Here is a 56,507-nt window from a genome sequence, read left to right as displayed (position 1 = left end):
CCTGTTCGATACCCCGTAGCGCATGATGGGATCGGTGCGATCGGTCGGCACCCTACTCGCCGCCATCTTCATGCTGATGGCGGGAAGCGGCTTCCTGTCGACGCTGATCGCGCTGCGGCTGGATGCGGCAGGCGCGCCGGCGCTGTTCGCGGGCATCCTCGCAACGGCCTACTTCGTGGGCCTGGGCGCGGGCTCGATCCTGGCTTTCAGCGTCGTCGCGCGCGTCGGCCACATCAGGGCCTTCGCGGCTTTCGTCTCGCTGTTTTCAGCGACATCGCTCGCCTACGCCTTGTATCTCGATCCCGCATTCTGGCCGCTGCTTCGGCTCTTGGACGGCTTCTGCATGGCGGGCGTGTTCGTCTGCCTCGAGAGCTGGCTCAACGAGCGGGCCGAGCCAGAGACCCGCGGCAGCATCCTCGCATTCTACATGATCGCGCTTTATTCGGGCCAGGCGCTCGGCCAGTTCCTGCTCAATCTCGGCCACGAGCAGCCCGCGCTGCCTTTCATCGCCGCCTCGATCCTGTTGTCGCTCGCCGTCCTCCCGGTCGCGCTCACCCGACTGGCGCAGCCGCCGGCTCCCGAGGGCAGGCTCATGCGGCTCAACCGCCTCTATGCGGCCTCGCCGCTCGGGGTGGTCGGCGCCGGCGCGACCGGACTGATGCTCGGCGCCTTCTACGGTCTCGGCGCGATCTTTGCGCGGGGTGCGGGGCTGGGGGATGCCGGCACGGCCTTTCTCATGAGCGCCACGATCCTCGGGGGCATCGCCTTCCAGTGGCCGCTGGGGCGCCCCTCCGACATAATCGACCGCCGCAAGGTGATTGTCGCCTGTCTGATCGCCACGCTCGGGACGACCTTCGCTATTTTTGCGGTAGCCGAGGGGAGAGCCCAGCTGATGCTGGCGGGCGCGCTGTTCGGCGGTGCGTGCTTCGCGCTCTATCCGCTCTGCGTGGCGCATACCAACGATCATCTGTCCTCCGCGCAGCGGGTGAGCGCGACCGGCGGCCTGGTCCTCGTCTATTCGCTCGGTGCGGTCATGGGGCCGCTACCGGCAGCGGCCGTCATGGACGCCGTCGGCCCCCACGGTCTCTTCCTCTTCATTGGCTTGTGTGCGCTGGCCGTGACGCTCTTCGCCATCCGCAGGCTCTTCGTTTCGCCTCCCGTTCCGGGAGAGCGCCAGCATCGCTACCTGATCCTGCCGCGCACCACGCCGCTGGCCGCGCAGCTCGATCCGCTTTCCCCCGAGAGATAGGGCGGATGGCCCAAGTTCAGCCGATGAGGGGCCGGCCCGATCGACACTCGAACCGCGCGACGTTCCGCGATGAGGCGAGCCGCCGCCGCTCGCATCGTGAAGTCACGCTGGCGGGCGAGGTCGCTGCAGGTGAAAGGACATGGGAATGACAGGCGCCGCGAACCCTCCTGCCGGGAGCGATACGGCGAGGCCGGTCCTGCGCCGCGCCATCGCCGCATCGGCGCTCGGCAATGCTACCGAATGGTTCGACTACGGCATCTACGCCTACGGCGTCACCTATATCTCCGCGGCCCTGTTTCCCGGCAGTGTCGACGAAGCGATCCTCTTCGCGCTGGCGACCTTCGCGATTTCGTTTCTGGTGCGGCCGCTGGGCGGCCTGTTCTGGGGGCCGCTTGGCGACCGGCTCGGCCGCAAGCGGATATTGGCGTCGACCATCCTGCTGATGTCGGCTGCGACCCTGTGCGTCGGCCTGATTCCGACCTACGCTTCCATCGGCTTTTGGGCACCTGCACTGCTCATCCTGTGCCGGATGGTCCAGGGCTTCTCCACCGGCGGCGAATATGGCGGTGCCGCAACGTTCATGGCTGAATATGCCCCTGACGACCGGCGGGGTTTCTTCGGCAGTTTCCTCGAGTTTGGCACACTCGCCGGCTTTTCGCTTGGCGCGGGCCTGATGCTCGCCTTCTCGCTCCTGCTTGGCGACGAGGCGATGCATCAGTGGGGCTGGCGCGTCCCCTTCCTCGCCGCCGCCCCCATGGGCCTCGTCGGCATGTACCTGCGCTCCCGACTGGAGGATACGCCTGTCTTCCGCGCGGCGGGGCTCGCAACCGAGAAACCGGAAGCCGCATCGGTGTCGACGATCGTCCGAACCCATTGGCGACCATTGCTGGTGGTCGGCGGTCTCGTCGTTGCCCTCAACGTCGTCAACTATACGCTTCTCACCTACATGCCGACCTACCTGCAGCGGCGCATCGGTCTCTCCGCCAACGAGGCGCTGATCGTGCCGATCATCGGCATGCTGTTCATGATGTTCTTCCTGCCGTTCGCCGGCCGCCTCTCCGACCGGATCGGTCGGCGCCCCATGTGGCGGATCTCATTGATCGGCCTGTTCCTGCTCGTGACGCCGCTCTACATGCTGATGGCGACGGGGCTGATCGGAGCGATCGTCGGCTTTGTCCTCATGGGTCTCCTCTACGTCCCGCAACTCGCCACCATTTCGGCGACTTTTCCGGCGCTGTTCCCCACCCACGTCCGCTTTGCGGGTTTCGCGCTCGCCTATAACGTATCCACCTCCATATTCGGCGGGACGGCACCTGCCGTCGGCAGCGGCCTCATCAGATTGACGGGGAACGAGCTCATGCCGGCCTATTACATGATGGCGTCCTGCCTGGTCGGTCTCATTGCGCTGCGCTTCATGCCCGAAACGGCAGGCCGTTCACTGAACGTCGATCCCTTCGCGAGCACGGGGCATGAGATCGGTTCGGCACGCTTGGCGGCATCAGGCGGTTCGCGCCGGTCCATCCGCGACCCGGCGCGATGATCGCGAACAGGTTCTTCCCGGCGATTGGCCGGCTTAGGACTCGCCCGCCTCTGTTCCTGGTCCTTCCGCTCGTCCTGGCCCAGTCGTGTACGAAGCCCGACGAAGCCATGCCGTTCAAGGTCCATCTGGATGCGTCGGGGGGAATGTGCCAGGTCATCGTGGAAGGGCGAGCGCTGAGCGATGCCCGGCTGCGCAATGTCGCTGCCGAGCGCCGGCACGACCATCGCTTCGCCAGAGTGATCGGTGCTCCCGGAGGGGCCGATCCCGACTGCGTCGGCCGGATCGAGAAGATCCTGAAAAACGCCGGTTTCGAAGCCGTCAACTTCGTGACCGAAAAGCCGATTTCGGACCCGAACCTGTAGCGGGGCTCTCCTGCAACCGATTGGCGCCTCAAGCCGTCTTGAGTTTGTGCAGACGCGGTCTCTCAGCGTCGTCCAGCATATTGACGACGGCAGCCGCGGCCTGCGGTTTGCCGAACAGCCATCCCTGAAGCCGGCCGCAGCCAGCCATCCTTGCCAACCGGGCCTGACCATCGGTCTCGATCCCTTCCGCGCAAATCTCCAGATTGCAGGCTCTGGCAAGTCCCGTGATCGAGACCAGCATTTCTCGCGCCTTGGCATCATGTTCGATCGGCGCGATGAAGGTCTTGTCTATCTTCAAGCGATCCAGTTGGAACTGCTGCAAATATCCGATGCTGGCAATGCCGGTCCCGAAATCGTCGAGGGCGATCCTGATACCCAGAGCGCGCAGGCTATTGACCACCTCTACGGCCCTTTGGGGGTGGCGTAGCATCAGGCTTTCCGTGATCTCCAGCTCCAGGCGTTCCGGCGGAAACCCTGTCTCTTCGAGCGCCGTGCGGACATCGTCGAGCAGGCCGCCGTCCCAGAACTGGGCAGGCGAGAGGTTGATGGCGAGGTCGAGGTTGGTGTGGCGCATAGCCTGACAGGCCGCCATCAGCACCTGCCGGCCGATGGCATTGATGAGGCCGCTCATTTCCGCAATCGGAATGAAGACGTCGGGCGGTACATGCCCGTGCAAGGGATCCGACCAGCGTGCGAGCGCCTCGACCGCAACCGTGACGCCAGTCCCGGCATCGATGATCGGCTGATAGTGGACGAATATCTCCTCCTTCTCGATGGCCTGGCGCAAATCGCTCTCCAGCCGGAGGCGAAGGTGAAGGTTTTCGTCGAGCGCCGGCGCATATACCCGGGCGCAGTTCTTGCCGTCGGCTTTGGCTGCGTACATCGCCACGTCGGCCGGGCGCATCATTTCATCCTGGGTGTCGGCCGGAGCGCCAGCCGCCTCCGCAAAACCGATGCTGATGCCGAGTTTGATATTGTAGGCGCCGAGTGAAAACGGCTGGACGAACTGGCCCAGGATCGCCTCGGCGATCTTGTTAACATCGTCGGCTTGGCCGGAGCGCACGAGCACGGCAAACTCGTCGCCGCCCGCCCGTGCGACGAAGGCTTCCCCGACCGCGGACCGGATACGCCGCGCAGTCTCCCGAAGCAGCAGGTCGCCGGCGCCGTGGCCATAGAGATCGTTCGCGTTCTTGAAGCCGTCGAGATCCATGAACAGCAAGGAGAGCCGTTCGCCCTGGGCGAGCCATTCGCTGGTCCGCGCGACGAGGGCGCGGCGGTTGGGCAGTCCGGTCAGCGCATCATGCTCCGACAAATGCCGGGCCCGCAATTCGCTTCGCTGCAGATCGTCGATGGCCCTGGCGCCGCGGCGAAGAACGAGGCCCGCGGCCACGAGCGCGACGAGCGCCATGACACCGATCGCGGGTGCGAGCCGCTGCCGCAGCAGGGTGCCGGGCCGATGCGGCAGCCAGGTGAGCCAGCCGATCGCCTGACCGCCGAAGCCCTTGATGGCGACCTTCGGGCGCAAGGCCGAAGGTGCCGCTGCAAGCCGCATGTCCTTCTGGATGAAGTCGCGGGTGAACTCGGCGAGGACATCCCTATCGACGACGCGCGCGATCACGATGAGCTTGGTGGGACCGTCCGGCAGCGTGACCTTGTGCGTCAGTGGCACCACCGCAGCCGTCGCGAAAAGATAGACGCGTCCGTCCGCGCGCGTAAAACCGCTGACGATAGGAGAGCCGTCAGTCGGCATGCGGCGGACCATCCGTATCGACGCCTCGAAATCCGGTCCCAGCCGCTGCCGCGCGGTGCTCGCCTGGGGAGCACGGTCACGGAAACTGAAGATGGTCCTGTCCTGTCCATCGAGGACGAAAATATCGTTGTAACCCTGCGTCCGCCCGAGAAAGGCGACGACATTGTCGTCCATCCAGTCGGCATCGAAGTTCCGGCCCAGGTGGCGAACGGCATCGTCCCACTTCGCATAGTCTTGAAGATCATGGCGAACCATGGCGGTCGCCGTCGCAAGGACGTTGACGAGGGCCTGTTCCTCCCGTTCCAGCTGCATTGTGTCCTGGGCGCGGGCACCGACGAACAGAAGCAGAATAGTACAGCCCAGGCAGGTGCCCGTGAGCAGCAGCAAGGGCCAGAAATAGCCGAATGGGATGTGGCCGCGAAGACGGCGAACTGCGGCGACCATAGGGTAACCATAGCTCGTCTTGGTTAAGGTTCTCCTGCCTTCCCTATGCGGCACAACCGGTCATCGCCGGATGGTTCGTTAACGCCATCGCTTGCGGTCTCCCGCACGCTTTACCGCCCCTCCCGGGGGCCTCAGAACGGGAAGAAAAACTGGATCGCGACAATCGCCGCGGTGCATGTGATCAAATTGAGCGGCAGGCCGACGCGGACGAAGTCCATATAGCGATAGCCGCCCATCTGATAGACGATGACGTTGGTCTGGTAGCCGAACGGGGTGGCAAAGGCGGCGCTCGCCGCCATCATCACGGCGACCAGGAAGGGCCGGGGGCTGACTGCGAGGCTTTCGGCGAGCGCCACCGCAACCGGCGTGACCAGAACGGCGACCGTCGCATTGGACAGGAGTTCGGTCAGCACCATCGTCACGAGATAGAGAACGATCAGCGCGACGAGCGGGCTCAGCCCGTGGACGCCCGCGATCAGCAGCCGCGATGCGGCGTCGGCGAGCCCGCTTTCCTCCATGGCGATGCCGATGACCACCATGCCTGCGATGAGAATGAGGATCTCTGGCTTCAGACCGCTATAGGCTTCGTCGGCGCTGATCACGCGCAGCAGGATGAGCAGCACCGCGCCGGCAAAGGCGGTGGCGGCAATGGGCGCCACGTTGAGCGCGGCGAGAGCGATCGCGCCGACGAACACCGCGAGCGCGGTGAGCGCCTTGCGGAGCTTGAGCGGCCGCTTTTCGGCAAAAAGGCTTGCGTCTCCGACCTGCGCGCTGGCGATATGAGTGATGTCCACCGGCGGGGCATCGCCTTCGCGATCCTCATGCTTGAGCAGCCTGCCGCTGATGAGGAACAGGTAAAGCCCGCCGACCAGGGCCATCGGCAGTCCCACGGGCGTGATCTCGAACATGCCGAAGCGTGGCTGTCCGGCGATGCGCGCCATGTCGTCGACGAGAAGATTGGTCGACGTGCCGATCAGGGTACAGCAGCCGGTGAGCACCGTGATATAGGACAGCGGCATCAGATAGCGTTTCGGCGAGAGCCGGAGGGCATTGGCGACATCGCGGATCACGGGGGCGCCGAGCACGACGATCGGCGTGCTGTTGAGAAAACAGGAGACGCCGCCGATCATCGAAAGCAGCAGCCATATGCCCTTGGCGCCCATCCGCTGGCACAGTGCGACACCCAGACTGATGGCCCGGTCGAGCAGGCCTGAAAGCTCGAGCGCGTAGGCGATGACGAATAGCGACGCCAGGGCGATGATCGCCGGACTGGCGAATGCTCCCTGGACCTCCGACGGCCGCACGACCCCGGTCATCAGGAGGATTGCGGCCCCGGTCAGCGCCACGACATCGGCGCGAAGCCGATCCCAGATCAGCATCGCGACGACCCCGCCGAGCACGAGCAGCGTCAGAACTTGGTCCAAAGTCATCGCGCACCTGCCTCGAACGATGCCGTGCGTGTGTCAATGACGAGCCCGCTTGGGTCGCCGCGATTATGGTCTGGAGCGAGATCGCCGTTTTGCCTATCAAGGTCCCGATGCAGGAGCCAAGCCCCAGGACCAGCCGCCTCGTGATCGCCGCCGCGCTTACCGCCGCGGCCGCGATTGGCACGGCGGGCTTCCTGCTCGGGCGATCGACGTCGCCCGGTCCAGGACCATCGGTCGAGGTCGCGCCGCAGCCGGCCGCGACCGCACAATCAACCCCCGCGCCGCAGCCGCGCACCTTGAGCCGCGCGGATATCATCGCGCTTGGCGATCGCGCGGCCGATGTCCTGTCGTCCGGGCGCACCGTGTCGCCGGAGGTCGCCGGCCTCGCCGGACGCCACTTCGACCTCGCCATCCCGTTCGGGTGCAGCGGTCCGTCGCCCGACGGCGTGGACCTGCCCCTGGGCTGGCGCTACGACACCGGGACTAAAGCCCTGCGCATCCATGTGTCGCTGACCGAATGGCAGGCTCAGGAATGGAATCTCGCCGACCCTTCGGTTGCTTCCCGAAAGATGGAAGGCTTGTGGATCAGCTGGCCATGGTCTTCCTCGGAAGTCTGCCCGGAGCATGGCGGACAGGCGGGCGCAACGGACGCCCAGCCGATAACCCTGCCCGGACAGACGCTGGCGGTCGGTCGGTTCGTGCCCGTCAGTTCCGATGGCAAGGAGCGGGCTCAACGCGCCTTCGATATCGTCAAGCAGGTGGCGCCGCAGCAATTGAACGCGGAGCGGGGCTTTGTCCTGAGGCTCACCGGCCGCATCGACAAATTGCCCGGCGGTCAGCCGGTTCGGTGTATCCAGCCCGCGGGGATCGAGCAAAAGCCCATCTGTCTGGTCGCTGTCTCCCTCGAAGAGGTGCGGGTGCAGAATCCTGTTTCTGGAGATACGGTCGCCATCTGGTCGATCGGGCAGGCCGCTCGGGAGGAGTGAGCAAAGCCGGGGCCCCTGGCTCCGGCACGTTTCATGGTGTCGCCGGCCCCTCGGCGAGATGCTGGACCGAGCGTTTGATCACGAGCACATCGCATGCCGAGTCCCGCATAATGGCGACCGCGTTCGAGCCCATCAGGCGTTCGATGACACCGAAATGCGCGCCGACAATGACCAGGTCCGCGTCCCGTGCGTTCGCCTCGGCGACCACTTCGGCCGCGATGCGTCCCTGACGAACGACCACGGAGACGGTGTCGTTCGGTCGATCGAGAATGGTCACCAATCTGGTCAACTCTTTTAATGCATCCGCGCGTGCGCCCGCTTCAAACTCGGCCCGCAGATAGCGCGAGTAGCGCGTGGGCAGGGTAGGCAGCACGTGCAGGAGGCGCACATCCGCTCCCGTTGTATCGGCAATCGATCGCGCACCCTCAATGACCCGCATGGCGCCATCGGCGTCCAGAACATCGATCGCTACGAGAATCGTCTTGATTGTCATCGGCCATGCCTCCTTGCCGTTTGAACTCGCGGCGAACAGCCTCCGGAAAATAGCGAACGCAATTGCAGCCGCCGATCCGGAACAATCCCAATTGCAGGGGCGGAGGTCGCATGGCGAACTCACGCCCTGGAGGGCTCTATGACGCGGATCACGATGATCGACGGTCACCCGGACCCAGACCCGGCCCGCTTCGTCCATGGGCTCGGTGATGCCTATGCGGCGGGCGCCGAGGCGGGGGTTCACGAGGTTCGCCGTATCGACATCGGCGCACTGGACTTCCCCATCCTGCGCTCGGAAAAGGAATGGCACGAGACCGAGCCGGTGGCCGCGATCCGGCATGCCCAGACCGACATCCGCTGGGCGGATCACCTCGTGATCCTCTATCCCTTGTGGCTCGGCGACATGCCTGCGCTCCTGAAGGCTTTCCTCGAGCAGGTCTTGCGGCCCGGCTTTGCGATCGACGAAGCCGCTGCGGGCGCGCAGGCCAAGCTGCTGACGGGACGGTCCGCGCGGATCATCGTGACGATGGGCATGCCGGCGCCGCTCTATCGTTTCTTCTATCGCGCGCCGAGCCTGAGGAGCCTCAGGCGCAATCTGCTAAATTTCGTCGGTGTCAGACCGGTCCGTGCTTCGATCATCGGCAGCGTCGAGAGGAGCGCGGAGCGTCGGCAGAAATGGTTGCAGGAGGTTCGCTTGCTCGGCGAGGCTGCGCGCTAGCCGATCGGCGCCCCGATCGCGCGGGAGCACCGCAACAGGCGCCATCATAGGCCGCCGCCGATCATCGATCTTATCGGTCCCGCTAGTGCCGGATCGCAAGGGACGCCAGAGCACACGGCTCCGGGTACTCGGGAACGCCGGAGAAAGGGAAGGGGGAGCGAAGGGCTGACGCTGCCGAAGGTGCAGCCAGCCTGGAGTCCTACCATGTCCGATCTCTTCGATACCGCGATGGCGGCCGAACGCCGCGCGGCCACGATTCTCGCCGATCGCCTTCGCTCGACCGGCCCGATCACCCGCGCAGACCTCAATGCGGCAATGGCCGAGGGCTATGGCGGAACGGACGCCGACGGGTTCTGGACCCAGCGCGACAGTTTCGAGATCCTCGAACATGCGCTCGCCCACCATCTTCAGTTCGGACCCTATCCGCTCCGCTCGCCGGGCGACGTCGCCGCCGCCTGCGACCTCATCGAGCGGCTGCCCACCCAGACCGTGCGCAGCGAGGACCAGATCGAATGGCAGCAGTTCTCGACCCCGGTCGACCTCGCAGCGGTCGCGGTCCTCCTGGCCAATGTCCAGGCCGACGACGTCATCCTCGAGCCGAGCGCGGGCAACGGTCTCCTCGTCGCGCACTGCCGGGACTTCGCGGCCCTCCAGCTCAACGAATATGCGCCCGTTCGCCGCGCGCGGCTCGCCCATGCCTTCCCCGACGCCATAGTCACGGGCCATGACGGCGCGGCGATCAACTCGACGCTGGCGGAGGCGCATCGCCCCAGCCTGATCCTCATGAACCCGCCATTCTCCCGCTCGGTCGGGCTCGGTGCCGACGCGCATGCCGCCGTCCGTCACCTGCAGGCGGCGCTGCGCCGGTTGCAGGCCGGCGGCCGGCTCGTCGCGATCATGCCCGACTGGTTCGGACCCAATGCGCGGATGCGCGATCTGTTCGAGACCACCCTGCGCGATGTCACCGTCCGGACCTCGGTGCGCCTCGAGAAATGCTATCTGAAGCATGGTACCTCGATCGCGGTCAGGCTCTTCGTCATCGACAAGGTGCCGGGGACGGCCATTCCCGCGACGATCCAACGCGCTTCCATCCGCGACCTCATCGGCGCGCTGACGATCCACGATCGCGGTGTACTCGGCGGCGCCCCGGCGGTTGCCCCGAAACGATCGGGCAGTCCCTCATTGTTCCGTGCGATGAAGAGCAATCGCGCGCAGCCGCGCCCCTATCACGCCCCGGTTCGCAATAATGTCCTTCCGGTCGACTACAGCCCGCTCGATGCGCCGGCACCGCTGCTCGAACAGGTCGGCGTCTATCTTCCCTATCGGCCGAGCCGGATCGTCTTCGATGCGGCTGGCGAGCATCCGACCGCACTGGTCGAATCCGTGGCGATGGGCTCGATCGCGGCACCGATCCCCGCCTATGTGCCCAGGCTCCCCGAGCGGACGGTCTCCGAACGTTTGCTCTCGGCCTCGCAGCTCGAGACCGTGGTCTATGCCGGGCACGCCTGGGACCAGTTTCTCCCCGGACGCTTCAGGCCCGCCAAGGAAGGCGTCGGGCTCGAAGAAGCTGAGGACGGCCGCGCCTATCGCAGCGGCTATTTCCTTGGCGACGGCACCGGGGCGGGGAAGGGGCGGCAGGTCGCGGCCTGCATCCTCGACAGCTGGCTTGCCGGACGCCGGCGCAACATCTGGGTGTCCAAGAATGAGGCGCTCCTCGAAGACGCTCGCCGCGACTGGACCGCGCTCGGCGGGCTAGCCGCAGACATCCAGCCGCTCGCCAACTGGAAGATCGACCAGGCGATCCCGCTCGAGCAGGGCGTGCTCTTCGTCACCTATCCGACGCTCCGTTCGGCGCGCGGCGACCATAGCCGCCTGCAGCAGATCATCGACTGGGCAGGCGAGGACTTCGGAGGCGTGATCGGCTTCGACGAGGCCCATGAGATGGGCGGCGTCGCCGGCGGGGAGGGCGCCCTCGGCAAGAAGGAAGGCTCGCAGCAGGGCATCTGCGGCGTGCTCCTGCAGAACCATCTTCCCGGTGCCCGCGTGCTCTATGCGTCGGCGACCGGCGCATCCGACGTCAATAATCTCGCCTATGCCGTGCGGCTTGGTCTGTGGGGACCGGAAACCGCCTTCAGTAACCGCGAGCAGTTCATCTCGGGCATCCGCAAGGGCGGCATCGCGGCTATGGAACTGGTCGCGCGCGATCTCAAGGCGCTCGGTCTCTACACGGCCCGGGCGCTGAGTTTCGCCGGCGTCGAATATGACATCCTGCGCCACGAGCTCAGCTCCCAGCAGATCGCGATCTACGACGCCTATGCCGATGCCTGGGGCATCATCCACCGCAACATGGAACATGCGCTCGAGCTGACCGCGGTGGTCGACGGGCTTGAAAATGCCACGCTCAACAGCGGCGCCAAGGCGTCGGCACGTTCGCGCTTCGAATCCACCAAGCAGCGCTTCTTCGGCCAACTCCTCCTCAGCATGAAGCTGCCGACCGTGATCGCCGCGGTGAAGGGGCATCTCGCCGCCGGCCAATCGGTGGTTCTCCAGCTCGTGACCACCGCGGAATCGATCCTCGATCGGCGGCTGGGCGAGCTCTCGCCGGACGAGCGCGCAAATTTGGAAATTGATCTGAGCCCTCGCGAGTACATCTAATGTGGAGCTCCACATTACACATATTCTTTGCAGTCGCAGTTTATGTCGAGCGTGGCGGCGAGAGACGCAGGTTTCCTTCGGTTTTCCATGATTTCACTCCAGATAATTACGGTTCCCTCGACCTGAACAAGTCGAAGGAACCAACATGCGATCAAGATCATTATTGTCGTTTCGAGCGGCCCGGCTCCGGGTCGAAGACCCGCCCAGTCACGACGCTCTACTCACCGCATTCCTCTCCTCTCTGTCGCTCGACGAGAGGTCAGGCAGTGCGATTCTGTTTGGCGCTGCGGCCCGTCATTTCCTGCATTGGATGGAACTGCATGGGATCGCGATCCGCACGATCGACGATCGGACCGTTCGGCGGTTCGAGAAGCATCGGTGCCGTTGCCACCGGTATTCGGCGCAGCAGCCAGTCTATAAGGCGGACATTGCAGCGCGAGTCAGGCGCTTCGTCCGCTTCCTGGAGGATCAAGGCTACGTCGGTGTCGACGACGGGATCGACGATCTGCCACGGCACCTCGCCGACTATTTCGATGGGATCGATCGCTTGCAACTCGCGCAAGGACCGGCCCAGTCCTATCGATCCGAGGCCGAGCATTTCGCGGCCTGGCTTCGCATTGCGCGACGACAATGGGCCGATATCGATGACACGATCATCGACCAGTACGGCGCGCATGATTGTCGATGTCCGGTCTGGCGCAAGCGAGGCAAGCTTGTTGCCTCGGGCGCGAAGCGGCGGCGGCGAGGCGCTCGGCACTTCGTCGAGTTCTTGCGCGACCGCGGTGTCATCCCTTCAGTCGAACTGGTGTCGGATGACGACCCGCACATGGCGGCATATCTGGCATGGCTCAAGCAACACCGCGGCGCGACCGATGAGACGATCCGGCGCTACCGGGCCGATATCAGGCGGCTCGCGCCTATGCTCGGCGAGCCTTCACAATGGGATGCAGCCGTCCTCAGACGGGCGTTTCAACAACGAAGCAAGGAGACGCCGGGTTCGGCATCACTGCTCGTCACGATAATACGGAGCTATATTCGGTTCCTGGTCGTGCAGGGTATTTGCCGTCCAGCTTTGTTGCACGCGATCCCATCAGTGCAACGCTACCGTCTTTCGACGCTGCCCCGGCACGTTAACCCGGCAACGATCGAGCAGATCATCGGCGCATGTCCGACTGATCGCCCGGTGGAAGTTCGGGACAAGGCCATCATTCTCCTGCTCGCCCGGCTTGGCCTGCGTGCCGGTGATATTCGGGATATGCACCTCGACGATATCGACTGGCGCTCGGGCCACCTGACGGTCAAGGGCAAGACGCGTCGGCCTGATCGCCTGCCATTGCCTCAGGACGTCGGTGACGCGATCCTGGACTACATTGCCACGGCGCGTCCCAAGACCGCCGATCCGCATCTGTTCGTGCGCGCGCAAGCCCCGTTCCGTTCGTTCCGCTCATCGGCGGAGATCGCCGGCATCGTTGCACGCACGCATGAGCGCGGCGGGATCGAAGGCGTGCCGACCGGATCGCACATTTTCCGGCATTCGCTTGCCACCAACTTGCTGCGCGCGGGCGCAGGGCTGGAGTCCGTTGGAACGATCCTGCGCCACAGCTCGCCCGAGACCACCGCCATCTACGCCAAGGTCGACCTGCCGATGCTCATGAAAATCGCGCAGCCATGGCCGGGAGAACCGTCATGCTGAGCACGCAGATTGCCAGATACGTCTCGCTGTATCGCAGCTTGGGGCGGAAGTTCTCGGAACAGGAACGACTGCTGCGCCAATACGCCGCTTTCGCTGAACGCTTCGGTGACCGGCACACCCGAGTGCAGCGCATCTACGACTGGTGCCACACGGCAAGCTCGCAAAACGTGGCTCGCCATAGGTACGACGCTGCTCGTAACTTCAGCCTTTTCGCTCATGCCGAGGACCCAGACAACGAAGTCCCGCCTGTCGGCGTTTTCGGCCGGGGGAAGCGGCCACGTCCCACTCCGACCATAATCGAAGCGGACCAGGTGCGGGCGATCATGGCGGCGGCATTGAACGTTCCGCCCCATGGCACGATTAGCCCATACACGTACCATTACCTGTTCGGCCTGCTCGCGGCGACAGGTCTCCGGATTTCCGAGGCTCTCGCGCTACAGTGCAACGATCTGGTCGAGGATGGGCTGGTCGTCCGCAACGGCAAGTTCGGCAAGCAGCGACTGATCGCCTTGCAGCCATCGACGCGCCAAGCACTCGAAGCCTACATTGCGATCCGCGCGAAGCACCCGGCCAAGTGTAATGACCTGTTCGTCACTATCCGGGGGCGGGCGCCGCACAAGGTGCGCGCCCACGTCGTGTTCGTCAGGTTGGCCCGGCTTCTCGGATATCGTGGAGCAACCGGTACGGCAGGCATGCGACTCCACGATCTGCGACATACGTTCGCTGTTCGCTCGCTTGAGTCCTGCCCGCGTGACAGGGAGGCCATTGCCCACCACATGGCCGGTCTCAGTGTCTACCTGGGGCACGCGTCGATCGCCAACACGTACTGGTATCTCGAAGCCACGCCAGTGCTGCTGCGCGACATTGCGGCTGCAAGCGAGCAACTTTTTCAAGGAGAAGCGGCATGACGGCGCTTGCTCCCCATCTCTCGGCATATCTGCGGGAACATCTGCCGCGCGAACGCGCCGTCAGCCCGCACACGGTGAAGACCTATGCCAACTGCTTCGTCCTCCTCGTCCAGTTCGCTGCCGATCGGCTGAAGCGCCGACCGACCGATCTCGAGGTTGAGGATCTCGGCACAGACATGATCATGGCCTTCCTCGATCATGTGGAGATCGGCCGCGGCAGCTGCGTGCGGACCCGCAATGGCAGGCTCGCCGCGATCCGATCCTTCTTCCGATACATCGAGTACCGGATTCCAGCCTGCCTCGATCAGGCACTCCGTGTCAGAGCAATCCCGACCAAGAAGACAGACAAGGCGCTGATCGATTACCTCGACCGGGCCGAGATCAAGGCTTTGCTCGATACACCCGATCCCCGGACACGCCTCGGCACCCGTGATCGCGCGATGCTGCATCTTACCTATGCTGGCGGACTGAGGGTGTCGGAACTCGTAACGCTGCAACTGGGCGATTTCCCGGACCGCTCCCTGTCCACCATGCACATCATGGGCAAAGGGCGACGTGAACGGGTCCTGCCGCTGTGGAAGGAGACCCAGATCGCATTGCGCGCATGGCTTGCGATCCGGCCTCAAGTTGAGGTCACCGAGATTTTCCTCAATGCCAACGGGCAGCCGATGACCCGCGACGGATTTGCGTTCCGATTGGCCGAGCACGTCAAGACGGCAGCGACGAAGCAGCCGTCGATCCTTGGGAAGCGCGTCACACCCCACGTGCTTCGTCATTCTTGCGCGATGCACACGCTCGCGGCGACGGGGGACATTCGCAAGGTCGCATTATGGCTCGGCCACGCCAGTATCCAGAGCACCGAGACCTACTTGCGCGCCGATCCCGAAGAGAAGCTGCAGATTCTCGCAGCCCACGGTGCCCCTGCGATCAAGCCGGGGCGCTTCAAGCCGCCTTCCGACGCCTTGATCACAATGCTCACCGACGTTCGAAGGCGGGCCTGACCCGTCTTCGAACACTCCCTCTAACCCGCATATTATCTGGAGTGAAATCATGGAAAACCGAAGGAAACCTGCGTCTCTCGCCGCCACGCTCGACATAAACTGCGACTGCAAAGAATACATTATCGACTACCTCGAGCGCGCGTTCCCGACGCGGCAGATGCGCATCTTCAAGGACGACACCGGCACGCCGCGCTCGCTGCCGATGGTGGGGGACGACGGCCATCCCGTCTACAATCCCGAAGCGCAGGCAGCGCGCGATGCGCTCATCGAAAAGCTTTGCGCCATGCCGCCCATCATGTCCGCGCTCGACGCCCTGCTCGAGCATTTCGGGCACGACACCGTCGCCGAGGTCACCGGACGCACCAAGCGGCTCATCACCGCGAGCGACGGCCGGCAGAAGCTCGAGAGCCGGTCGGCCCGCACCAGCCAGGCCGAAGCCGCCGCCTTCATGGCCGGCAAGAAGCGGATGCTCGTCTTCTCCGACGCCGGCGGCACCGGCCGGAGCTATCATGCCTCGCTCGACGTCCTGAACCAGGAGCAGCGCGTCCATCTGCTCCTCGAACCCGGCTGGCGCGCCGATCGCGCGATCCAGGGTCTCGGCCGGACGCACCGCACGCATCAGGCGACCACCCCGCTGTTCCGGCCGGTGACAACCGACTGCAAGGGCGAGCTGCGCTTCACCAGCACGATCGCGCGGCGCCTCGACAGCCTGGGCGCGCTCACGCGCGGCCAGCGGCAGACCGGCGGGCAGGGACTGTTTGACCCGGCCGACAATCTCGAAAGCGAATATGCCTGCGCCGCGCTCCTCTCCTGGTTCGACCTGCTCGCAGCGGGCAAGCTCACGAGCACGACGCTCGACGATTTCCAGCACCGTACCGGCCTGGAGCTTGTCGACAAGGACGGCGTCCTCAAGGACGAGATGCCTCCGATCCAGCGCTGGCTCAACCGCATCCTCGCGTTGCCGATCATGCTCCAGAACAGCATCTTCGACGAATTCCTGTCGCTGATCGAAACCCGCGTCTCGGCTGCGCGCGAAGCGGGACGGCTCGATGTGGGCGTCGAGACGATCCTCGTCGACCAGGCGACGCTCATCGACGACGTCGTGCTGCGCACCGATGCACGGACTGGCGCCACCTCGCATCTCCTCACCATCGAGATCGCGCGGCGCCGCAATCCGGTCTCGCTCGAACGCATCCTGCGCATTGCCGATGGTGACGCGAGCGCCGCCTTCATGATCAACCGCAAATCCGGCAAGGCGGCGCTGCGGACCCGGGCGCGCTCGCTCATGGAGGAGAAGGAGGGCACGCCGATCCCGCGCGTCGAGATGATGCGGCCGACCCGCAACGAATATATGCGCGAGGATGACCTCTACGAATCCTCCTGGGAGGAGGTCGATCGCGAGACCTTCAGCGCCGAATGGTCGGCGGAAGCCGAGGTCGCCCGCGAGACCGTCGACAGCGAGACGATCCGGCTGGCGACGGGCCTGCTATTGCCGATCTGGTCGGCGCTGCCGAGCGACCACATGGCGGTCAATCGCATCGTCGATGGGGAAGGGCGCTCGTGGCTCGGACGCCTCGTTTTTGACGATCATGTGCCCCAGCTCTTCACCAAGCTCGGGATCGATCGAACCGAGACGCTTCCCCCCGATGCCATCGCGAAGGCGGTGTCCGCGGGGCGCAGCATCGACGTCTCGCACCCGTTCCCGCTCACCATCAAGCGCTCCGTTGTCAACGGAGCGCCGCGCATGGAGCTCGTCGGCTGTCCTCACGACCGCCTGGCATGGCTGAAATCGATCGGCTGCTTCACCGAGATCATCCAGTATCGCACCAGGATCTTCGTGCCCATGCCGTCGGCCGGGACGATCCTCGGACAGCTCCTCGCCTAGCTTCCAGCCTGGTGCAGCCCATGCAAACGAGACGTTCGGGCACCGCCCTGAAATCGGCGAGTATGCCGAGGGGCCGTCTCAGCGCGTAGGGATGGCCGATGATGTCGGTGATCGGGCATCACGCTGATGATCTTCAGCCCATTTAGCCATGGCGATCAGCACCGGCTCAAGACTCTTGCCTCTCGGGGTGAGCGCGTAATCGACGCGCGGCGGAATTTCGCCATGATCCCTGCGCGTCAGCAACCCACTCGCCTCCATCTCCCTCAAGGTCTTGGCGAGCGTTCGGTGGGTGATGCCGCCAAGGTCACGCTGGAGCTGGTTGAACCGGCGGGACCCCTGTAACAGCCAGTAAATGATCATCGGCCGCCATTTGCCCGACAGAAACTCCAACGTTGTCTCGGCGGGGCAACCTTTGGGCTGATCAGGTGTCTTCTCTCTGATAGTCTCAGGCTCGTTCCTCACGGCAGCGACTCCAACTTACAGTATCCTTCAGGACCGTACTTGCCTTCAGTATATTGCGTTACTTAATGTACGGCATGACGCAATAAAAGCCCCGGCAGCCGGGCTTGCCCAAGGCTGCCCTTGAAAGCAGTGCCATGAAGACACTTGTCGACATTCTCCGCTCCAGCGGCAGCCATTGGGTTGGCGATGGGTTCCCCGTCCATTCGCTGTTCAGCTATCATGGCGACACGAAGGCGATCAGCCCCTTTCTGCTGCTCGATTACGCGGCGCCTTACATGTTCGAGCCCAACGCGGCCTCGCCGCGCGGCGTCGGCCAGCACCCCCATCGCGGATTTGAGACCGTGACCATCGTCTATGATGGCGAGGTCAGCCACCGGGACTCGAGCGGCGGCGGCGGCACCATCGGTGCAGGCGACGTCCAGTGGATGACGGCGGCCGGCGGTATCATCCACGAAGAATATCATTCGGAAGGCTTCTCCAAGACGGGCGGCCCGTTCCACATGGTCCAGCTTTGGGTGAACCTGCCCGCAAACGACAAGATGAAGCCCGCCTCCTATCAGGGCATCACGGCGGATCAGATCCCGACGATCGCCATCGATGGCGGCACCGCACGGATCATCGCGGGGGAACTGGACGGCATGAGCGGCCCCGCGCGGACCTTCTCGCCGATCAATCTGTGGGACATGCGGCTTGAGGCCGACAAGGATGTGCGCCTCGCCCTGCCGGAAGGACATAATGCGATGATCGCGGTCCTTTCGGGTCACATCACCGTGGATGGCGAGGGTGTCGGCGCGGCCGAGATCGCGCGCCTTTCGGTCGAAGGTGAAGACGTGACCCTTCACACCGATGGCAAGGCCATGATCCTGGTGATGACCGGCGAGCCGATCGACGAGCCCGTCGTCGGTTACGGTCCATTCGTGATGAACAGCGAGGCTGAAATCCGCACCGCGATCGATGACTTCAATTCCGGCCGTTTTGGGAAAGCGGCTGCCTGATACGCGAAATCCCCTCTGTCGCCTTGGGATAAGAGGAATAACCCGCAAAGGAGCAGGACTATGACAAGTGAAACCCGGCGCGATCCGCTCAAGGACCATTTGCTGACGCCTGAGAATTCTGCGTTCATCATCATCGACTATCAGCCAATTCAGATATCCTCGATCCGCTCGATGGATCCGCAGGAGATGGTCTTCAACCTCGTCAGTTCCGCCAAGGCCGCTCTCAACTACGATGTGCCGATCGTGCATTCGACCGTGAACGTGCAGACCGGGGCCAACAAGCCGCCCATTGCCGAACTGCAAGAGCTGCTCGGCCACCTGCCCACATACGACCGCACCGCCATCAACAGCTGGGAAGACGTCGAGTTCAAAAAGGCGGTCGAGGCGACCGGCCGCAAGAAACTGATCATGACTGCGCTGTGGACCGAGGCCTGTCTCGCCTTCCCGGCGCTCGACGCGCTGAAGGAAGGGTACGAGGTCTATGTAGTGGCCGATGCGGTTGGCGGCACATCGCTGACTGCACATGAAGCTGCGCTGCGCCGGATCGAACAGGCGGGCGGCACGCTCATCAGCAAGACCCAGCTCTGGTGCGAGTTGCAGCGCGACTGGGCACGGACGGATACCGTTCCGGGTTTCATGTATGTCTTCCAGAATGCCGATGGCTCGAATCCCGAGAAAGACGCGGAATAACGAGAAGCGCAACCTGCCTGGCCCGGCGGCGTTCTTTCCGTCGGGCCAGGACGGATGACCAAGATCGTAGTTACCATGAGAGAGGAGCCTGACATGTCCAGAGTATCTGGAAAAGTTGCCTTCATTACAGGCGCAGGTCAGGGCATCGGCGAGGCAATCGCGCTGCGTCTGGCGGAAGATGGCTTTGCCGTTGCCTGCGCCGATCTGAACCTGAGCACAGCCACTAACGTTGCCGACAGGATCAACGCTGCTGGCGGCAAGGCCTTCGCTATCGAGGTCGATGTGGCCGATCGGGACTCGGTCTTCGCCGCGGTCGAAAAGTCGGCGTCGCAATGTGGCGGTCTCGACGTGGTGATCAACAATGCCGGTATCGCGCCGACGACGCCAATCGAAACGATCACCCCAGAAATTTATCGCAAGACGTTCGACATCAATGTCGGCGGCGTTCTGTGGGGCATCCAGGCTGCGGTAAAGACCTTCAAGGCGCTGGGTCACGGCGGCAAGATCATCAGTGCCTGCTCGCAGGCCGGCCATGTCGGAAATCCCGAGCTGGCCATCTACTGTGGTTCCAAGTTTGCGGTGCGCGGTATCACCCAGACCGCTGCGCGTGATCTCGCGCCGCTCGGAATTACGGTGAACGCCTACTGCCCTGGCATCGTCAATACGCCGATGATGCAGCAGATCGCGCAGGACGTCGCCGATAACGCCGGAAAGCCGTTCGATTGGGGCATGGCGCAGTTCACCAAAGGGATAGCCCTCCAGCGCATGTCCGAAGCCGCCGACGTCGCGGCGCTGGTATCCTACCTCGCGGGTCCGGATTCCGACTACATGACGGGCCAGTCCGTCCTGATCGATGGCGGCATGGTGTTCAATTAAACGCTGGGCATATCGGAACTGTCACTTCCGGCAAAGGCCTCCGGCCCCCGATCGCGCCCAGCCTTTCCGGGATTTTGCCGGTGAATTGTGAATTGCAGCCGCAGGATACACCGTTCTTTCCGTCTGGAGGACCTATGATTGAACTTGTGATCGACCAGCGCCGCCGCGATCTGGGAGGCGGTTTCGAAGTCGGGCGCGTCCTGCCATTCGCCAAACGGCGGATGATCGGCCCTTTCATTTTCTTCGATCACATGGGACCCGTCGATCTGCCGGCGGGCATACCAAAGGAGATGGACGTCCGGCCACACCCCCATATCGGGTTGTCGACCGTCACCTACCTTTACGAAGGAGAGGTCATGCACCGCGACAGCGTCGGTTCGGAGCAAGCGATCTTCCCCGGCGAAGTGAACTGGATGACGGCGGGCCGGGGCATCACGCATAGCGAGCGGTTCGAACGCGCGCGCAGCGAAGGCGGACGCGTGCACGGCATTCAGGCATGGGTGGCCCTACCCGAAGCCGACGAAGAATGCGATCCAACCTTCACCAACCATGGCCTGGGCGACCTTCCGACGTTCGAGGATCAGGGCCTCCGGGGCCGCCTCGTGGCGGGCAAGGCGCTCGGCCTGGAGGCGAATGTGAAAACCCACTCGCCGCTTTTCTACCTGCATTGGGACCTTGACGCCGGAGCGCGAACGGAACTGCCCGCCGACTATCCCGAGCGCGCGATCTATGTCACCGGCGGCGCGGTCGAAGTGGCTGGCCAGCGCATCGAAGCCGGGCGGATGGCCGTCCTGTCACCCGGTCGGACGGCTACGATTCAGGCGCTCGAACCATCTGTCGTCATGGCCATTGGCGGCGAACCGATCGGTCCGCGCTTCATCGACTGGAATTTCGTTTCTTCGTCGAAAGAACGCATCGTGCAGGCCAAGGCCGACTGGCGCGCGCAGCGCATGAAGCTTCCCGACCTCGATCATGACAGCTTCATTCCGCTGCCGCCTGATCCCGGTCATCCCGCCCCGGCAATGTCATGAGCAGTGAAACATCCGTGCCGGCCGCTCAAGTGATCGCACGCGTTGCCGGTACCATCGGTAAGCAGGATTATCGGGTGGACATGAAGGCGCAGCGCTACGTCCTTGTCGCCGATGAACGCAAGGCACTGGGCGGCGAGGATGCTGGGCCGGCGCCTTATGAATATCTGCTTTCAGGACTCGGTGCCTGCACCATGATGACCCTGCGCATGTATGCGGCGCGAAAAGGCTGGGATTTGCGCCAGGCGCATGTCGAATTGCGATTTATCCGCGAAGGCGAGGCAAGCCGCATCGAACGGGTTATCACGCTCGAAGGCGATCTGAGCGAAGAGCAGCGCGGCCGCCTTGCCGACATCGCCGAACGCACGCCGGTTACGCTGACGCTCAAATCCGGGGTCGTCATCGACACACAATTGCGAGACGCATGACGCGTCCGTAGCCAAGGAGACGGACCATGTTGGACTGGGTTGAGTATCGCAACGAGATTCTGGGTCGGATCGGCGAACTGGGCAAACTCAGCCCCGATACGCTCAAAGGCTATCAGACGCTTTCCGGGGCGGGCGCGAAAACCGGCCATCTCGACGGCAAGACGCGCGAACTGATCGCGCTGGCGGTCGCCGTGACGACCCGCTGCGATGGTTGCATCACCGTGCATAGCAAGGCGGCGCTGAAGGAAGGCGCAAGCCGGGAGGAGATCGCCGAAGCCCTGGGTGTCGCGGTGGCGCTCAATGCGGGTGCGGCACTGGTCTATTCGGGACGCGTGCTCGATGCGGTGGACAGCCACGACGGATAGCCGCGCGAGTTGGACGATTGGAAAGCGCAGGCGCCGTATCGACGCAAACCCTCGGTTCCCCCTCCAATATATGCATCATCCGCTTGGGGATGGGCGTGCGCTGCGCAATTGCCGAAACGGCAATCGGGTCCGTCGGCGAGACAACGGCTGCCAGTGCAAAAGCCACCGCAAGTGGCATTGCAGGGATCATCCAATGAATGAAGAATCCCATGCCGACGTCCGTGAAGATGACCAGGCCGAGCGCCAGTTCGACGACGGTCTTGCCATCCTTGAACAGCTCCTCGCGGGGAATGCGCTAGCCATCGAGGAACAACAGCGGTGGCAGGAATAAAAGGAAGAATATCTCAGGGTCGAGGGTAACCCGCTAGTCGGCGACCAAGCCGATCGCCGCGCCCAACGTGATCTGGAGCAGTAGCCGGGGCAAAGACAGAGGAACCATTCGGGAGAGCACGCCGCTCACGATCACGGTAAGCAGAAATAGAAGAACGATCGTGATGGTTTCCAATGGTCTCCTTCCCTGTCTTTCTATCTATGTTCAGCGCTTCCGAACAAACTCGGCGCGAAGGACAAGCCCTTTGATGCCCTCATATTTGCAATCGATTTCCTGAGGATCTCCGGTGAGCCGGATAGACTTGATAAGTGTACCGCGCCTCAAGGTCTGGCCCGCGCCCTTCACCTCGAGATCCTTGATCAGCGTGACCTGGTCACCATCGGCGAGGATATTTCCCACAGCGTCGCGTACCTCGACCTGGCTGGACTGGACGCGCCGCGCTTCCAGCTCCGAAGCCGGCATCCATTCGCCGGTTTCCTCGTCAAAGACATAATCTTCGTCACTCATCTTCTTCTCCATCACGATCAGGCATACTTTTCTCATCGAGAAGACTCGATGCGAGCGATTGTGCGTCCGCATAGTCGGCTGCGTAGAAGACCTTGCCGAAACCATCGCCCAGGCGCACGCGCTCGAGCATCGACCTTGGCTGAGGCTGCACGCCGGATAGAATGACCTTGGCACCGGCAATCCGGGCCTGCCGAATGAACTCCTCGAGCGCCTGAACTCCGCTTGCGTCGAGCAATGGAACAAGCCGCATCCGCAGAATAATGGCCCTTGGAGCCGCTCCCAGGCGGCGCAGAGTATCGAGGAGTTCGCCCGCCACACCAAAAAAGAACGGACCATTGATCCGGAAGACCTCAACACCCTCGGGCAAGGCTAGACGCTGATCGAGATCTTCTGAATCGAGGTCGGGATCCTGCTTGCCACTCGCATCGACCTCCACCGTTTCAGCCATGCGCGCCATGAACAGCAGCGAGGCCAATGTCACGCCGACGCCGATGGCCACCGTGAGATCGACGAGAACCGTCAGGCCAAAGGTCAGAAGGAGCACCGAGCGATCACTGTTGGGCATGCGCAACAGCGCGAGGAACCGCTCATACTCGCTCATACCCCAGGCGACCATGAAGAGGATCGCCGCCAGGGTGGCCATCGGCACGAATGCCATGAGATCGGTGGCGAACAGGATGAACAGCAGCAGGAAGACGGCGTGCATGATGCCCGCCACCGGCGTCTTCGCTCCTGAACGAATGTTGGTCGCCGTCCGCGCGATCGCGCCCGTGGCCGGAAGGCCGCCGAACAGCGCCGAGCCCAGGTTGGCGACGCCCTGTCCGATCAACTCCTGATTGGAACGATGCCGGGTTCCAGCCATGCCATCCGCCACCACGGCCGACAGCAGGGCCTCGATGCCCGCAAGGAAGGCAATGGTGAAGGCCGATGGCAGGACGGCATTGATCTTTGCCAACGAGATTTCGGGCAATGACGGCATCGGAAGGCCCGCCGGTATGTCCGGGAACCGCGATCCGATGGTGTCCACCGGGAGTTTGAGTAAGGCCACGGCAGTCGAAGTGACGAGTACCGCGATCAGGAAGCCGGGTAGCTTGGGCGCGAGCTTGCGCAGAGCGATGATGATCGCGAGCGCGCCTATCCCGACCGCTACGGTGGCTGCGCTGATCGTCGGAATCGCGCCCAGATAGGCCTGCCACTTGGGGATGAAATCGGCGGGCACCTTGTCGACTGAGAGGCCAAGAAAATCCTTCACCTGGCTCGAGGCGATGATCACGGCAATGCCGGCCGTGAATCCGGTCACCACCGGATGCGGAATATATTTGATGATCTGGCCGAGGCGGAAGACGCCTGCGAGAATGAGGATAAGTCCCGCGAGTAGCGTGGCGATGAGTAGTCCATCATAACCATGCTTGGCGATGACGTTGAAAATGACGACGACGAAAGCGCCGGTGGGGCCACCCACCTGAACACGCGAACCGCCAAGAGCTGAGATCAGGAAGCCGGCGACGACAGCCGTGATCAGACCTTTGTCGGGGGAAGCACCACTGGCGATCCCCAGCGCCATTGCGAGTGGGAGCGCCACGATCGCAACCGTCAACCCGGCAATGGTGTCGGCTCGGAAGGTCTTTGCAGTATAACCCTCGCGGAGCACCGTCGCGAGCTTGGGCCCGAAGGCCGCCTGGGTCATCGATTCGTTTCCTGCTCGGCAGAAACCTTGTCATAGAGAAGCGACGAGCCGCGGCCTGAGCGGACGCCATTGGCAGTCTCGCGCAGCCGGACCCCTCGACCAACCCCTGTGCTTGGCGCGTTTTCCCCGAGTAGCTCGATGCCTGCGCCCTCCAGCGCGGTGATGACCTTCACCAGCGTATCGACCACGCCCCGCACCTGCCCTTCCGACGCTTCCATCCGCTGAATGGTGGGAAGCGACAGGCCGGCCAGTTCCGCGAGCTGACGCTGATCCAGGCCGAGAAGGGCCCGTGCGGCCCGCAATTGCTGTGAGGTAATCATTCGCACTCCTGATGTATTAAACATCAAATATCACGCTTAACAATTTAGAAGATGGTTGTATATATGCAATATGCCACTTAGTGATTCACCGTGTGCCGGTCACCCAACCGCCGCTCAACCGAGTGCGCCCAGCGCCCATGCAAGCGGTCTCAACGCCCATTTACGCCTGATGCCGCAGACGGGCGAATATCGGGCGGTCCTGACCTTCCATGATGTGGAGAGGCATCTCGGTGAGGCTGCTCTCACCCCTTTGGAAGCATCCATGCTTCTATCCGAAATAGCCCATGTCCTCGCGGACGGTGACCATCAGGTTTCGCGATCGGGTTTGGAACGGAACTGATGACGATCGAGGACAAAAGGCGAAGCCGCAGGCTCAAGACGCGCGCGACCGGCGCGGCGCCGATGTCTTCGGCCGCTCTTTCGGAATCCGCGGCTGCGACACTACTCGATCGCCGCCGGCGTCCCAAGCTCAAGCTCAAACTACCCTCGGACCTACCGCCAGGCGAGGTTTGATCCTTCGCCCTTCCATGACTGACCTGAGAGGCCTCGCATACAATGACTCTGACGCTCACCGTTCCGGACTTGGCGATCAAACCCGGCGCGAAACTTCATGAGAATCTCGATGTTCCCGCATTGACCGAAATCGCGTTGCGGCGCGGCGAGGCCCGCCTGTCCGAGCATGGTGCGCTGGTGGTCGAGACCGGGAGGAACACCGGGCGTGCCGCGCAGGATAAGTTCGTCGTTCGCGACATTCTCACCAAGGACGAGGTCTGGTGGGGCCCGTCGAACAAACCGATGGCGGGGGAAGCCTTCGCTAACCTGCGTGGGGATTTCCTGAAGCACCTCGAGACGCTCGACGACGTCTTCGTCCAGGATCTCTTTGGCGGATCGCAGGCGGAATATCGGATCGGCGTCCGCGTCGTTACCGAGCTCGCCTGGCATTCGCAGTTCGTGCGGACCATGTTGGTGCGGCCAACGGAATCCGAGCTCCTGCACTTCGCAGCCGACTACACGATCATCGACTTGCCGAGCTTTCGGGCCGATCCCGAGCGTCACGGCTGCCGTTCGGAAACAGTCGTCGCCGTTGATTTCATGCAGCGCCTGATCCTGATCGGCGGCACCGGTTATGCCGGCGAGATGAAGAAGGCCGTATTCTCGGTGCTGAACTATGTCCTGCCGCAGCGCGGTGTCATGCCGATGCACTGCTCGGCGAACATCGGTCCAGACGGTGACACCGCGATCTTCTTTGGCCTGTCGGGCACCGGCAAGACCACGCTGTCCGCCGATGCTTCGCGCACGCTGATCGGCGATGACGAGCATGGCTGGTCCGACACCGCCGTCTTCAACTTCGAAGGCGGCTGCTATGCCAAGATGATCCGCCTCTCGGCCGAGGCTGAACCCGAGATCTATGCGACGACCCGCCGCTTCGGCACCATTCTGGAAAACGTCGTGATGGATCCGGAGGCACGCAGCCTCGACCTCGACGATGCCTCGCTCGCCGAGAACAGCCGCGGGGCCTATCCGATCCACTTCATCCCAAATGCCTCCGCCGACAATATCGGGCCGGTTCCGAAGAACATCATCATGCTGACGGCCGATGCCTTCGGCGTGTTGCCGCCGATCGCCAGGCTGACGCCCGAGCAGGCGATGTACCATTTCCTGTCGGGCTACACGGCCAAGGTGGCGGGCACCGAACTCGGCGTGACCGAACCCGAGGCGACGTTCTCGACCTGCTTCGGCGCGCCGTTCATGCCCCGTCACCCCAGCGTCTACGGCAACCTGCTGCGCAAGCGCATCGCCAAGGGCGGTGTCGATTGCTGGCTGGTCAATACGGGCTGGACCGGCGGCCAGTACGGAACGGGCTCGCGCATGCCGATCAAGGTTACACGCGCACTGCTGGGCGCCGCGCTTTCGGGTAAGCTCATGGAAGCGAATTTCCGCACCGATCCCAATTTCGGGTTCGAGGTTCCTGTCGAAGTCGATGGCGTTGAAACCCAGATCCTCGATCCGCGCGCTACCTGGACCGATGAGCACGCCTACGATCTCGCCGCACGGAACCTCGCGGAACGGTTCCGCAGAAACTTCACGCAATTTGTCGCCCACGTTGATGAAAGCATCCGCGCCGCTGCGCCACCCGGGATCTTCGATGCCTGATTTCATGGCTTCGCCGTTCGACGGCCCCCCACCAAAGTCCAATGCCATGCCCATCCAGGAAGCCGACACACCCATGGGGCCGCCCGCACTTCCGTCCTCGGGATTGGAGGCCATGGTGCGCGGCGCTCGCGGCCGTTGTCCACGGTGTAAGGAGGCGAAGCTTTTTCTGCGCTTCCTCAAGCCGCGGGCGCATTGCCCGCGGTGCGGGCAGGATTGGACCCATCAGCAGGCGGACGATTTTCCGGCCTATGTCTCGATCCTGATAACCGGGCACCTGATGGCCCCGCTGATCATCGCCCTCGTGCGCGACGCGGGATTGTCGGTCGCCGCGATGGTCGCGATCATCGTTCCGCTCGCCATGGCCTTGATGATCGGGCTGCTCCAGCCTGCCAAAGGCGCCATTATCGCCCTGCAGTGGTGGTTCGGCATGCACGGCTTCGTGAGGGAGCGCCCCGCTGTAGTCGATGGGGAACCCGGGTCATGATCGAGGTCCGGCCGCTGGTCGGCACGGAAGTTCGCGAGGCGGTGGAGCTTTGACAAGCCTGCGGCTTGACGCGCCCCTGGAACGATCCCGTCGCCGATGCGCAGCAAGCCCTTGAGGGGAAGTCCTCGACGATCATCGCCGTATTTGCGAATGATCACCTGATCGGCACGGCGATGACAGGTTGGGACGGCCATCGCGGGTGGATCTACTATTTGGCTGTTGAGAGCGATTTCCGCCGCTGGGGCATCGCCCGCAAGCTCGTCCGGGCATGCGAGGATTGGCTCGCCCAACATGGCGCTCCCAAGGTTCAATTGATGGTCCGGGCCGAAAACAAAGAGGCTGCGCGGTTCTGGGAAGCGATCGGTTATGCGGAGGAGACCTTTCGCGTCTTCTGCCGAAGGCTTCGTTCACGCGCCGGATGAGGGCGTCCGTGCGGCCGCGACATGGAGAACCCAACGAGCCCCCCTTCCGGCTGCGAGGCATGCGAATACGCGGTCGAAAATGGGCGAGACGGCCCCCACGGACTGGAAGAAACCTATGGTGCTTGCGACATGACCTCACGTCCCAACCTCAAGCCGACGCTGCGCAACGGGGCATTCTATCTGACCCGCATGAATGCGTCCCTGGCACAAGCTACGATCAGTTGTGAAATGGTCTGCATCACAACGCTTCCCATGATGCGCCGAGATGGTCCAGCTTGAACGGGCGGCGGAAAGCGCTTATGTGTATCCATGAGGAAAGGATACACATCGTGCGGACGAATATCGTGATCGACGACGATCTCATGGCTATGGCACTTCGCGCCACCGGCATCAAAACCAAGCGCGAGGCAGTCGAGGCAGGTTTGAGGTTGCTTCTGAGGCTCCAGTCGCAGGCGCAGCTTCGCAGCGCGCGCGGCAAACTCGCTTGGGAAGGCGACCTTGATGCGATGCGCTCGGACGGATGATCCTCGTTGATTCGAGCGTCTGGATAGACTTCTTTCGCGGCACGGCGTCACCTCAGGCCGAGCGGCTTGACGTGCTACTAGGCAAGGAGCCGTTGCTGATTGGCGACCTTATTCTGGCCGAAGTGCTGCAAGGTTTCACCAGCGAGCGCGATTTCAATCACGCGCATCGATTACTTGGATCGCTCGACCTGATCGAGATCGGCGGGCGCGACATAGCCGTGCAGGCGGCACGCAATTTCCGCACGCTCAGGAGCCTGGGTGTGACGATCCGAAAGACGGTCGACACCTTTATCGCGACGCGCTGCATCGAAGATGGCTTATCCTTGTTGCATTGCGACCGCGATTTTGCCCCCTTCGCAGAGCATCTAGGGCTCGAGTCCGTATGCTGATTGGTGCTCGGTCATGTTGGACGGTACGTTCCATCTTGCTTGCATGACCCGCCGGAGCGCCTAGCGCATCCGCTCGAACCGGAAGCGCAGCGGTGTCACGCCCGCTGTCTCACGAAACCTCACCGCGAAATGGCTCTGACAGGCGAAGCCCACCGCGAAGCTGATCTGGGCAATGGACATATCGGTTGTGATCAGCAGGACTTTGCCGCGCTCGATCCTGCGATTGAGGATGAAGCGATGCGGGCGCATCCCCGTGGGGTCAGGAACGCCGCGCTGTAATGCCGGAATAGTAGATCCGCCATAGACCAGCAGGCTCGCGTCCGAAATGAACGTGGAATAGTAGTCCGGCTAACAGCCGTGACCGCCGGTCACCAACTGGAACAAATATTCCTCCACGACTTGCCCGTCTTTCCACCGGGCGATCGTCGCCATGGTGCTGCCGTCGTTGAACACGCCGGTGACCGCTGTCCAGTCGCCGGCGCCGATGCGGATAGGATGGCCCTCGATCTGGTTGTCCGGGTTGGCCTTCAGATAGTCCTGGGCCCACGTGACATGGTTGTCGATATTCTCGGTGTGCTGGCCGAAGCCGCCAACGATCACGTCCTTTCCGTGGAGTTGCCGGAACAGGTCCCAGTCCCGCTTGTTCCAGCCCTCGAAATCCAGCCTGTCGAACAGCGCGAGATTCTTCTCCGCTTTTTCGCTGTCGGCGGCTTTAACGGATTGAGACGTTTTTGAGTGGTCCGCGATCATTCAGACTCCTCCATTGACCTGGCCCGGTCATTCGGATCGTAGATGGTTCCAGCGAGCAGGACCAGCTTCGAATCCCTGTTGCGGCAGGCGCCAATTTGCAGCGGATCGACCTGTCGTTAGCCCATGTTGCCATCGGTCAGGTCGCCTTCGGCATCGCCCTTGAGCGCCGCGCGGGCTCAGGCATGAAATCTCTGCCGATACTCAGTGGGCGAAAGGCCGACGATGCGCAGGAAGATTTTTCGGAAGGCGCCAGGATCGGCATAACCGACCTCCCACGCCACCCGCTCCACCGGCAATTGCCCGAACTGGAGCAGTTCCTGCGCCTTGGCGACGCGCAGGCGCTGGGCATAATCGGTCGCGGTAAGGCCCGTCGCTTTCTGGAACCGGCGCAGAAAGGTGCGCTGCTCCAGACCGGCCTCATCCGCCAGAACCGACAGCCGCGCCTCCTTGCCCTCATTGGCTTGCAGCAAATGCTGCGCTTTCAGGATCGCGGCGTCGCCATGGTTCAGGCGCGGCACGAAGCCGCTATAGTAACGCTGCTCGCGCCCCGGCGGATCGATCAGCAGCATCCTCGCCGTCCTGGCCATCACGACGGGGCCGAGAAAGCGCTCGACCAGCTTGAGCCCGAGATCGGTCCAGGCCATCAGCCCTCCGGCCGAGATGATGTCACCGCCGTCGATGATCAGCCGGTCGGTATCGAGCGGCACATCGGGGAACCGATCTCCGAACGCTGCGGCGAGGGTCCAGTGGGTCGTCACCGCGCGGCCCGCCAACAGGCCGGTTTCGCCCAGCAGGAAAGCGCCGGCGCAGATGGAGGCCAGCACCGTGCCTTCGCCATGCCGTTCGCGCAGCCAGCCCGCCAGCGGCATCGCGGCTTCGCTAACAATCGGCGGCTCCAGCGAAGGCGGCAGGATCAGCACGTCGCAGCGCGTCTGCTCGGGCGGTGGAGCCGCGCCGTCACTGTCAAAGACCGCCACTGGCGTTGCCGCTCCATCCGCTTGCAGATGACGCATGCGAAGTCGGGGCGCTTCGGCATTGGCGTCCCGCGCGATACGGCCGGCGAGTTCGAACAGATCGGTCAGCCCAAGAACCGCCGACACCTGCGCGCCAGGGTAAAGGACGATTCCGATCCGCGCGTCCGCCATATGTCGTTATTGCCCCTGATTCTGTCGATTGTGCCAATGGCCGCGACCATTACTCCGAACCATATTGGGTGCAAGCAACATACACTCGAAAGGACCCCATCATGTCGAAACGCGCCATCCTCGTCGTCGATTTGCAGAACGAATATTGGCCCACAGGCAAATTCCCGCTGGTGGGGATCGACGCCGCCGCCGCCAATGCCGCTCGCGTCATCGCTCATGCCCGCGCGCAGGGCGATCTGGTGGTCCATATCCGCCATGAGATGCCCGGCGGCCCGATCTTCGTGCCCGGCACCGACGGGGCGGAAATCAACGCGACCGTTCTTCCGCAGGGCGACGAGCCGATCATCACCAAGAACTTCCCCAATTCCTTCCGGGAAACCGGGCTGGACGCTCTCCTCAAGCAACAGGGCGTCGAGGAGACCGTCGTGATCGGCGCCATGAGCCATATGTGCGTGGACGCCACCACGCGAGCGGCCAATGATCTGGGCTACGGCACCGTCACCATCCACGATGCCTGCGCCACCCGCGATCTGGAGTTCGACGGCGTCACCGCGCCCGCCGCCCAGGTCCATGCCGCGCTGATGGCGGCGCTGGCCTTCCTCTATGGCGAGGTGATCAGCACCGACGCGTTCATCGCGCGCTGAGGCGGCATCACCGCCAGGACGCCCTGTCGGGTAAAGCAATGGATTGCCTGCCGGTGGTCCATTGCTTTACACGCGCTTACGCTCGATGGCGCGGGGGATGCGACACTCACGCCTCTCTGCTAGAGCCGTCCGCACTCCATAAGCAGGCTCACCGCGGTCTCGAGCCGGTCAGGCGTCGGCTCGGGCGGATTGCCCTGCCGTGTCGTGCCTGGCGTCAGCGACCACCCGCCTTCATCCATGACAATGCGCAGGCGCAGGATTGTCTTCCCCCGGTTGCGCGCATCGGCCAGGCCCCGACCCACGGACCAATAGGCGTGCTGCGCCATGATCCAGATGTCGAGCATGCGGCCCACGAAGCCCGTTGGCGGCAGATCCCGCCAACGCTCGGCTTCCCTCTTCGCCCGGCTGAGCGGCAGCCGATCGGTGTTTTCGAAGGGATGGGCCTGGCTGGGGGCCTCCCGCAGGCAAAGCTTCAGGCCAGCGACGATGGCGCTGGGAAGACGGTCCTGATCGCGCAGGGCAGCCTGCAGCGAGCGCAGGTGTGCAACGGGATTTGCAGTGTCGCTCGAGGCGAGAAGCCAGGCTTCGGCCTTTTCCGGCAAGGAACCTTCGTCCAGCGCACTGATGAAGACCTGGGCAAGCTGCGCCGTCGACAGAGAACGGGACATGAGTTGGCCGATGGACCAATAGAACAAGCCTTCGAGGCAAAGGCGGAACAATTGCCGGACCTGCACGGCCCGCCACTCATCCGCCGCCGCGGGACGATCCTCGGACGCGTTCCACGCCTCGGCCCGATCGGCCATGCGTAGCCTGATATCCTCGTAGGTCGCCTCCTCGTCCCCAAGGTCCGCGAAGGCCGCCTGTATCAGCGCAATGCCCTTCTGGCGCGCCGGCGCTGCGCGTTCGCCGCCGAGCCGGGCAAACATGGCTTTCGCCTCGGTTGCCCTCGGCTCCTCAAGCGCCCAGAGCTTGCCCCAGCGTTCCGCGTCCGACCGCTCGACGACGACGCTGCCGAAACGGTTGAACGCCTCGTGCCCCAGCTCGCTCTCGAAGCGCTTTTCGAAAGCGTCGAGCACGGCGTCGAGCGACGGATCGGGTTGGAAAATGCCAGCCGCGCCCTCGACCGGGAGCAACCAGCCCATTGTGCGCAGGCTGGGGCCGTAATTCAGCGGGGAGATGAGACCCGTCGAATAACGACGCATGTTGCGGCGAGCTGCCCACTCATCTCCGCCAAACCGATACTTCGCGGTGTCGAGCAAGGAGCGCATAGCCTGCGCTCCTGGTATGTCGGCGCGAGGATCGATCAGGAACTGGGACCACGCGTAGATCGCCTCGATCCGATCCACGAAATCGCGCAAGTCCTCGGGAGCGGCGCTCTGCTTCTTTCCGCGCTCCAGAATATGCCGCACGCGCCGCCAGGCCCAGGCCATCAGCGTATAGGGACGGATGTGGCTGGCGACATTGTTGAGATCAGGCAGGACGCGGTCCATCAGGCCGAAGTTGATCTGTCGCAGCCCGAGCGGATCGACGCCGCCGAAATCGACCTTGCTTTTGTCGACTGGGCGCGGCTCGCCAGCACCGCGCGCTATTTCGAGAAGTGCGCTCAGATCGGCCATGGTCAGCAATCCGGATTGAGCAGCACGCGGCCGCAACAGCTCGTCACGCCCCGCAGCCGCAAGTCTTCACCGGCCGCGAGTGGCAGCCGCATGTTGCACCGCGGGCAGGACGGGTGGAATCGCTCGAGTACGATCAGCTTGGCGAATGACGACGGTGCTCTCAGTGCCCGGTCCAGTTGCGGCCAGTGGTGCGAGGAGATGAGGCTGTCATAGCCGCTTGGGGGACCTCTGTTTTCGGCGGCGGCGAGATAGGCGCCGATCTGCTCACCCATCGTCCGCGCGATCAGGACTTCGCCAAGGAAATGGCCCAGATCGATGCCGGCTCCGAGCAGCGCCATGAATGCCGGAATGCTCTCCGGCGTGACCGACAGCAATGCCGGATCGATGCCGCGCCGGAGAAAATAGCGACGCGCTCTGATCGCGTTCTCATCTCTCCGGCCGGCCGCATGGTGCAAGAGAGCAGAGGCGATGGCGAGGTCGCCTTCGGGACCATCGAACGTGGCAATCTGCGGCAGCACCTTGTCGAGCCATAGCTGCACTTTTCCGCGTGGCGGTCGAATCCGGTCGGCGAGGAAATGCGAGAGCGATAATGCCATGAGCGCATTGCGTCCCTCGGCCGCGGGCGCGAGCATCGTGGTCAGAAGTTCGTCGAAGATCTGCAGCGATCTATGGTTCGCCGCCTCTTCGGATCTCGCACGCTTCTCCCGCTCCTTGTCGTCCTCATCGTCGTCGTCGTCGGTCTCGCCTCCGCCGCCCCAGGGACCGCGCGACTGGGTGAAGGCGGCACGGATCAAGGCCATGGCGTGCCGCCACACCGACAATGTCTCACCTCCTTCCGCACTTCCGCCAGGGCGACCGCCGAAGCCAGCGGCTGTGAGATCCGCGAGCGTCACCATCCCTTCGGCCGCACCTGCCTCCCCGGACCGACCGCCGCCCATAGTCGGCGAGGCCGGCATCCGGTCCGGGTCCTCGCGGAACCAGGCCAGGATGGCGGCGACATCGCCTGGCGTCTCGGTGCCGGCGAGCATCGCCATGAGGCGAGGCGCGATCGATCCCGTGCGCCGGATGAGTTCGAGCGCGGCCGCGATCGAGACGAAGCCCTCCCACCGCTTTTCGCCGCGCTCCAAAGCGAGGATCAAGCGGCCGTTCTCCCAGCTTTCAAGCTCGATGCCGTGCGCCGCCAACTCGAACGTCCCGTCTGCGCCGATCCGGACCGTTCCCAGCGCGTGCGACGATCGCGGCGTTCGCAGGAAGGCTTCCGCGGTGCCCGTCAGTCGCGGTGCGAGCACTCGTCCCCTGATCGTCTCGCCTTCGAGCGAGGCGCTCAGGATACCGAGCGAAGGCAGGGCGGCATCCGTGTCGTCCGGTTCGCCGGCTGTCAGGCGGCTTGGCGCAATGCCCTTGGCCGTGACCCAATAGGCCTTGGCGCCGCGCTGGATGCGCAGAACGCTGGCCTCGACATTTCGTCCGAACAGGCCGGCATGGGTCATATTCGCGCTGCCGCTGAGCACCAGCCGGCCCTTGCGGCAGACAAGTTCGAGCGACTTGGCATGGAGAGGCCGGTCATCGTCGCCGAACGCCTCCGCCGCATTGACCGCGTTCCACCGGGGGCCGCCATCGAAGGGCCAGGCGTTCGATCCCTGTCCATGCACCGTTCCGGCCGGATGGGCATGCAGATCGCCCCGGTCGATGCCCAGCAGGGCCGCCAGCGCATCGAGGCCTTCGCCGCGCAGATCATAATAGGGCGAAACGGCCGTCATGCGCGTCACGCCGCCGAGATCCTCGGCATGAAGAGCCAACTGCTCGGCGATCGCGCCGTCGAGACTATGCAGCAGATGGATAGCGCCGCTTCGCGCCTGGCCCTGTGCCGATCGCCGTAGCGCCGCGGCAATGGCCTCGCACGCCGGTCCGCCCATCGTCACGACATGATCGGATCCCGCGAGTTGCTCGAAGAAGCCGGCGGCGTCATCGAAGGCGTCGGCCGCGAAGCTCGGATGGAGATGCTCGACGAGTTCGAGATTGCCGCCCCATCCGGCAAATGTCAGGTTTCCCGAGCCGACGAGCAGATGGGCATCGTCATCGGCGAACAGCGTGCCGATCTTCGCGTGGAACACGCCGTGGCCGGCGCAGGCGACGGGCTCGATCTCATAATCGCGCCCCACCCTGCGTGCCCCTTCCTCGCTGAGGCCCGCGCGAATACCTTCAGGATCGGCAAGGATCAGCGCATTGCGGCCACCGCCCCGCAGCAAGGCATCAAGCAGCACCGCCTCGAAGAAGGAGAGCGACAGCGCATAGGTTGTAAAGGCCGCGCGCTGCCACGGCGCGGCCGAAATCAGATCGAGCGGATTCACACGCACCCCCTTGCTGCCCAAGCGTAGTCGTCCGCCAGTTCGCCGAAAGTAAATTCCGAACTCGGGCCGGTGTCCTGCTCTTCCCGGGACGATCATTTTGCATGAACATGGCCCCTACTTTCGGCGATGCCTCCTTCTGGCCGGCAAGCCGAGATGGACCCGAGGGGCTTGACCGGATTCCGCGTCATCCTGCGCGCGGGGAATCTACGCAATCCTGCCTGGCGCTACATGTGCGCGGCGTTGACCCATAGGTGAGTATAGATGCTCGCAACGTAGCCCAGGGCGATAGCCCAGGACCATCGAAGATGGTTCATGAAGGTATAGTGGTTGCGCACTATGCCCATCAGCACGATGCCGGCCGCGCTGCCGATGGACACCAGGCTGCCACCAACGCCCGTGCTGAGCGTGATGAGCATCCACTGGCCGCTCGACATGTCGGGGTTCATGGAAAGTACGGCGAACATCAGAGGAATGTTGTCGAAGGCGGCGCCGAGCACGCCGATCGCGATGTTGGCGGTGGTCGGCCCCAAATCGCCGTAGAGATAGCTCGATGCCAGCGCGAGATAGCCGACGACGCCCAGCCCTCCGACGGCGAAGATGATGCCGAAGAAGAAGAGGAGCGTGTCCCATTCGACATGGCGCATGACCCGAAAGGAGTCGAAAGCGATCGTGTCATCGCCTCGGCGGCGGCCGAGCGACTGCAGAACGTAAGCGTACATCTGCAGATATCCGAGGCCCAGCATCATCCCCATCGCTGGCGGCAGTCCGATGACGCTCTTGAAAAGGACGGCCGTTGCGATCGTCGCGAGGAACAGCAGGATGACCACGGCTCCTCCGGTCTTGAGCCGCGTTGTCGCGCTCACCGGTTCCGGCGCTCCTTTGGGCACGCTGAAATGCATGAACACCCCCGGCACGAGGAAATTGACGAGCGAGGGAAGGAAGAGGCTGAAGAACTCGAGAAACTGCAGCTTGCCCTTTTGCCATACCATCAGCGAGGTGATGTCGCCGAACGGCGAGAAGACGCCGCCCGCATTGGCCGCTACGACGACGATGATGCAGCCCATCACGATGAATTGATAGCTGCCCACCCCCACGGCCACCACTACGGCGCCCAGCACCAGCGCGGTTGTGAGGTTGTCGATGATGGGCCCGAAAACGAATGCAAGGCCGCCAACAAGCCAGAAAAGCTGCCGATAGGTGAGATTCCGGCTGACGAGCGTGGATCTGAGCGCGTCGAACACGCGCCGTTCGCGCATCGTGTTCACATAAGTGATCGCCACGATGAGGAACAGCATCAGCTCGCCATAGTCGAGGATGACGTGCTTGGCGGCGGCTTCGAGCGTGGCGCTTTCGCCGCGGGCCGCATAGACGATGCCGAGCAGCGCCCAGATGATGCCAGCCGCCAGCATCACCGGTTTCGACTTGCGCATGTGCGTCGCCTTCTCGATGGCCACAAATCCGTAGGCGACGAAGAAGATCAGCAGCGCCAGATAGCCGACCGGATGACGGGTCAGATCAATGAGAGAAGCCGTGCCCTGCGCATAGGCCGGGGCGGCGACGAGGGAAGGGAGCACGAGCGCAGCCAGGAGCCACAACCGGCGGCGAACGCGCTTCATCTTATCTCCTTTCGATATGTCGCATCCGGAACCGGTCTTTCCGGTCAAACATGTTCATCGCGGCCTGGGTCCCCACTCCGATCCGCGGCGCGCGGGATGCCGCTCAGGAACTCTTTCAGGTCCATCGGGAAGGGAAAGACGATCGTCGAACTGCGTTCGTTCGCGATGACGTTGAGAGTGGAGAGGTAGCGAAGCTGCATCGCCTCGGGCCGCTGGCCGAGGATCTGGGCGGCTTCGAGAAGCTTTTGAGCGGCTTGCTGCTCGCCTTCGGCATTGATGATCTTGGCCCGCCGCTCGCGTTCGGCTTCGGCCTGGCGGGCGATCGCACGAACCATCGATTCGTCGATGTCGACATGCTTGATCTCGACATTGGCGACCTTGATCCCCCAGGCGTCGGTCTGGGCGTCGAGGATCTTCTGGACGTCGGCATTGAGCTTGTCGCGCTCGGCCAGCATGTCGTCGAGCTCGTGCTTGCCGAGGACCGAGCGCAGCGTCGTCTGGGCAAGCTCGCTGGTCGCCTGCATGAAGTTCTCGACCTGGATGGTGGCCCGCTCGGGATCGATCACGCGGAAATAGATCACCGCGCTGACGCGGACGGAGACGTTGTCGCGCGAGATCACGTCCTGCGTCGGGACGTCGAGGACGACGGTCCTCAGATCCATGCGGACCATCTGCTGGACATAGGGGACGAGAAGGATGAGGCCCGGTCCCTTGACGGCGGTGAACCGCCCGAGGGTAAACACGACGCCGCGCTCGTACTCGCGCAGGACCTTGATCGCCGCCGTGAGGAACAGGAGCACGAGGATGACGGCCGGAATGTAATAGGCCAAGCTGTTCAGCATGTTCATCCTATGTCTCCTTGGATTGTTCTGAAAAAGGGGCGGGCGCCGCCTCGACCGGCGTCACATCGAGCGTCAGGCCGTCGAGATTTGCGACCTGTACGGCCGCGTCGGGGGCGATGTCGTGGTTGCTCGCCGCCTGCCAACGCTCGCCATGGACGAAGACATGACCTCGGCCGTTGCTCCAGTCGAGGACGGTCCCCGTCGCGCCGATCAGCTGTTCGCGGCCGCTGACGATCTTTCGTCGCTGCGAGGTGAATGCGAGACGCGCGAACACGACGGTGATCGCCAGGCTCGCGACCGCGACCGCGCCGATGGCGGGCCAGCTGAGCTGGAACTGCGGGACATCGGTGTCGATCAGGATCGTGCCGCCAAGCATGAACGCGACCACTCCGCCGATGCCCAATATCCCGAACGATGGCGAGAAGGCCTCCGCCGCCATCAGTCCGATCCCGAGGAGAATGAGCGCCACGCCGGCGTAATTCACCGGCAGGGCCGCAAACGCATAGAACCCGGTAAGCAGGCAGATCGCGCCGATCGTTCCGGGGTAGAGCGCGCCGGGGTTCATGAATTCGAACATCAGGCCGTAGATGCCGATCATCATCAGGATCAGTGCGATGTTGGGGTCGGTGATCGCGCTGAGAAACCGGGTGCGCCAGTTCGGCGGCGCATCGACGAGGGTGAGATCGCGCGTCGCAAGCCTCACCTCGCGCCCTGCGGCGGTAACCGTTCGGCCATCGACCTGCGCCAGCAGATCGGCGCGGTCGCGGGCGACGACATCGATGACGTTCTGCTCGCGCGCGGCATTCGCCGAGAGGCTGGCGGCCGTACGAACGGCCGCTTCCGCCCAGTCCGCGTTACGTCCCCTGAGCTCGGCCAGCGATCGGATATAGGCGATCGCGTCGTTTCTGGCCTTGGCTTCGCTTGCCCCTTCGGATCTGGGAGCAGCTTCCTTGCCCTTTTCCGTTTCGCCGGGCGGCGCGGAGAAGGGGCTGCCGCCGCCGATCTGGACCGGCGTGGCGGCTCCCAGGTTCGTGCCGGGCGTCATAGCGGCGATATGGCTCGCATAGAGGATATAGGTGCCGGCGCTGGCTGCGCGGCTGCCGCTTGGACTTACATAGGTCACTACCGGTACGGGAGAGCGCAGGATCGCCTGAATGATCTCGCGCATCGCGCTGTCGAGACCGCCGGGCGTGTCCATCTGGATGACAACGATCGCCGCGTGACCGGCGGCGGCGCGCTCGAGACCGTGGGTGATGTAGTCGGAGGTCGCCGGGCCGATGGCGCCATCGATGAACAGCACCGGAGCCGTGCGCTTGGCTTGTGCCGTACCGGGCGATGTCCACGCCGCCAGCGCACCAAGAAGCAGAAGGGCAAGGGCGATGCCGTGCCGCCAAGGGCCGAAGGCTGGCCAACTCCGTATGACGTCGCACCTCCTTTCCAAAGGTCCTGTGCATCGATGACCGACGCTTCTCACTGGCTGGACCGCGCGGGCCGGCATGCCGGTGCTCAGGAACGTCGCTCCCAAACCCATATCACATCAGGTGTCCAAAGTCTGGTCCCGAGCAGTTGTCCAACGGCCACATCGCTCCGAGTATCGGAGCTTGGATAGGCGCTTTCCATTCTGCCACAGCTCGGCGGGAAAGGCAGAACTGTGGCGATTTGCCAATTGGAGCGCACTCGCCGGATCCGCGGCATCGAATTGTATTGTCTCAGTCGGTCCATCGTCGGACGATCGGATGACCAGCTGGAAAACCGGCATGGTACCACCTTAACATTGCCGGACGACATCACCTCGAAGTTCAACTCGATCCGGCAGGGAACGAACTTGGTTCAAACGAGGGGCCTACGCTATTTTTGGGTGCGAAGAGCCCAGGCATCCTCCTCGCAATAGCCTACAGTCGAGGGCGGTTCGCCGCACCTAAAAAAGTCATAGGAATCGGGCATCTATCCGTGCGGACTATGCCGCCTTGTCAGGGCTTGCGGCCAGCGCCATGTTCAATCTGACATGTTGTCATCAGGCAGGTGTCGGATGACAGGGAATGCTCACTCAAGCAGAAGGCCAATCGATGAATAGCATGAAGGACCGCCAGGAAGGCTTTGAGAGGAAGTTCGTCCTGGACGAGGATACGAAGTTCAAGGCCATGGCGCGCCGCAACAAGCTGCTGGGGCTGTGGGCGGCTGAAAAGCTCGGAAAAACCGGTGCTGACGCCGAAGATTATGCGAAAGAAGTGGTGCGCGCGGACTTCGAGGAAGCCGGCGATGACGACGTGCTGCGCAAGGTGCGCGCCGACTTCGAGGCGGCCGGCGTAGCGCAGTCGGACCTGCAGATCCGCGGCGCAATGGATGAGCTGATGGCGACCGCGGCTGAGCAGGTCAAAAATAGCTGAACGCATTGCTTCCAGCGGCCGCCGGCGAAGCGGGGATCAGTGCGCACGCAATGTGGAGTTCAAGCCTGCTGAAGAGCAGAACCCGGGCGGTATCCACGCCGCCCGGGTTCCGATGCGGTCCAGCGAGCGAACTGCTGAACCCTGTGCTAGATCATTTGGCTGTTTTGTCGCTCGCGGCGGCCGCGTCGGAAGCAGCCGCGCTGGCGTCCACCGCCGCGTCACTCGCGTCGTTTGCCGCCTCGGAGGCTTCGGCGCCGGCTTCGAGCGCTTCGCCGGCATTGTCCTTCTTGCAGGCCGCGAGCGACAGCGCTGCCGCTGCAATCGAGATGCCAATGACGGTCCGTTTCATCATATTCCCCACCTATATCGAGAGCTCTGGGACGCGCAGCGATATCGTGGGCTGCCCACCCAAGCACCTAAAAATACTATAGTAGAAATATGGCCCTTACCGACTTGAAGGCGCCGCCGCGCCCGGCCGCCCGCCGGTATGTGGCCAGAAGCCTCAGGCTTGATCTTGCACGATCAAACGATAACCCACGCCAGGCTCAGTTATGATCAATTCTGGTTCGGACGGGTTCTCTTCCAGCTTTTGTCGCAGCAGCCCCATGTAAACGCGCAGATATTGAAGGTCGGATGTGGAACCTCCCCAACCGGCGTGCAGCAAGCGCTTGTGCGTGACGACATGCCCGCCATTTCGAGCAAGCGCATGAAGCAGCATGTATTCCTTGGGCGAAAGCCTGATCTGCGCGCCCATCAGTTCGACCCTGCGCCTGGCGAAATCGACGCGCAGCGGCCCGGATTCAAAGGCCTCGGCATTGGCCGTAAAGGTCTGGGACCGGCGAACGGCGGCGCGGATACGCGCCATGAGCTCGCCGATCTCGAAGGGCTTGTTCACATAGTCATCCGCGCCTTCATCGAGCGCTTCGATCTTCTCAGCTTGCTGATGCCGGGCCGAAATCACGATGATCGGCACCTGGCTGGACTTGCGGATAATGCGGATGACATCCTTGCCATCCATATCGGGCAGGCCGAGGTCGAGCAGGACGACGTCGGGGTCCTGCGCGACGACGCCGCTGATCGCGGCGTTGCCATCGGTTGCCACCGACACCGTGCAGCCGGCCGCCTTGAGCACGGGTTGCAGCACGGCGATGAGCGCGGGCTCATCGTCGACGAGCAAAAGATGCCCCTCCATCATGTCGCCGTCTCCTCGACAATCGGTAGCCGAATGATCACGGATGTTCCCCGGCTCCCGATCACCGGCGATCTGATTTCTATCGAACCGTCGAAGGCTTCGACGAAGCCTTTGGCGATCGCAAGGCCGAGTCCGCTGCCTTGCGAGGCTTCGCTGCGCCTTGCGCGGTAGAAGCGCTCGAAGACTCGTTCCTGCTCGGCTTTGGCAATCCCGCGTCCCTGATCGGTGATTGTCAGTGTGCAACCGTTCCGATCGGCTTCGCTATGGATGAGCACCGTCGTGCCCGCTTCGCTGTAAAGCAGAGCATTCTGAATGACGTTCGTCAGCGCCAACTCGAACAAGGCCGTGTCGGCAAGCACCAGGATAGGGCGCCGAGGCAGGGAGACCTGGATGTCATGGCTGGCGGCACGGGCCCCTAGGCGCTGTAGGACCGAGCGTACCATATCATGGACGGAAAGGACTTGCCCTTCGATGTTCGTTCCGCTGGACTGCAGGCGGCTCAGCTCCAGAAGATTGGCGGTGAAGCGGTTGAGCCGGTCGCATTCATCGACGATGCCAAGCAGAAGATTGCGCGACGTTTCAACGTCCAGCTCGCTTTCATATGTCACGAGGCTCGATGCGGCGGCGCTGATCGCGGTGAGCGGCGTTCGCAAGTCATGGCTGACCGAGGATAGGAGGGCCGATTTCAATTCCTCCGTGCGGGCGTTGGCCTGGTTTTCCGAGATCACCGCGGCGAAGCGGGCGCGCTCGAGTGCCAAGCCGGCGACCTGCGCCAGCGCGAGCATGAAATTGTGATCGAACCCCGATCTGGCGGCCTCGTCGCTGACGAGAAGCCCAACCGTCCCGGTGCGTCCCGGCAAGGCGTAGCCGGTAAATCCTTCCTGGCTGAAGGCCTCCAGTCCGCTTTCGAAGCTGTGCTGGGCAAACTCAATCCAGACCTCATCGTCCGGACTGTCGCCCACCGGGATGGCCATGTCCTGGGTCCACCGATAGAGACCGAGTTTGTTGCCAGCGCGTGCGGGGATACGCGCTTTTAGGGCGTCCGCCACCTCGGCTTCGTTGGCCGCCCGCTGGAGAAAACGGCTCGTCTCCAGCAAGCTCTGCAATTGCAGATTGGTCTTCTCCAGCTGGAACGACTTGTCCCTCAGGCGCCCCGCGAGAAGTCCGGAGACGATCGCGCACGCCGTGAAAATGAGCGGCGGCGCCAGGTCGGCCCCGCTGGCAATGCGGAACGTGAGCACCGGATCGGCCAGAAAGAAATTGAAGATTGCCGATGCAAGGACGGCGCAGACCAATGCGGGGGTGAGGCCCGACGTGGCCCCGACCAGCGTAATCCCCAACACGAAGATCAATCCCGACGATACTTCACCGCCCAGAAGCGGCTGCATCGCAATTCCCAGGATCGACGTGACGGTCAGAATGATCGCCGGCAATCGCCAATCACCGAAGCGGAGTGCCAAACTCGGCTGCAACTTGACCGCGAGTGTCGGCTGGCTTTCGACTTTCATGTCAGGGACAACGGCTTCCATGCATAAAAACAGCCCATAATGCCTGCCGCGCCCAAGACTCGGCTATCAAGTGGTGCGGAACCTCTGGTCAGAAGATCGGGACCATGAACGGAAAGCTTGGTGTGGCCATGCTTGCTCTTGGTAGCCCAGCGCGTTCGACTTGTGGCCAGAAGAATGTTGCTGCTGCGGCGGGGTTGCTCCCACCGCCTGGCGGCGCGCCGGTCGAAAGCGCCGAGTACGATGCAAATCGCGTGTACACCGGCCCCGGGAGCAGGCCGACCTGCGCCGCGTCGCCGGAAGCGACAAAATCCTGTTCGATCTGGATTCCTGTGGTATCGATGAAAGCGACAGGGAACCTGTGCCCCCCGCGATCAAGACCAGAACAGTAGAGGGACTATGATGAACGCAGTACCATAGCGACCGCGGGTGCAGGCGGAGCGCTCACAGGAGAGGGGCTGTCAGTAAGAAACGAGTGTCCAGATCAGCTGTGTTCCCATCGTCATGAACAGCAGCGCCAATCCGATGGCGGCACGCACGTGCGATTGCGTGGTCTGGCGCGCACGCGCCTCTGCTGAGGATGGAGTGTACATAGCTGACTGGGTCCTTTTGCCATGAACGCAGTTTCGACCGCTAAAGCCTCTCAACCTATTCGCAATTATACGCAGTGCGTGTCTTGTCCCGAGTGAGATGGCGCTCCGGTCAGAAGCTCTGTTCCGATCTCGTTGCGGAGCCAATCCATCGAGCGATCCTGGGAAGGGCTGGCGGGACTGTCCTTCAAGCGGAAGCCAAAGGCCAGCGATGACAGGAGCAGCTTCTTTGCCGACGACCGTGGGCCGCTTTATCCGAGCGATACCAACGCCGCGATCCCCGCACCCGAGGCGAGAACCGATGCGAACAGGGGCGCCGCCGCCTTCCAACCCTGCCGGCGCGGCCCCGCGATCCCGAGTGCGAGCATGCCCTTGAACGCCGTGTTGGCGAGCACGGGAACGGCGAGCACCAATCCCGCCGTCTCCCCGTCGAGTATGGTCCGAGGCATGCCGGCCAAGGTGACGACCGCCGCATCGACATCCCACATTCCCGTCAGGCCCAGGACGACGACGATCCCCTGGTCTCCGAAGCGATCAAGCGCCCAACGCGCCGGGACGGCCATCACCGCAACGAGGCCTGCGAGAAGCAGCGCCGGCCCGAAATCGAGCGGGTTACCAAGCTTGACCTCGCCTGCGTGAGCTTCGGAACCCCGCGCCCGCAGGGCAAGGAGCGTCGTCACTCCCCCGACGATGAAGGCCGGGATCATCGCCAGGGCGAGCGACCGGCTTGTGTAAGGGACCAGCGCGATCGAGAGGATCTGGACCCGAACGAACATCACCAGCGACGCGAGCGCAATTCCCGCGATCAGCGGGCCTTCAGGACCGTCCTTCTGGCGCAGCCGGCGCGCGTAGGCTGCGGTGACGGCCGTCGAAGAGACGAGCGAACCGCACAGCGCCGTTATCATGATGCCCTTTTCCGCGCCCAGCCGGCGGGTTGCGACATAGCCCGCGAAGGAGAGACCGAGGACGACGACCACGACCATCCAGATCTTGCGCGGATTCCAGGCGTCCCAAGGACCGAGGTTCGCGTCGGGCAACAGCGGCAGAATGACGAGCGCGACGAGCGCGAAGCGGGCGATGGATTCCACTTCCTGCTTGGACATTCCCTTCAACATTGCATGGGCCTGGCCCCGCAGCGTGAGGATGAGTGTCGTCACGGCGGCCAGGGCGAGCGCTTCGCTCACCAACCCCTCTGCCGCGACAAAGCCCAACGCGAAGGTGATGATCCCGACGAGAGTGGTGGTGACCGAGAGGCTGCCTTGCCGGGCCAGCTCGCCGCGATATCCCAGAACCAGGCTCGCCAGGACGGCGAGACCGATCACGGCACCCAACAGCTCGGGAAGATGGCCCGCCAGCCCGCCAATGAGGCCGAGCAGGCCGAACGTGCGCAGACCGCTGACCCGGCTTCCATCGGACGCGTCACGCTGACGCCATCCGCGCTCGATCCCGATCAGGATGCCGACGGCAAGCGAAGCGGCCAGCGTTCGCAGCAATTCCGTGTCAGGGACGTTCACGAAACATGCCCGCGAAGGTTCGGCATTCCGGGCATGCGCGGAATCGGCGCCCTGCCGCCTTGGCGCCCGCACCCGTCATGCATTCGTCCGCATTCCATCTCCATCCGTCCAGCCAGGCACTTCGCATGACACCTGCCTAGCTTCGGCGGGCCCAGATGGGAATCCGCATCTGTTCCATGCCGCGGTCAGCCGGGTGTGTGTTGTCGAGCCAACCCTCGACGCTCTACGACTACGTAAAACACCCAAATGAAATGCTCTCCGGCACGGGGTAGCCAAATACCATCAAATCGGAGGGAAGAATGGCTATCAGGGACATCCTCGCCGTGGTCGATACCGGCGACAAGGACGAGCAGTTCCTGCGCGACGCGCTCGCCTTTGCCGAGTTTCACAATGCCAGCCTTTCATTCGTCGTCCTCTCGGCGCTCCCATCGGCCGACTATGCGCTGACGATCGCGCGGCCCTACGTCTTCCTTCAGGACTACACCGAAGCGGTCGAGGCCAAGCAGCAGCGTATCGCCAAGCTTGCTGGCGGCTCCCATGTCGAGCTCCGCACGATTTCCGACCAGCCGGCGGTCATCTTCACCAAGGCTGCGGTCTATGCGCGCTACGCCGATGTCGTCCTGTTCGGTCCTGCCGAGAACTACGACTATCCGCCGATCCGCCGCGAAACCATCGAGAGTATCTTGTTCGCCTCGGGCCGACCGGTCCTGATCGTGCCCAACGGGCACAAACCGCGCCCGATCGGACATCTCGCGATCGGCTGGAACGCCACGCGCGAGTCGACCCATGCCTTGCGCGCAGCGTCGGCCTTTGCCGCGCCGGGCGCCAAGATCGACGTGATCGTTCTCGATGCCAAGCCCTCGACCAAGGGGCACGGCTCGGAACCTGGCGCGGACATCGCCCGCCATCTCGCCCGCCACGGCTTCGCCGCGACGGTGGTTCCCGCCTGGGCGGACGAACTGTCGGACGCCAATGGGCTGGTGAAGGCGGCTCGCGAGCGCGGGGCGGCGCTACTGTCGCTCGGCGCATACGGACATTCGCGCCTGCGCGAAATGATCCTTGGCGGCGTGACCCGCGACCTGCTCGGCGGGGCGCCGATCCCGCTCCTGTTTTCGCACTGATCCCGCACGCCGGCACCAGAAGAGAGGCATCGACAATGTTGGGCGACATCCTGGACAGGCAAGTGACCCGTCACCCAGCTATTTCGATCGTCCAGCGTCTGTGAGACGCCCCGACGCGGGCCCGAATTTTCGATCAATCAGGGGGAAATGACGATGCTGAAGGACTTGGTCGCAATCGTGGACAATGGCGAAGCCGCGCGCAGCCTTATCCAGCGCGCCACGGCGTTCGCCGCCGCGCAGGACGCGCATCTCGCGATATCCTTGATGATGGATATCTTCGACAATGCCGCTGTGTTGCCGCCCTTCGACTATTATCCGGTTATCCTCGACCGCATCGATGAAGAAGAGCAGCGCCGTACCGAAGCGGTGAAGGCGGCGGTGAAGGACGAGGCCGTTCCCGTCGAGGTTCGTCCGGTTGCCGATGCCCTGGCCTATCTCGGCGGAGCGTCTCGTGTCGAAGGGCGTTATGCCGATCTTCTGTTGATCGGCGGCGCCTCGGCTTTCGAGAACCAGAAGCTCCGCCGCCGGAGCTTGCAGGCCGCCGTCACGGGATCGGGCGGTCCTGTCCTGTGTTTGCCCGACAACGCAAAGCTTGAGCGCGTGGATCGCGCCGTCCTGGGGTGGGATGCCTCCAAAGAGGCGCGCCGGGCCGCCCGTGACCTGATCGATGTCGTAAATCCGGGCGCCGTAATCGATATTGTCTGCGTCGATCCGGAATCCACCGCCGAAGGCCACGGTCCCGTACCCGGCTCGGATATCGCCCGCCATCTTGCCCGCCACGGCTTCAAGGTTGACGTTCATGTGCTCAGCGCGGCCGGCCGGCGCATTTCCACGGTTCTACAGCGCTTTGCAGCCGAGAACGGGGCCGATCTTCTCGCGATCGGCGCTTTTGCTCATTCGCGGATGCGCGATATCCTGCTCGGCGGCGTCACCCGCGACCTGATCGACGACGCATCGCTCCCGGTTCTTCTGTCGCGCTGAATGGGCAAGTGGTCCCGAGTGGCATTGGGGGCCTTTTCGGGAGCCTTTGGTGGTGGTGGTGCCACGTCTCGCAGGTCGCCCGGTCTACCCGGTACTGTTCGGCGCGCGGTTCCTGCATCGGCCGTAAACATCTCACCATGCGTGTGTATCCAACGGCGATTTCCCGAAGGCGGCGATGCCCGTAAGCTGCTGAGATGGGCCGGACGCAGCGCATCCGGCCCATCTCAAGCGATCACGCGGTTGGCGCCAGCGCTTGTGCGATCTGGTCCTTGATCGCCAGGCGGCGTTTGCGAAGCGCCGTCTCGTGATCCTGCGACGTCGGCTGGACATTCGTCTCAGCCAAGTGAATTTCGTCGTTCACCTCATCATAGTCGGCGAGCAACTGCGCAAAGTTCGGATCCGAGATCTTCAATGCATGGATGCTGTCCATCTGGCCTGGGAATTCTTCACCCAAGGTATGGGGGGTATTCGACATATCATACTCCGTTGGTTTTCATCCAAGCGTGATAAAAGGCCGTCGGGGGCGTGCCCATAAGGAGGTTCCCTAATCAGAGCGGGCCTCAGGGTTGGTCATTCCGGTGCTTTCGCTTCTCGCGATGCGACTGATAGGAACGCAAGATCTCGCCCATCCGCGCAAGCGCCTCCCGGCGTGCCGACGCGCTCTCGATGCTCTGCAGTTCCTTCTTCAGGTGGACCGAGAAATCGGCATAGTCGTTCTGCCAATCCCTCCCGACTACGCCTTGCAGTTCCGGATCTCCGGTCTTCAGCCGCTTGGCCGCTCCGCGGGGAGGCAGCGAATAGGTCTCGCCAATCCGCGGGGTGATGATCGACATCGCCGCATTCTCCGCCTGGAGCAGCCGCCGAAACGTCTCGATTGAACCGGCTTCGCCGTGGCTGAGGAAGAGACTGCCGTCGATCGGCTGGCGTCCCTTGATCCACCGCTGGAGGTCGTTCTGGTCGCCATGCGCCGAATAGCTGTCGATCCGCCGGATCTGGGCACGAACCGCCACATCCTGCCCCCATATGCGGACACGATTGGCGCCATCGAGGATCGTTCTCCCCAACGAACCGGCCGCCTGGAACCCGACGAACAGGATCGTCGACTCCCGCCTCGCGAGATTATGCCGAAGGTGGTGACGGATGCGCCCTGCTTCGCACATGCCGGACGCAGCCATGATGATCGCGCCCGACAGATCGTTCAGGCGCATCGATTCCATCGTGCTTCCGGTGTAATGGAACGAGGGATGGCGGAAAATCTCGTCCGAACCCATGTCTTCCAGCTCGCCGGCATGCTTTGCGAACACCTCGGTTGCTCGCGTCGCCAGCGGCGAGTCGATGAAGACCTGCGGATGCGCCAGGCGGCCCGTGTTGATGAGCGTCGCGATGTCGAGCAACAGTTCCTGGGTCCGTTCGAGCGCGAAGACAGGTATGACGAGATTGCCCCCGCGCGTGAGCGCCGCCTTGATTTCAGCCTCGAGCAATGTCCGCCGCTGCTCGATCGTCACATCCTCGCGAATGCGATCGCCGTAGGTGCTCTCGCAGATCACATGGTCCAGGCCGGCAGGCCCTTCGGGATCGGCGTGGAACGCCTTGTGATCGGGGCCGAGATCCCCGGAGAAAAGCAGACGGGCACCGCCTACCTCGAGTTCGACGGATGCGGATCCCAGGATGTGTCCGGCATTCCAGAGCCGGGCCTTGAATGCCGCCGCCGCATCGAACCATTGGTTCAGTGCGACCGTCTCGATCTGCTCATAGGCTGCCTTTGAGTCGGCCTCGGTGTAGATCGGCTCGATCGGTACCTCGTCGCGCCGATCCTGGCGTCGATTGCGCCGCTCGGCCTCGCTCTCCTGGATGCGGCCGGCGTCAGGCAGCATGTAGTAGAGGAGGTCACGCGTATGCGCCGTCGCGTAGATCGGCCCACGATATCCCTCCGCGACGAGCTTGGGCAGCAAGCCGCTATGGTCGATATGCGCATGTGTCAGGATCACCGCGGTAAGCCGGCGAACATCGAACGAAAAGGGCTCGCGATTGAGACCTTCCAACGTGCGCGATCCCTGGAACAATCCGCAATCGATGAGGACCGTTTGCCCATCATATTGCAGCTCCATGCACGATCCGGTGACGGTCCCCGCCGCGCCGTGGAAGGTAATCTTGGGCTCTTTGCTCATCGGCGCACTCCGCTTCAGCTCGATCTGCTTTTCAGGCAACCCTAGTGGCCGCAAAGGCTCCGGCTATGCGAGAATTCCCGTAGCGCGAGGTCTCGCCCAATGGTCATACGGACCGGGAGCCTGAAGCGCGCACAGGCGCCCCGCGCGCCCACCCCGGAAGCCTAGTGCGACAGGAAGATCGGCAGCTTCGGGGCCTCAAGCACCGAGCGCGTCGCGCCGCCGAGCACGAACTCGCGCACCCGCGAATGACCATATGCGCCCATGACGAGGAGGTCGCCGCCCGACCGCTCGCAAAAGGACTGGAGGACCAGGCCGGCATCTGAGCCGTCGGCGGGGATCTCGATGGCTTCGGCGGCGACATCGTGCCGGCCGAGATGACGAACGACGTCGGAGACCGGCGCGGCCTTCGACAGGTCCTTGTCCTTGGTCACGCTGGCGATGGTGACCTTGCTCGCCGCGCGGCAGAAGCTCAGGGAATCCGCCAAGGCTCGCGCCGCGGCACGGCTGCCATCCCAGCCGATCACGACATGATCGAACCGGAGCGGAGCGCCGCCGGGCTCGGGAAGCAGTAGCACGGGCCGACCGGCCTCGAAAATCAGACCCTCCGTCATCGCGATGGTATTCTGATGGCCGTAGACCGGCACGACGATCAGATCATAGGCGCACGCTTTCGCGGCGAGCTGCCAGTGCGTGACCGAGCCTGGGCACCGGATGAGCAGTGTCTCCCCAACAAGGTCAGCGCCAACGGTCGACGAGAATTGCGAGAGCAGCGTCTTTGCATTTTCGGAACTCTTGTGGTTCTCAGCCGCGATCATGCCATCGGCATTGACCAGCTTGTTGGCGAGCCAGTTGGAAACCGGAGGAATATAGACCTCACAAACCCCGGCCGAGAGCCTGGCGCCGCAACCCTGCGCGAGCGAGACGGCAGCCTCCAGCGCCCAGCCCGGTGTCGGCTCGGGATAGCTGTTCATCTGCAGAATGATGTCGCGCACAGGCATATATTTCTCCGCTTGTTAAGCAGCCTATGACAGGACCGTCGAAGTGAGCCGATCCGTAGTTTCACGGAGGGCAAGACCGGCCGATTTCCACCGCCAGCGCGCTGCGAACCTTGTCCGTCCGTTCGAACGGCAGCCGTTGGAGAGCAGAGCGACATAGCCGCCTCGCTTGCCGCATTGCAGGGATCATAGGCCCCTTGACTCTGACATGGTGTCAACCTCCAGATTGCCATGCGATGGAAGGAGACCGTTGATGACCGAGTCGAAACACGGCGCGCATTCCGGGGGCCATAGCTGCTGCGCGAGCCATGACGCGCATACCGCCGGCCCAGTGACCGATCCCGTTTGCGGGATGACCGTCGATCCCGGGAAAACCGTGCATCATGCCGCCCACGCTGGCCAAGACTATCATTTCTGCAGCGCCGGCTGCCGGACAAAATTCGTCGCAAACCCGGAGGCCTATCTGGACAAGCCCGCGGTCTCTGCCGTGCAAGTCCCTGCAGGGACGATCTGGACCTGCCCGATGCATCCCGAGATCCGCGAGGACCAACCCGGCGCCTGTCCGATCTGCGGCATGGCGCTCGAACCTGAAATGGTGACGGCCGACACCGGGCCGAGCGCCGAGCTTGTCGACATGACGCGGCGCTTCTGGATCGCCCTGGTGCTGGCTTTGCCGGTCTTCATTCTCGAAATGGGCGGCCACCTCTTCCCGGCGCTCCATCATCTGGTGCCGATCAAGATCTCGATCTGGATCCAGTTCGCACTGGCGACGCCGGTCGTGCTGTGGGCGGGCTGGCCCTTCTTCGAGCGTGGCTGGGCTTCGCTCAAGACGCGCAATCTCAACATGTTTACGCTGATCGCCATGGGGACCGGCGTCGCCTGGTCCTACAGCGTTGTCGCGACACTGGCGCCCGGCATTTTTCCGGCCGCCTTCCGCACCGCCGATGGATCAGTCCCTGTCTATTTTGAAGCGGCCGCCGTGATCACCGTGCTGGTGCTGCTGGGGCAAGTCCTCGAACTGCGCGCGCGCGAACGGACCTCCGGGGCGATCAAGGCCTTGCTCAACCTGGCGCCAAAAACAGCGCGCCGCATTGCCGACGATGGCAGCGAAGCGGAAATTCCGCTCGACGAGGTCGCGGTGGGAGACCGGCTGCGCGTGCGCCCGGGTGAAAAGGTCCCGGTCGACGGCGTCGTCGAGGAAGGGCGTTCCGCGATCGACGAATCGATGGTGACGGGCGAATCCATGCCGGTCACCAGGACGATCGCCGACGCGGTGATCGGCGGCACGATCAACCAGAGCGGCGCTTTGGTGATCCGGGCCGACAGGATCGGACGCGACACCATGCTGGCGCGCATCGTCCAGATGGTCGCCGACGCACAGCGATCTCGGGCGCCGATCCAGCGCATGGCCGATCAGGTCGCCGGCTGGTTCGTGCCGGCGGTGCTGGCAGTCGCGGTTATCGCGTTCGGCGCATGGGGCATTTGGGGACCGGAGCCGCGTCTGGCGCACGGTCTGGTCGCGGCGGTGGCGGTGCTCATCATCGCCTGCCCCTGCGCGCTGGGACTTGCGACGCCGATGTCGATCATGGTCGGCGTCGGTCGCGGCGCTGGGCTCGGTGTCCTCATCAAGAATGCCGAGGCGCTGGAGCAGATGGAGAAGGTCGATACGCTGGTCGTCGACAAGACCGGCACGCTGACCGAGGGCAAACCCGCCGTCACCCGGATCATTGCCGCGGATGGTTTCGCGGAAACGGAACTGCTTCGCATCGCTGCTGGTGTCGAACGTGCATCGGAACACCCGCTTGCACTCGCGATCGTTGACGCGGCCGTCGCTCGGAACATCGAGATTCCCGCTGTGGCGGACTTTGACTCACCGACCGGCAAGGGTGCCCTGGGCAGCATTGAGGGCCAGCGCGTCACGCTCGGCAATGCCCGCTTTCTGGGCGAAGCCGGGATCGATACCAGCGCGCTTGCCGCCGAGGCCGACGCGCTTCGCGCGGATGGCGCGACCGCGATCTTCATGGGGCTGGATGACCGGGCCGTGGGGATCTTCGCCATCGCCGATCCGATCAAGCCGACAACGCCGGAGGCGTTGGCCGCCCTGCGCGCCGACGGCATCAAGGTGGTGATGCTGACTGGCGACAACCGTACCACGGCCGAAGCGGTCGCTCGCCGCCTGGGCATTGATGCGGTGGAGGCCGATGTGCTGCCCGACCAGAAGGCGGATGTCGTCGCGCGGCTGAAGCAGGAAGGGCGTGTCGTCGCGATGGCGGGCGACGGGGTCAATGATGCACCGGCATTGGCGGCGGCCGACGTCGGTATTGCGATGGGGCATGGCACCGACGTCGCCATGGAGAGCGCGGGCGTGACCTTGGTCAAGGGCGATCTCAACGGCATCGTTCGCGCCCGCCAGCTCAGCGAGGCGACGATGGCCAATATCCGGCAGAACCTGTTCTTCGCCTTCATCTATAACGCGGCGGGCGTGCCGATCGCGGCCGGATTGCTCTATCCGGTCTTCGGCATCCTGCTGTCGCCGATGATCGCGGCCGCGGCGATGGCGCTGTCGTCGGTCAGTGTCGTCGCCAATGCGCTGCGCCTAAACCGGGTGAAGCTGTGAACATCGGCGCGGCCTCGCAGGCGAGCGGCGTCTCGCAGCGGATGATCCGGCACTACGAGAAGATCGGCCTCATTCCCCCGCCGGCACGCCGGGACAGCGGCTATCGCGACTATGCCGACGCCGATGTCCACCGCCTGCGCTTCATCGCCAATGCGCGCGACCTCGGCTTTCCGATCGAGGAGATCCGCGGTCTCCTCGGTCTTTGGGACAACAGGCAGCGGGCCAGCGCCGAGGTGAAGGCCCTTGCCGTCGCCCGCGCAGAAGAATTTGGCCGGAAGGCCGAGGCGCTTCAGGCGCTGCGCCGAACCCTGCTGGAACTGGCCGACCGCTGTCACGGCGATGACCGGCCCGATTGTCCGATCATCGAACGCATGTCGGGAGAGGGGTGAGAAGCGCGCATCGCGCGATACCTTCCCTGCAGCTCGATGCGACGCCGCACGCGGCAACAGCGTCAATGAAAGGGAAGGGGGGAGCCGAGCTGGTGTCCGGGCTGGTCCGGACGCCAGATGGAGCTCTTCCCATGACCACTTCCGTGAAGCTTGCGAAGCTTACGCTTTCGCCGATCAACGTCCGCAAGCGGCCCGACGATCTGCTCGAGATCCCGCAGATGGCCGCCGACCTCGAGGCGCGCGGCGTCCTCCAGAACCTGCTCGTCACGCCCGTCAAGAAGCCGCGCGGCACCTTCGAGGTGTTCGATGGCGGCCGCCGCCTGCGCGGCCTGCTCATGCTCGCCGAGCGGGGCGTCATCGATCCCGACACCTACGACGTGCCCGTGAAGGTCCTGGTCGGCGACGAGGCGACCCTGTCCGAAACGTCGACCGCGGCCAACTTCCATCAGCTCAAGATGACGCCCGCCGAGGAATGCCGCGCGTTCCAGTATTTCATCGGCCTCAATGGCGACATCGACGGCGTCGCCAAGCGCTTCGGCCTGACGCGCCGCTTCGTCGAAGGCCGTCTGCGGCTCGCGACGCTGGCCGAGCCGATCTTCGAGGCGCTCAGTGAGGGCACGATCACGCTCGATGTCGCCAAGGCCTACGCCTCGACCGAGAACCAGGAAAAGCAGCTCCTCGTCTGGAACACCTACGGCACGGGCTACGCCAATGCCGACACGATCCGCCGTGTCATCGCCAACGAGACGATGAAGTCGAACGATCCGGTCGCCATCCTGGTCGGCGAGGACCGCTATGTCGAAGCCGGCGGCAAGATCGACCGCGACCTCTTCAGCGACAGCGGCGACAAATGGGTCAACCCCGAGATCGCGCAGCGGCTCGCGGCCGACATCATGGAAGCGGAGGCCAAGCGGATCGGCGAAGAGCGCGGCCTTGCATGGATCCGCCCGATCGCGTCGAACTACACGCACAGCGCCGCGGCCGGCCTCTACCGCGTCATCCTGCCGGCGCCCGATCTCACCGAAGAGCAGCTGGCCCGTCTCGACGCGATCACGCAGCGGCAGGAGGCCATCGCCGAGGAGATGGACGACGAGATCATCACCGAGGAAGCCTACAAGGCGCTCGACCAGGAATATGACACGCTCTCCGAAGAGGAGCATGCGATCCACAATGTGGCGCCGGTGCTGCCTGACGAGATCAAGCCCCTGGTCGGTGCGTTCCTCAAGCTGACGCCCAAGGGTGAGATGGTCCTCGATACGGAATATTACAGCGAGGAGCCCGTTCAGGTCGGCGGTTCGGATGACGAGGCCGGGGGCGACGAGGACAGCGGCACCAGCGGCCGGGCCGGCGGCACCGGGCGGGAGCACGCGTCCCCGCCGCCTCGTCCGGAGGCCGTGGCCCCCGGCGGCAAGCCGCTCAGCGCGCGGCTCTATGACGAGCTCGCCATGCAGCGGCGCGACGTGCTCGCCGCCACACTGCTCAGCCATCCGGCGCTCGCGCTCGACTATGCGCTCTTCGTCATGATCGACGACCGGATGAGCACCTTCAGTGCCTATGGCTCGACCATCCGCGCTCGCTCGCCGCAGGATCCCGTGTCCGGTGAACAGCCTTCGACCCGTGCCCGCGGCTATCTCGCCGAGGCCCATGACGGGCTCGATGCGAGCTGGACCGAGCACAAGTCGGAGGTCGAGCGGTTCGAGGCGTTCCGCGCGCTCGACGACGACGGCAAGGCGGCCTGGCTCGCCTATATCGTCGCGATGTCGCTCGAGGCGAAGCCGAGCTATCGCGCCGAGCAGTGCCCGTTGCACAACCGTCTGGCGACCATCATGGAAGTCGATGTCGCCAGCTGGTGGCGTCCGACCTCGGAGAACTTCTTCGACCGGGTCAGCAAGGGCTCGATCCTGACGCTCCTCGCCGACGTCGGCGGCGCCGCGCTCACCGCGCGCCACGCCACGATGAAGAAGTCCGAGATCTCGGAATCGTGCGCGAAGCTCTTCGCCGGCGAAGCGATCGTCGAGCCCGAGGTTCGCGACGCGGCGCTCGCCTGGGTGCCGAACGCGATGAAGTTCCTCGACCAGGCCGAAGCCGACGATCTCGAGGTCGCCGAAGACGATGCCGAGGCGCAGATGGACGATGCGGAGATCGTCGAAGCTGGCGAGGGCGAGGTGGCGGAGACGGTTTCCCCGAACGAGACCGACACCGCGCAACCGCTGGCTGATCAGGACGCGCTCGCCGCCTGATCCTTGTCGCCTCCTGGATGTCTGACCGCCGGCGCTCTCCAGGCGTCGGCGGTCCTTTTTCCCTTCCACTCGGGAGTTCTCGCCATGCCAGTCTCTCGGCGTTCGAGCCGCGACGTCGCCGCGGAAATCACCGACCTCATCATTCGCAAGCTCGAGGAAGGCGTTCCGCCCTGGTCGCGGCCCTGGCGATGCAGCGGCGCCGGCGGCCGCCCCCTGCGTCACTGCGGCACGCCGTACACGGGGATCAACACGCTCTATCTCTGGGCGCTGGCCGACGCGATGGGCTATCGCTCGCGCTTCTGGATGACCTATCGGCAGGCCGAGGCGCTTGGCGCCAACGTCCGGCGTGGCGAGACCGGCGCTGTCTCGGTCTATTACTCCTCGTTCAAGAAGCGCGAGGAGCACCCGGAAACGGGCAAGGAGGTCGAGCGGAATATCCGTTTCCTGCGTCATTACATCGTCTTCAACGCCGACCAGATCGATGCGCTTCCCACCTGGTTCTACGCGTCGGCGGAGCCGGACGTCCCCGTGGCGCCATCGACGCGCCAGGCCGCGATCGACGCCTTCTTCGCCGCGATCCCGGCCGACGTCCGGCATGGCGGTGACCAGGCCTACTTCACGCCGACCTTCGACCATATCCAGCTGCCGAACCGCACATCGTTCCGCAGCATGGATCACTACGCGTCGACCCGCTGCCATGAGACCGTGCATAATGCCGTAACCCGGATTATGCCGCATGGCGTTGGCCAAGACCTTGTTTTCCGGCCATCCACCATGCGGCACCTCGGCATAATCAGAGCCCTTCGAGGAACGCGAGGAGATGATCGTCGGGCTGGAACCGGCCTGTCGGCACATCCGGAGCGGCGACGCGCGCGAGTGCCTTTTCTTTCAAGCGCATGTCGGCGTGGATGTAGACCTGCGTCGTTTCGACCGATTCATGACCGAGCCACAGCGCGATCACGGCCTGATCGACGCCATGGTGGAGTAGGTTCATCGCCGTACTGTGGCGCAGCGTATGCGGTGTGACCCGTTTTGCGCCGATGCTTGGGCATGTGCGCGATGCCGTCAGGCA

General features: G+C 63.8%; 53 protein-coding genes and 2 pseudogenes. 30 read left to right on the top strand and 25 right to left on the bottom strand.

All coding sequences use genetic code 11. The features are described from left to right. Nucleotides 1-22: 22 nt before the first annotated feature. From PYV00_RS23710 to PYV00_RS23700, 3 genes are all read left to right on the top strand, one after another. A complete protein-coding gene (locus PYV00_RS23710; RefSeq protein ID WP_275230805.1) occupies nt 23-1,249 on the top strand; it encodes an MFS transporter in 1,227 nt (408 codons plus the stop codon). Between the two features lie 145 nt (nt 1,250-1,394). Continuing rightward, nucleotides 1,395-2,789, top strand: a complete 1,395-nt coding sequence (locus PYV00_RS23705) for an MFS transporter (RefSeq protein ID WP_275230804.1) — start codon at nt 1,395-1,397, stop codon at nt 2,787-2,789. 143 nt (nt 2,790-2,932) lie between these two features. Next, a complete protein-coding gene (locus PYV00_RS23700) occupies nt 2,933-3,151 on the top strand; it encodes a hypothetical protein (RefSeq protein WP_275230803.1) in 219 nt (72 codons plus the stop codon). Nucleotides 3,152-3,179: 28 nt separating this feature from the next. Here the strand turns inward: PYV00_RS23700 and PYV00_RS23695 are convergent, their stop codons facing one another. Beyond that, nucleotides 3,180-5,345, bottom strand: coding sequence for a putative bifunctional diguanylate cyclase/phosphodiesterase (locus tag PYV00_RS23695; protein WP_275230802.1), 2,166 nt, complete (start codon nt 5,343-5,345; stop codon nt 3,180-3,182). Nucleotides 5,346-5,476: 131 nt separating this feature from the next. Continuing rightward, nucleotides 5,477-6,775, bottom strand: a complete 1,299-nt coding sequence (locus PYV00_RS23690) for an SLC13 family permease (RefSeq protein ID WP_275230801.1) — start codon at nt 6,773-6,775, stop codon at nt 5,477-5,479. A gap of 65 nt (nt 6,776-6,840) precedes the next feature. On the opposite strand from PYV00_RS23690, the gene PYV00_RS23685 reads away from it, so the two are divergent. Beyond that, on the top strand, nt 6,841-7,758 hold the full coding sequence (locus tag PYV00_RS23685) for a hypothetical protein (protein WP_275230800.1): 918 nt from the start codon (nt 6,841-6,843) through the stop codon (nt 7,756-7,758). Nucleotides 7,759-7,789: 31 nt separating this feature from the next. Here the strand turns inward: PYV00_RS23685 and PYV00_RS23680 are convergent, their stop codons facing one another. Beyond that, the gene (locus tag PYV00_RS23680) at nt 7,790-8,251 is read right to left on the bottom strand and encodes a universal stress protein (protein WP_275230799.1); all 462 of its coding nucleotides are present in this window, start codon (nt 8,249-8,251) and stop codon (nt 7,790-7,792) included. A 138-nt stretch (nt 8,252-8,389) separates the two neighbouring features. Between PYV00_RS23680 and PYV00_RS23675 the strand changes: the two genes are divergently transcribed. Both PYV00_RS23675 and PYV00_RS23670 read left to right on the top strand, forming a co-directional pair. Next, on the top strand, nt 8,390-8,968 hold the full coding sequence (locus PYV00_RS23675; RefSeq protein WP_275230798.1) for an NAD(P)H-dependent oxidoreductase: 579 nt from the start codon (nt 8,390-8,392) through the stop codon (nt 8,966-8,968). Nucleotides 8,969-9,172: 204 nt separating this feature from the next. Beyond that, a complete protein-coding gene (locus PYV00_RS23670; protein ID WP_342803841.1) occupies nt 9,173-11,623 on the top strand; it encodes a strawberry notch family protein in 2,451 nt (816 codons plus the stop codon). A gap of 259 nt (nt 11,624-11,882) precedes the next feature. Here the strand turns inward: PYV00_RS23670 and PYV00_RS24470 are convergent, their stop codons facing one another. Continuing rightward, a complete protein-coding gene (locus PYV00_RS24470; protein WP_170233927.1) occupies nt 11,883-12,299 on the bottom strand; it encodes a hypothetical protein in 417 nt (138 codons plus the stop codon). A gap of 129 nt (nt 12,300-12,428) precedes the next feature. Between PYV00_RS24470 and PYV00_RS24465 the strand changes: the two genes are divergently transcribed. The 4 genes from PYV00_RS24465 to PYV00_RS23650 all read left to right on the top strand — a co-directional run bounded on the left by PYV00_RS24465 (nt 12,429) and on the right by PYV00_RS23650 (nt 17,110). Further along, entirely contained in the window at nt 12,429-13,316 is an 888-nt protein-coding gene (locus tag PYV00_RS24465; RefSeq protein ID WP_425336705.1) for a tyrosine-type recombinase/integrase, read from the top strand. Beyond that, the gene (locus PYV00_RS23660; protein ID WP_011540751.1) at nt 13,310-14,224 is read left to right on the top strand and encodes a tyrosine-type recombinase/integrase; all 915 of its coding nucleotides are present in this window, start codon (nt 13,310-13,312) and stop codon (nt 14,222-14,224) included. Before PYV00_RS24465 ends, PYV00_RS23660 begins: the two co-directional genes overlap by 7 nt. Beyond that, complete coding sequence (locus PYV00_RS23655; RefSeq protein ID WP_024310637.1) at nt 14,221-15,225, top strand: tyrosine-type recombinase/integrase; 1,005 nt, start codon at nt 14,221-14,223, stop codon at nt 15,223-15,225. Before PYV00_RS23660 ends, PYV00_RS23655 begins: the two co-directional genes overlap by 4 nt. Nucleotides 15,226-15,427: 202 nt before the next feature. Beyond that, the gene (locus tag PYV00_RS23650; RefSeq protein ID WP_275230847.1) at nt 15,428-17,110 is read left to right on the top strand and encodes a strawberry notch C-terminal domain-containing protein; all 1,683 of its coding nucleotides are present in this window, start codon (nt 15,428-15,430) and stop codon (nt 17,108-17,110) included. A gap of 78 nt (nt 17,111-17,188) precedes the next feature. Here the strand turns inward: PYV00_RS23650 and PYV00_RS23645 are convergent, their stop codons facing one another. Beyond that, entirely contained in the window at nt 17,189-17,500 is a 312-nt protein-coding gene (locus PYV00_RS23645; protein WP_275230797.1) for a winged helix-turn-helix transcriptional regulator, read from the bottom strand. A gap of 206 nt (nt 17,501-17,706) precedes the next feature. On the opposite strand from PYV00_RS23645, the gene PYV00_RS23640 reads away from it, so the two are divergent. From PYV00_RS23640 to PYV00_RS23615, 6 genes are all read left to right on the top strand, one after another. After that, entirely contained in the window at nt 17,707-18,567 is an 861-nt protein-coding gene (locus PYV00_RS23640; protein ID WP_275230795.1) for a pirin family protein, read from the top strand. A gap of 60 nt (nt 18,568-18,627) precedes the next feature. Continuing rightward, nucleotides 18,628-19,257: a hydrolase gene (locus tag PYV00_RS23635; RefSeq protein WP_275230794.1), complete on the top strand. Its 630-nt coding sequence runs from the start codon at nt 18,628-18,630 to the stop codon at nt 19,255-19,257. A gap of 54 nt (nt 19,258-19,311) precedes the next feature. Further along, a complete protein-coding gene (locus PYV00_RS23630) occupies nt 19,312-20,133 on the top strand; it encodes a (S)-acetoin forming diacetyl reductase (RefSeq protein WP_275230793.1) in 822 nt (273 codons plus the stop codon). A 134-nt stretch (nt 20,134-20,267) separates the two neighbouring features. After that, nucleotides 20,268-21,164 (top strand): pirin family protein, encoded by an 897-nt coding sequence (locus PYV00_RS23625; protein ID WP_275230846.1) that lies wholly within the window; start codon nt 20,268-20,270, stop codon nt 21,162-21,164. Beyond that, a complete protein-coding gene (locus PYV00_RS23620; protein ID WP_275230792.1) occupies nt 21,161-21,589 on the top strand; it encodes an OsmC family protein in 429 nt (142 codons plus the stop codon). The genes PYV00_RS23625 and PYV00_RS23620 overlap by 4 nt, the downstream gene beginning before the upstream one ends. 26 nt (nt 21,590-21,615) lie before the next feature. Continuing rightward, on the top strand, nt 21,616-21,954 hold the full coding sequence (locus PYV00_RS23615) for a carboxymuconolactone decarboxylase family protein (RefSeq protein ID WP_275230791.1): 339 nt from the start codon (nt 21,616-21,618) through the stop codon (nt 21,952-21,954). 55 nt (nt 21,955-22,009) lie between these two features. Here the strand turns inward: PYV00_RS23615 and PYV00_RS23610 are convergent. The 4 genes and pseudogenes from PYV00_RS23610 to PYV00_RS23595 all read right to left on the bottom strand — a co-directional run. Further along, nucleotides 22,010-22,459, bottom strand: a pseudogene (locus PYV00_RS23610) (cation:proton antiporter); the annotation flags it as partial. 30 nt (nt 22,460-22,489) lie between these two features. Next, nucleotides 22,490-22,792, bottom strand: a complete 303-nt coding sequence (locus tag PYV00_RS23605) for an alkylphosphonate utilization protein (protein WP_275230790.1) — start codon at nt 22,790-22,792, stop codon at nt 22,490-22,492. Next, nucleotides 22,785-24,479 (bottom strand): SulP family inorganic anion transporter, encoded by a 1,695-nt coding sequence (locus tag PYV00_RS23600; protein WP_275230789.1) that lies wholly within the window; start codon nt 24,477-24,479, stop codon nt 22,785-22,787. Before PYV00_RS23600 ends, PYV00_RS23605 begins: the two co-directional genes overlap by 8 nt. Further along, on the bottom strand, nt 24,476-24,799 hold the full coding sequence (locus PYV00_RS23595; protein ID WP_275230788.1) for a helix-turn-helix domain-containing protein: 324 nt from the start codon (nt 24,797-24,799) through the stop codon (nt 24,476-24,478). The genes PYV00_RS23600 and PYV00_RS23595 overlap by 4 nt, the downstream gene beginning before the upstream one ends. A gap of 555 nt (nt 24,800-25,354) precedes the next feature. Between PYV00_RS23595 and PYV00_RS23590 the strand changes: the two genes are divergently transcribed. From PYV00_RS23590 to vapC, 5 genes are all read left to right on the top strand, one after another. After that, nucleotides 25,355-26,953: a phosphoenolpyruvate carboxykinase gene (locus tag PYV00_RS23590; RefSeq protein ID WP_275230787.1), complete on the top strand. Its 1,599-nt coding sequence runs from the start codon at nt 25,355-25,357 to the stop codon at nt 26,951-26,953. 46 nt (nt 26,954-26,999) lie between these two features. Continuing rightward, nucleotides 27,000-27,437: a DUF983 domain-containing protein gene (locus tag PYV00_RS23585; RefSeq protein ID WP_428981682.1), complete on the top strand. Its 438-nt coding sequence runs from the start codon at nt 27,000-27,002 to the stop codon at nt 27,435-27,437. Nucleotides 27,438-27,502: 65 nt separating this feature from the next. Further along, nucleotides 27,503-27,859 (top strand): GNAT family acetyltransferase, encoded by a 357-nt coding sequence (locus PYV00_RS23580; RefSeq protein WP_275230786.1) that lies wholly within the window; start codon nt 27,503-27,505, stop codon nt 27,857-27,859. Nucleotides 27,860-28,188: 329 nt separating this feature from the next. After that, nucleotides 28,189-28,383: a type II toxin-antitoxin system VapB family antitoxin gene (locus PYV00_RS23575; protein ID WP_275230785.1), complete on the top strand. Its 195-nt coding sequence runs from the start codon at nt 28,189-28,191 to the stop codon at nt 28,381-28,383. Beyond that, nucleotides 28,380-28,772 (top strand): type II toxin-antitoxin system VapC family toxin, encoded by a 393-nt coding sequence (gene vapC, locus PYV00_RS23570; RefSeq protein ID WP_275230784.1) that lies wholly within the window; start codon nt 28,380-28,382, stop codon nt 28,770-28,772. Before PYV00_RS23575 ends, vapC begins: the two co-directional genes overlap by 4 nt. 60 nt (nt 28,773-28,832) lie before the next feature. Here vapC and PYV00_RS23565 read toward each other — a convergent pair whose 3' ends face one another. From PYV00_RS23565 to PYV00_RS23555, 3 genes are all read right to left on the bottom strand, one after another. Then, complete coding sequence (locus PYV00_RS23565; RefSeq protein ID WP_275230844.1) at nt 28,833-29,060, bottom strand: helix-turn-helix transcriptional regulator; 228 nt, start codon at nt 29,058-29,060, stop codon at nt 28,833-28,835. A gap of 60 nt (nt 29,061-29,120) precedes the next feature. Then, nucleotides 29,121-29,522 carry a hypothetical protein gene (locus tag PYV00_RS23560; protein ID WP_275230783.1) on the bottom strand — a complete coding sequence of 134 codons (402 nt, stop codon included), beginning with the start codon at nt 29,520-29,522 and terminating at the stop codon, nt 29,121-29,123. Between the two features lie 176 nt (nt 29,523-29,698). Further along, on the bottom strand, nt 29,699-30,622 hold the full coding sequence (locus tag PYV00_RS23555) for a GlxA family transcriptional regulator (RefSeq protein WP_275230782.1): 924 nt from the start codon (nt 30,620-30,622) through the stop codon (nt 29,699-29,701). A gap of 146 nt (nt 30,623-30,768) precedes the next feature. On the opposite strand from PYV00_RS23555, the gene PYV00_RS23550 reads away from it, so the two are divergent. Continuing rightward, the gene (locus PYV00_RS23550; protein WP_275230781.1) at nt 30,769-31,311 is read left to right on the top strand and encodes a cysteine hydrolase family protein; all 543 of its coding nucleotides are present in this window, start codon (nt 30,769-30,771) and stop codon (nt 31,309-31,311) included. 119 nt (nt 31,312-31,430) lie between these two features. On the opposite strand, the gene PYV00_RS23545 is transcribed toward PYV00_RS23550, so the two are convergent. Both PYV00_RS23545 and PYV00_RS23540 read right to left on the bottom strand, forming a co-directional pair. Continuing rightward, on the bottom strand, nt 31,431-32,927 hold the full coding sequence (locus PYV00_RS23545; protein ID WP_275230780.1) for a septum formation inhibitor-activating ATPase: 1,497 nt from the start codon (nt 32,925-32,927) through the stop codon (nt 31,431-31,433). A gap of 2 nt (nt 32,928-32,929) precedes the next feature. Beyond that, nucleotides 32,930-34,843: a hypothetical protein gene (locus PYV00_RS23540; RefSeq protein ID WP_275230843.1), complete on the bottom strand. Its 1,914-nt coding sequence runs from the start codon at nt 34,841-34,843 to the stop codon at nt 32,930-32,932. A gap of 9 nt (nt 34,844-34,852) precedes the next feature. On the opposite strand from PYV00_RS23540, the gene PYV00_RS23535 reads away from it, so the two are divergent. Further along, a complete protein-coding gene (locus tag PYV00_RS23535; RefSeq protein WP_275230779.1) occupies nt 34,853-35,305 on the top strand; it encodes a hypothetical protein in 453 nt (150 codons plus the stop codon). Nucleotides 35,306-35,502: 197 nt separating this feature from the next. Here the strand turns inward: PYV00_RS23535 and nhaD are convergent, their stop codons facing one another. The 3 genes from nhaD to PYV00_RS23520 are packed head-to-tail and all read right to left on the bottom strand — an operon-like array spanning nt 35,503 to nt 39,036. Continuing rightward, nucleotides 35,503-36,894 carry a sodium:proton antiporter NhaD gene (gene nhaD, locus PYV00_RS23530; RefSeq protein ID WP_275230778.1) on the bottom strand — a complete coding sequence of 464 codons (1,392 nt, stop codon included), beginning with the start codon at nt 36,892-36,894 and terminating at the stop codon, nt 35,503-35,505. Nucleotides 36,895-36,938: 44 nt separating this feature from the next. Beyond that, complete coding sequence (locus tag PYV00_RS23525) at nt 36,939-37,742, bottom strand: slipin family protein (RefSeq protein ID WP_275230777.1); 804 nt, start codon at nt 37,740-37,742, stop codon at nt 36,939-36,941. Nucleotide 37,743: 1 nt separating this feature from the next. Continuing rightward, the gene (locus PYV00_RS23520; RefSeq protein ID WP_275230776.1) at nt 37,744-39,036 is read right to left on the bottom strand and encodes an NfeD family protein; all 1,293 of its coding nucleotides are present in this window, start codon (nt 39,034-39,036) and stop codon (nt 37,744-37,746) included. Nucleotides 39,037-39,811: 775 nt separating this feature from the next. Here PYV00_RS23520 and PYV00_RS23515 point away from each other — a divergent pair. Next, on the top strand, nt 39,812-40,123 hold the full coding sequence (locus PYV00_RS23515; RefSeq protein WP_342803840.1) for a DUF1476 domain-containing protein: 312 nt from the start codon (nt 39,812-39,814) through the stop codon (nt 40,121-40,123). Between the two features lie 151 nt (nt 40,124-40,274). Here PYV00_RS23515 and PYV00_RS23510 read toward each other — a convergent pair whose 3' ends face one another. The 4 genes from PYV00_RS23510 to PYV00_RS23495 form a co-directional block, all read right to left on the bottom strand. After that, on the bottom strand, nt 40,275-40,472 hold the full coding sequence (locus tag PYV00_RS23510) for a hypothetical protein (RefSeq protein WP_275230774.1): 198 nt from the start codon (nt 40,470-40,472) through the stop codon (nt 40,275-40,277). A gap of 153 nt (nt 40,473-40,625) precedes the next feature. After that, on the bottom strand, nt 40,626-41,318 hold the full coding sequence (locus PYV00_RS23505) for a response regulator transcription factor (RefSeq protein ID WP_275230773.1): 693 nt from the start codon (nt 41,316-41,318) through the stop codon (nt 40,626-40,628). Further along, nucleotides 41,315-42,844: a sensor histidine kinase gene (locus tag PYV00_RS23500; protein ID WP_275230772.1), complete on the bottom strand. Its 1,530-nt coding sequence runs from the start codon at nt 42,842-42,844 to the stop codon at nt 41,315-41,317. Before PYV00_RS23500 ends, PYV00_RS23505 begins: the two co-directional genes overlap by 4 nt. A gap of 817 nt (nt 42,845-43,661) precedes the next feature. Next, entirely contained in the window at nt 43,662-44,924 is a 1,263-nt protein-coding gene (locus PYV00_RS23495; RefSeq protein ID WP_275230771.1) for an MgtC/SapB family protein, read from the bottom strand. A 299-nt stretch (nt 44,925-45,223) separates the two neighbouring features. Between PYV00_RS23495 and PYV00_RS23490 the strand changes: the two genes are divergently transcribed. Together PYV00_RS23490 and PYV00_RS23485 are read left to right on the top strand one after the other, a co-directional pair. Next, nucleotides 45,224-46,045, top strand: a complete 822-nt coding sequence (locus tag PYV00_RS23490; protein WP_275230770.1) for a universal stress protein — start codon at nt 45,224-45,226, stop codon at nt 46,043-46,045. A gap of 147 nt (nt 46,046-46,192) precedes the next feature. Beyond that, complete coding sequence (locus tag PYV00_RS23485; protein ID WP_275230769.1) at nt 46,193-47,026, top strand: universal stress protein; 834 nt, start codon at nt 46,193-46,195, stop codon at nt 47,024-47,026. A gap of 232 nt (nt 47,027-47,258) precedes the next feature. Here the strand turns inward: PYV00_RS23485 and PYV00_RS23480 are convergent, their stop codons facing one another. The 3 genes from PYV00_RS23480 to PYV00_RS23470 all read right to left on the bottom strand — a co-directional run bounded on the left by PYV00_RS23480 (nt 47,259) and on the right by PYV00_RS23470 (nt 50,192). Next, on the bottom strand, nt 47,259-47,501 hold the full coding sequence (locus tag PYV00_RS23480; RefSeq protein ID WP_275230768.1) for a YdcH family protein: 243 nt from the start codon (nt 47,499-47,501) through the stop codon (nt 47,259-47,261). Nucleotides 47,502-47,586: 85 nt separating this feature from the next. Continuing rightward, nucleotides 47,587-49,194, bottom strand: a complete 1,608-nt coding sequence (locus PYV00_RS23475) for an MBL fold metallo-hydrolase (RefSeq protein WP_275230842.1) — start codon at nt 49,192-49,194, stop codon at nt 47,587-47,589. Nucleotides 49,195-49,355: 161 nt separating this feature from the next. Then, nucleotides 49,356-50,192, bottom strand: coding sequence for a universal stress protein (locus tag PYV00_RS23470; RefSeq protein ID WP_275230767.1), 837 nt, complete (start codon nt 50,190-50,192; stop codon nt 49,356-49,358). A 250-nt stretch (nt 50,193-50,442) separates the two neighbouring features. On the opposite strand from PYV00_RS23470, the gene PYV00_RS23465 reads away from it, so the two are divergent. From PYV00_RS23465 to PYV00_RS23450, 4 genes and pseudogenes are all read left to right on the top strand, one after another. Further along, the gene (locus PYV00_RS23465) at nt 50,443-52,806 is read left to right on the top strand and encodes a heavy metal translocating P-type ATPase (RefSeq protein ID WP_275230765.1); all 2,364 of its coding nucleotides are present in this window, start codon (nt 50,443-50,445) and stop codon (nt 52,804-52,806) included. Next, nucleotides 52,803-53,195, top strand: coding sequence for a Cu(I)-responsive transcriptional regulator (cueR, locus tag PYV00_RS23460; protein ID WP_275230764.1), 393 nt, complete (start codon nt 52,803-52,805; stop codon nt 53,193-53,195). The genes PYV00_RS23465 and cueR overlap by 4 nt, the downstream gene beginning before the upstream one ends. A 131-nt stretch (nt 53,196-53,326) precedes the next feature. Next, nucleotides 53,327-55,435, top strand: a complete 2,109-nt coding sequence (locus PYV00_RS23455) for a ParB/RepB/Spo0J family partition protein (protein ID WP_275230841.1) — start codon at nt 53,327-53,329, stop codon at nt 55,433-55,435. Nucleotides 55,436-55,519: 84 nt separating this feature from the next. Then, nucleotides 55,520-56,146 (top strand): annotated as a pseudogene (locus PYV00_RS23450) (ArdC family protein); the annotation flags it as partial. A gap of 82 nt (nt 56,147-56,228) precedes the next feature. Here PYV00_RS23450 and PYV00_RS23445 read toward each other — a convergent pair. Further along, nucleotides 56,229-56,429 carry a tyrosine-type recombinase/integrase gene (locus PYV00_RS23445; protein ID WP_275230840.1) on the bottom strand — a complete coding sequence of 67 codons (201 nt, stop codon included), beginning with the start codon at nt 56,427-56,429 and terminating at the stop codon, nt 56,229-56,231. Nucleotides 56,430-56,507: the final 78 nt, after the last annotated feature.

Origin of the sequence: Novosphingobium album (ex Liu et al. 2023), assembly GCF_029076845.1 — a bacterium.
GTDB lineage: Bacteria > Pseudomonadota > Alphaproteobacteria > Sphingomonadales > Sphingomonadaceae > Novosphingobium.
The sequence above is the reverse complement of the archived record's forward strand: the minus strand, read 5'-3'. Positions and strand labels throughout refer to the sequence as shown.

Coding starts and splice junctions, on each gene's coding strand:
- PYV00_RS23710 (WP_275230805.1), top strand. CDS start 23: ATGATGGGATCGGTGCGATCGGTCGGCACCCTACTCGCCGCCATCTTC.
- PYV00_RS23705 (WP_275230804.1), top strand. CDS start 1,395: ATGACAGGCGCCGCGAACCCTCCTGCCGGGAGCGATACGGCGAGGCCG.
- PYV00_RS23700 (WP_275230803.1), top strand. CDS start 2,933: ATGTGCCAGGTCATCGTGGAAGGGCGAGCGCTGAGCGATGCCCGGCTG.
- PYV00_RS23695 (WP_275230802.1), bottom strand. CDS start 5,345: ATGGTCGCCGCAGTTCGCCGTCTTCGCGGCCACATCCCATTCGGCTAT.
- PYV00_RS23690 (WP_275230801.1), bottom strand. CDS start 6,775: ATGACTTTGGACCAAGTTCTGACGCTGCTCGTGCTCGGCGGGGTCGTC.
- PYV00_RS23685 (WP_275230800.1), top strand. CDS start 6,841: ATGGTCTGGAGCGAGATCGCCGTTTTGCCTATCAAGGTCCCGATGCAG.
- PYV00_RS23680 (WP_275230799.1), bottom strand. CDS start 8,251: ATGACAATCAAGACGATTCTCGTAGCGATCGATGTTCTGGACGCCGAT.
- PYV00_RS23675 (WP_275230798.1), top strand. CDS start 8,390: ATGACGCGGATCACGATGATCGACGGTCACCCGGACCCAGACCCGGCC.
- PYV00_RS23670 (WP_342803841.1), top strand. CDS start 9,173: ATGTCCGATCTCTTCGATACCGCGATGGCGGCCGAACGCCGCGCGGCC.
- PYV00_RS24470 (WP_170233927.1), bottom strand. CDS start 12,299: ATGCGCGCCGTACTGGTCGATGATCGTGTCATCGATATCGGCCCATTG.
- PYV00_RS23660 (WP_011540751.1), top strand. CDS start 13,310: ATGCTGAGCACGCAGATTGCCAGATACGTCTCGCTGTATCGCAGCTTG.
- PYV00_RS23655 (WP_024310637.1), top strand. CDS start 14,221: ATGACGGCGCTTGCTCCCCATCTCTCGGCATATCTGCGGGAACATCTG.
- PYV00_RS23650 (WP_275230847.1), top strand. CDS start 15,428: ATGGTGGGGGACGACGGCCATCCCGTCTACAATCCCGAAGCGCAGGCA.
- PYV00_RS23640 (WP_275230795.1), top strand. CDS start 17,707: ATGAAGACACTTGTCGACATTCTCCGCTCCAGCGGCAGCCATTGGGTT.
- PYV00_RS23635 (WP_275230794.1), top strand. CDS start 18,628: ATGACAAGTGAAACCCGGCGCGATCCGCTCAAGGACCATTTGCTGACG.
- PYV00_RS23630 (WP_275230793.1), top strand. CDS start 19,312: ATGACCAAGATCGTAGTTACCATGAGAGAGGAGCCTGACATGTCCAGA.
- PYV00_RS23625 (WP_275230846.1), top strand. CDS start 20,268: ATGATTGAACTTGTGATCGACCAGCGCCGCCGCGATCTGGGAGGCGGT.
- PYV00_RS23620 (WP_275230792.1), top strand. CDS start 21,161: ATGAGCAGTGAAACATCCGTGCCGGCCGCTCAAGTGATCGCACGCGTT.
- PYV00_RS23615 (WP_275230791.1), top strand. CDS start 21,616: ATGTTGGACTGGGTTGAGTATCGCAACGAGATTCTGGGTCGGATCGGC.
- PYV00_RS23605 (WP_275230790.1), bottom strand. CDS start 22,792: ATGAGTGACGAAGATTATGTCTTTGACGAGGAAACCGGCGAATGGATG.
- PYV00_RS23600 (WP_275230789.1), bottom strand. CDS start 24,479: ATGACCCAGGCGGCCTTCGGGCCCAAGCTCGCGACGGTGCTCCGCGAG.
- PYV00_RS23595 (WP_275230788.1), bottom strand. CDS start 24,799: ATGATTACCTCACAGCAATTGCGGGCCGCACGGGCCCTTCTCGGCCTG.
- PYV00_RS23590 (WP_275230787.1), top strand. CDS start 25,355: ATGACTCTGACGCTCACCGTTCCGGACTTGGCGATCAAACCCGGCGCG.
- PYV00_RS23585 (WP_428981682.1), top strand. CDS start 27,000: ATGCCCATCCAGGAAGCCGACACACCCATGGGGCCGCCCGCACTTCCG.
- vapC (WP_275230784.1), top strand. CDS start 28,380: ATGATCCTCGTTGATTCGAGCGTCTGGATAGACTTCTTTCGCGGCACG.
- PYV00_RS23560 (WP_275230783.1), bottom strand. CDS start 29,522: ATGATCGCGGACCACTCAAAAACGTCTCAATCCGTTAAAGCCGCCGAC.
- PYV00_RS23550 (WP_275230781.1), top strand. CDS start 30,769: ATGTCGAAACGCGCCATCCTCGTCGTCGATTTGCAGAACGAATATTGG.
- PYV00_RS23545 (WP_275230780.1), bottom strand. CDS start 32,927: ATGGCCGATCTGAGCGCACTTCTCGAAATAGCGCGCGGTGCTGGCGAG.
- PYV00_RS23540 (WP_275230843.1), bottom strand. CDS start 34,843: ATGGGCGGACCGGCGTGCGAGGCCATTGCCGCGGCGCTACGGCGATCG.
- PYV00_RS23535 (WP_275230779.1), top strand. CDS start 34,853: ATGATCGGATCCCGCGAGTTGCTCGAAGAAGCCGGCGGCGTCATCGAA.
- nhaD (WP_275230778.1), bottom strand. CDS start 36,894: ATGAAGCGCGTTCGCCGCCGGTTGTGGCTCCTGGCTGCGCTCGTGCTC.
- PYV00_RS23525 (WP_275230777.1), bottom strand. CDS start 37,742: ATGAACATGCTGAACAGCTTGGCCTATTACATTCCGGCCGTCATCCTC.
- PYV00_RS23515 (WP_342803840.1), top strand. CDS start 39,812: ATGAAGGACCGCCAGGAAGGCTTTGAGAGGAAGTTCGTCCTGGACGAG.
- PYV00_RS23510 (WP_275230774.1), bottom strand. CDS start 40,472: ATGAAACGGACCGTCATTGGCATCTCGATTGCAGCGGCAGCGCTGTCG.
- PYV00_RS23505 (WP_275230773.1), bottom strand. CDS start 41,318: ATGATGGAGGGGCATCTTTTGCTCGTCGACGATGAGCCCGCGCTCATC.
- PYV00_RS23500 (WP_275230772.1), bottom strand. CDS start 42,844: ATGGAAGCCGTTGTCCCTGACATGAAAGTCGAAAGCCAGCCGACACTC.
- PYV00_RS23490 (WP_275230770.1), top strand. CDS start 45,224: ATGGCTATCAGGGACATCCTCGCCGTGGTCGATACCGGCGACAAGGAC.
- PYV00_RS23485 (WP_275230769.1), top strand. CDS start 46,193: ATGACGATGCTGAAGGACTTGGTCGCAATCGTGGACAATGGCGAAGCC.
- PYV00_RS23480 (WP_275230768.1), bottom strand. CDS start 47,501: ATGTCGAATACCCCCCATACCTTGGGTGAAGAATTCCCAGGCCAGATG.
- PYV00_RS23475 (WP_275230842.1), bottom strand. CDS start 49,194: ATGAGCAAAGAGCCCAAGATTACCTTCCACGGCGCGGCGGGGACCGTC.
- PYV00_RS23470 (WP_275230767.1), bottom strand. CDS start 50,192: ATGCCTGTGCGCGACATCATTCTGCAGATGAACAGCTATCCCGAGCCG.
- PYV00_RS23465 (WP_275230765.1), top strand. CDS start 50,443: ATGACCGAGTCGAAACACGGCGCGCATTCCGGGGGCCATAGCTGCTGC.
- PYV00_RS23455 (WP_275230841.1), top strand. CDS start 53,327: ATGACCACTTCCGTGAAGCTTGCGAAGCTTACGCTTTCGCCGATCAAC.
- PYV00_RS23445 (WP_275230840.1), bottom strand. CDS start 56,429: ATGAACCTACTCCACCATGGCGTCGATCAGGCCGTGATCGCGCTGTGG.